The sequence below is a fragment of the Arthrobacter sp. ISL-65 genome, from assembly GCF_018613795.1.
GTDB lineage: Bacteria > Actinomycetota > Actinomycetes > Actinomycetales > Micrococcaceae > Arthrobacter.
Genome location: NZ_JAGGPN010000007.1, coordinates 112148 through 169590 on the forward strand (window position 1 = coordinate 112148; position 57443 = coordinate 169590).

Annotated in this window: 47 protein-coding genes, 1 tRNA gene and 1 pseudogene (2 of these 49 running past the window's edge); 28 read left to right on the forward strand and 21 right to left on the reverse strand. The window is 67.0% G+C overall.

Annotated features, from left to right (window positions below; all coding sequences use genetic code 11):
* Both cobA and J7I85_RS03245 read left to right on the forward strand, forming a co-directional pair.
* On the forward strand, window positions 1–918 hold the 3' portion of the coding sequence (gene cobA, locus J7I85_RS03240; RefSeq protein ID WP_214846477.1) for a uroporphyrinogen-III C-methyltransferase. It extends 354 nt beyond the left edge of the window; only the last 918 of its 1272 coding nucleotides appear in the window; its start codon lies beyond the left edge, outside the window; its stop codon occupies window positions 916–918.
* A gap of 101 nt (window positions 919–1019) precedes the next feature.
* The gene (locus tag J7I85_RS03245) at window positions 1020–2486 is read left to right on the forward strand and encodes an FAD-dependent oxidoreductase (protein ID WP_214846478.1); all 1467 of its coding nucleotides are present in this window, start codon (window positions 1020–1022) and stop codon (window positions 2484–2486) included.
* Window positions 2487–2585: 99 nt separating this feature from the next.
* Here J7I85_RS03245 and J7I85_RS24850 read toward each other — a convergent pair whose 3' ends face one another.
* From J7I85_RS24850 to J7I85_RS03260, 3 genes are all read right to left on the reverse strand, one after another.
* Window positions 2586–4022, reverse strand: coding sequence for an SRPBCC family protein (locus tag J7I85_RS24850; RefSeq protein ID WP_251023872.1), 1437 nt, complete (start codon window positions 4020–4022; stop codon window positions 2586–2588).
* Between the two features lie 34 nt (window positions 4023–4056).
* A complete protein-coding gene (locus J7I85_RS03255) occupies window positions 4057–4782 on the reverse strand; it encodes a DUF1206 domain-containing protein (RefSeq protein WP_251023891.1) in 726 nt (241 codons plus the stop codon).
* Between the two features lie 154 nt (window positions 4783–4936).
* The gene (locus J7I85_RS03260; protein WP_214846479.1) at window positions 4937–5227 is read right to left on the reverse strand and encodes a hypothetical protein; all 291 of its coding nucleotides are present in this window, start codon (window positions 5225–5227) and stop codon (window positions 4937–4939) included.
* 168 nt (window positions 5228–5395) lie between these two features.
* On the opposite strand from J7I85_RS03260, the gene J7I85_RS03265 reads away from it, so the two are divergent.
* Window positions 5396–5929 carry a hypothetical protein gene (locus J7I85_RS03265; protein WP_214846480.1) on the forward strand — a complete coding sequence of 178 codons (534 nt, stop codon included), beginning with the start codon at window positions 5396–5398 and terminating at the stop codon, window positions 5927–5929.
* 114 nt (window positions 5930–6043) lie between these two features.
* On the opposite strand, the gene J7I85_RS03270 is transcribed toward J7I85_RS03265, so the two are convergent.
* The 3 genes from J7I85_RS03270 to J7I85_RS03280 form a co-directional block, all read right to left on the reverse strand.
* A complete protein-coding gene (locus tag J7I85_RS03270; RefSeq protein WP_214846481.1) occupies window positions 6044–7234 on the reverse strand; it encodes an AI-2E family transporter in 1191 nt (396 codons plus the stop codon).
* A gap of 82 nt (window positions 7235–7316) precedes the next feature.
* Window positions 7317–7997: a FadR/GntR family transcriptional regulator gene (locus J7I85_RS03275; protein WP_214846482.1), complete on the reverse strand. Its 681-nt coding sequence runs from the start codon at window positions 7995–7997 to the stop codon at window positions 7317–7319.
* Window positions 7998–8003: 6 nt separating this feature from the next.
* Window positions 8004–9257: a CynX/NimT family MFS transporter gene (locus J7I85_RS03280; protein ID WP_214846483.1), complete on the reverse strand. Its 1254-nt coding sequence runs from the start codon at window positions 9255–9257 to the stop codon at window positions 8004–8006.
* A gap of 142 nt (window positions 9258–9399) precedes the next feature.
* Between J7I85_RS03280 and J7I85_RS03285 the strand changes: the two genes are divergently transcribed.
* From J7I85_RS03285 to J7I85_RS03295, 3 genes are read left to right on the forward strand one after another with little or no spacing between them, the layout of a single operon-like run.
* Window positions 9400–11067, forward strand: a complete 1668-nt coding sequence (locus tag J7I85_RS03285) for a CYTH and CHAD domain-containing protein (protein ID WP_214846485.1) — start codon at window positions 9400–9402, stop codon at window positions 11065–11067.
* 9 nt (window positions 11068–11076) lie between these two features.
* A complete protein-coding gene (locus J7I85_RS03290) occupies window positions 11077–13743 on the forward strand; it encodes a PEP/pyruvate-binding domain-containing protein (RefSeq protein WP_214846486.1) in 2667 nt (888 codons plus the stop codon).
* A gap of 16 nt (window positions 13744–13759) precedes the next feature.
* Window positions 13760–14443: an alpha/beta fold hydrolase gene (locus J7I85_RS03295; RefSeq protein WP_214846494.1), complete on the forward strand. Its 684-nt coding sequence runs from the start codon at window positions 13760–13762 to the stop codon at window positions 14441–14443.
* A 60-nt stretch (window positions 14444–14503) separates the two neighbouring features.
* Here the strand turns inward: J7I85_RS03295 and J7I85_RS03300 are convergent, their stop codons facing one another.
* Window positions 14504–15940, reverse strand: coding sequence for a PucR family transcriptional regulator (locus J7I85_RS03300; RefSeq protein ID WP_214846496.1), 1437 nt, complete (start codon window positions 15938–15940; stop codon window positions 14504–14506).
* 142 nt (window positions 15941–16082) lie between these two features.
* Between J7I85_RS03300 and J7I85_RS03305 the strand changes: the two genes are divergently transcribed.
* The 3 genes from J7I85_RS03305 to J7I85_RS03315 all read left to right on the forward strand — a co-directional run bounded on the left by J7I85_RS03305 (window position 16083) and on the right by J7I85_RS03315 (window position 20080).
* A complete protein-coding gene (locus tag J7I85_RS03305; RefSeq protein ID WP_214846498.1) occupies window positions 16083–17513 on the forward strand; it encodes a gamma-aminobutyraldehyde dehydrogenase in 1431 nt (476 codons plus the stop codon).
* A 55-nt stretch (window positions 17514–17568) separates the two neighbouring features.
* Window positions 17569–18924, forward strand: coding sequence for a 4-aminobutyrate--2-oxoglutarate transaminase (gene gabT / locus J7I85_RS03310; protein WP_214846500.1), 1356 nt, complete (start codon window positions 17569–17571; stop codon window positions 18922–18924).
* A gap of 289 nt (window positions 18925–19213) precedes the next feature.
* Window positions 19214–20080 (forward strand): universal stress protein, encoded by an 867-nt coding sequence (locus J7I85_RS03315; RefSeq protein WP_214846502.1) that lies wholly within the window; start codon window positions 19214–19216, stop codon window positions 20078–20080.
* 85 nt (window positions 20081–20165) lie between these two features.
* Here the strand turns inward: J7I85_RS03315 and rarD are convergent, their stop codons facing one another.
* Window positions 20166–21242 (reverse strand): EamA family transporter RarD, encoded by a 1077-nt coding sequence (gene rarD, locus J7I85_RS03320; protein ID WP_214846504.1) that lies wholly within the window; start codon window positions 21240–21242, stop codon window positions 20166–20168.
* 115 nt (window positions 21243–21357) lie between these two features.
* Between rarD and J7I85_RS03325 the strand changes: the two genes are divergently transcribed.
* The 5 genes and pseudogenes from J7I85_RS03325 to J7I85_RS03345 all read left to right on the forward strand — a co-directional run bounded on the left by J7I85_RS03325 (window position 21358) and on the right by J7I85_RS03345 (window position 31825).
* Window positions 21358–22356 (forward strand): DNA topoisomerase IB, encoded by a 999-nt coding sequence (locus J7I85_RS03325; RefSeq protein WP_214846507.1) that lies wholly within the window; start codon window positions 21358–21360, stop codon window positions 22354–22356.
* 155 nt (window positions 22357–22511) lie between these two features.
* Complete coding sequence (locus J7I85_RS03330) at window positions 22512–23957, forward strand: FAD-dependent oxidoreductase (protein ID WP_214846509.1); 1446 nt, start codon at window positions 22512–22514, stop codon at window positions 23955–23957.
* Between the two features lie 109 nt (window positions 23958–24066).
* Window positions 24067–24254, forward strand: a pseudogene (locus J7I85_RS03335) (DUF779 domain-containing protein); the annotation flags it as partial.
* Window positions 24255–24548: 294 nt separating this feature from the next.
* A complete protein-coding gene (locus J7I85_RS03340; protein WP_214846511.1) occupies window positions 24549–30056 on the forward strand; it encodes a peroxidase family protein in 5508 nt (1835 codons plus the stop codon).
* Between the two features lie 221 nt (window positions 30057–30277).
* The gene (locus J7I85_RS03345) at window positions 30278–31825 is read left to right on the forward strand and encodes an amino acid permease (protein WP_214846513.1); all 1548 of its coding nucleotides are present in this window, start codon (window positions 30278–30280) and stop codon (window positions 31823–31825) included.
* Window positions 31826–31882: 57 nt separating this feature from the next.
* On the opposite strand, the gene J7I85_RS03350 is transcribed toward J7I85_RS03345, so the two are convergent.
* The 4 genes from J7I85_RS03350 to J7I85_RS03365 form a co-directional block, all read right to left on the reverse strand.
* Complete coding sequence (locus tag J7I85_RS03350; protein ID WP_214846515.1) at window positions 31883–32518, reverse strand: DUF2461 domain-containing protein; 636 nt, start codon at window positions 32516–32518, stop codon at window positions 31883–31885.
* Window positions 32519–32604: 86 nt separating this feature from the next.
* Entirely contained in the window at window positions 32605–34728 is a 2124-nt protein-coding gene (locus tag J7I85_RS03355; RefSeq protein WP_214846518.1) for an acyltransferase family protein, read from the reverse strand.
* A gap of 201 nt (window positions 34729–34929) precedes the next feature.
* Window positions 34930–36429 (reverse strand): catalase, encoded by a 1500-nt coding sequence (locus J7I85_RS03360; protein ID WP_214846525.1) that lies wholly within the window; start codon window positions 36427–36429, stop codon window positions 34930–34932.
* 18 nt (window positions 36430–36447) lie between these two features.
* Window positions 36448–36921: a Fur family transcriptional regulator gene (locus J7I85_RS03365; RefSeq protein ID WP_214846527.1), complete on the reverse strand. Its 474-nt coding sequence runs from the start codon at window positions 36919–36921 to the stop codon at window positions 36448–36450.
* A gap of 76 nt (window positions 36922–36997) precedes the next feature.
* Here J7I85_RS03365 and J7I85_RS03370 point away from each other — a divergent pair, with 76 nt between their 5' ends.
* Both J7I85_RS03370 and htpX read left to right on the forward strand, forming a co-directional pair.
* Window positions 36998–38269: an MFS transporter gene (locus J7I85_RS03370; RefSeq protein ID WP_214846529.1), complete on the forward strand. Its 1272-nt coding sequence runs from the start codon at window positions 36998–37000 to the stop codon at window positions 38267–38269.
* 39 nt (window positions 38270–38308) lie between these two features.
* Window positions 38309–39178 carry a zinc metalloprotease HtpX gene (gene htpX / locus J7I85_RS03375; protein WP_214846531.1) on the forward strand — a complete coding sequence of 290 codons (870 nt, stop codon included), beginning with the start codon at window positions 38309–38311 and terminating at the stop codon, window positions 39176–39178.
* Between the two features lie 31 nt (window positions 39179–39209).
* Here the strand turns inward: htpX and J7I85_RS03380 are convergent, their stop codons facing one another.
* Together J7I85_RS03380 and J7I85_RS03385 are read right to left on the reverse strand one after the other, a co-directional pair.
* Window positions 39210–39557, reverse strand: a complete 348-nt coding sequence (locus tag J7I85_RS03380) for a GNAT family N-acetyltransferase (RefSeq protein WP_308159378.1) — start codon at window positions 39555–39557, stop codon at window positions 39210–39212.
* Between the two features lie 86 nt (window positions 39558–39643).
* Entirely contained in the window at window positions 39644–40135 is a 492-nt protein-coding gene (locus J7I85_RS03385) for a YajQ family cyclic di-GMP-binding protein (protein WP_102973874.1), read from the reverse strand.
* A gap of 199 nt (window positions 40136–40334) precedes the next feature.
* On the opposite strand from J7I85_RS03385, the gene J7I85_RS03390 reads away from it, so the two are divergent.
* Together J7I85_RS03390 and J7I85_RS03395 are read left to right on the forward strand one after the other, a co-directional pair.
* Window positions 40335–40589, forward strand: a complete 255-nt coding sequence (locus tag J7I85_RS03390) for a hypothetical protein (protein ID WP_102973875.1) — start codon at window positions 40335–40337, stop codon at window positions 40587–40589.
* A 118-nt stretch (window positions 40590–40707) separates the two neighbouring features.
* Window positions 40708–40789 (forward strand) — tRNA-Tyr (locus tag J7I85_RS03395).
* Between the two features lie 125 nt (window positions 40790–40914).
* Here the strand turns inward: J7I85_RS03395 and J7I85_RS03400 are convergent.
* Window positions 40915–42063: a LysM domain-containing protein gene (locus J7I85_RS03400; RefSeq protein ID WP_214846533.1), complete on the reverse strand. Its 1149-nt coding sequence runs from the start codon at window positions 42061–42063 to the stop codon at window positions 40915–40917.
* A gap of 402 nt (window positions 42064–42465) precedes the next feature.
* On the opposite strand from J7I85_RS03400, the gene J7I85_RS03405 reads away from it, so the two are divergent.
* A complete protein-coding gene (locus J7I85_RS03405) occupies window positions 42466–42903 on the forward strand; it encodes a co-chaperone YbbN (RefSeq protein WP_214846535.1) in 438 nt (145 codons plus the stop codon).
* Between the two features lie 108 nt (window positions 42904–43011).
* Here J7I85_RS03405 and J7I85_RS03410 read toward each other — a convergent pair whose 3' ends face one another.
* On the reverse strand, window positions 43012–43290 hold the full coding sequence (locus J7I85_RS03410; protein ID WP_111905119.1) for a putative quinol monooxygenase: 279 nt from the start codon (window positions 43288–43290) through the stop codon (window positions 43012–43014).
* A gap of 104 nt (window positions 43291–43394) precedes the next feature.
* On the opposite strand from J7I85_RS03410, the gene J7I85_RS03415 reads away from it, so the two are divergent.
* Window positions 43395–45068 carry an AMP-binding protein gene (locus J7I85_RS03415; RefSeq protein ID WP_214846557.1) on the forward strand — a complete coding sequence of 558 codons (1674 nt, stop codon included), beginning with the start codon at window positions 43395–43397 and terminating at the stop codon, window positions 45066–45068.
* An 11-nt stretch (window positions 45069–45079) separates the two neighbouring features.
* On the opposite strand, the gene J7I85_RS03420 is transcribed toward J7I85_RS03415, so the two are convergent.
* Complete coding sequence (locus J7I85_RS03420) at window positions 45080–46060, reverse strand: DNA-3-methyladenine glycosylase (protein ID WP_214846559.1); 981 nt, start codon at window positions 46058–46060, stop codon at window positions 45080–45082.
* 153 nt (window positions 46061–46213) lie between these two features.
* Here J7I85_RS03420 and J7I85_RS03425 point away from each other — a divergent pair, with 153 nt between their 5' ends.
* Window positions 46214–46618 (forward strand): VOC family protein, encoded by a 405-nt coding sequence (locus J7I85_RS03425; RefSeq protein WP_102973882.1) that lies wholly within the window; start codon window positions 46214–46216, stop codon window positions 46616–46618.
* A gap of 1 nt (window position 46619) precedes the next feature.
* On the opposite strand, the gene J7I85_RS03430 is transcribed toward J7I85_RS03425, so the two are convergent.
* The gene (locus J7I85_RS03430) at window positions 46620–47051 is read right to left on the reverse strand and encodes a VOC family protein (RefSeq protein ID WP_214846566.1); all 432 of its coding nucleotides are present in this window, start codon (window positions 47049–47051) and stop codon (window positions 46620–46622) included.
* Between the two features lie 198 nt (window positions 47052–47249).
* Here J7I85_RS03430 and J7I85_RS03435 point away from each other — a divergent pair, with 198 nt between their 5' ends.
* The 7 genes from J7I85_RS03435 to J7I85_RS03465 all read left to right on the forward strand — a co-directional run bounded on the left by J7I85_RS03435 (window position 47250) and on the right by J7I85_RS03465 (window position 55429).
* Window positions 47250–48635 carry a cystathionine beta-synthase gene (locus J7I85_RS03435; RefSeq protein WP_214846568.1) on the forward strand — a complete coding sequence of 462 codons (1386 nt, stop codon included), beginning with the start codon at window positions 47250–47252 and terminating at the stop codon, window positions 48633–48635.
* A gap of 13 nt (window positions 48636–48648) precedes the next feature.
* Window positions 48649–49812 carry a cystathionine gamma-synthase gene (locus tag J7I85_RS03440; protein WP_214846570.1) on the forward strand — a complete coding sequence of 388 codons (1164 nt, stop codon included), beginning with the start codon at window positions 48649–48651 and terminating at the stop codon, window positions 49810–49812.
* On the forward strand, window positions 49809–51131 hold the full coding sequence (locus J7I85_RS03445; RefSeq protein ID WP_214846580.1) for a glycosyltransferase 87 family protein: 1323 nt from the start codon (window positions 49809–49811) through the stop codon (window positions 51129–51131). Before J7I85_RS03440 ends, J7I85_RS03445 begins: the two co-directional genes overlap by 4 nt.
* A 122-nt stretch (window positions 51132–51253) precedes the next feature.
* Window positions 51254–51802, forward strand: coding sequence for a helix-turn-helix domain-containing protein (locus tag J7I85_RS03450; protein WP_214846582.1), 549 nt, complete (start codon window positions 51254–51256; stop codon window positions 51800–51802).
* Window positions 51799–53226, forward strand: coding sequence for an MFS transporter (locus J7I85_RS03455; RefSeq protein ID WP_251023875.1), 1428 nt, complete (start codon window positions 51799–51801; stop codon window positions 53224–53226). Before J7I85_RS03450 ends, J7I85_RS03455 begins: the two co-directional genes overlap by 4 nt.
* 92 nt (window positions 53227–53318) lie before the next feature.
* Window positions 53319–54689, forward strand: coding sequence for a glycosyltransferase 87 family protein (locus J7I85_RS03460; RefSeq protein ID WP_251023876.1), 1371 nt, complete (start codon window positions 53319–53321; stop codon window positions 54687–54689).
* A complete protein-coding gene (locus J7I85_RS03465) occupies window positions 54686–55429 on the forward strand; it encodes an SDR family oxidoreductase (RefSeq protein WP_214846586.1) in 744 nt (247 codons plus the stop codon). Before J7I85_RS03460 ends, J7I85_RS03465 begins: the two co-directional genes overlap by 4 nt.
* Window positions 55430–55474: 45 nt before the next feature.
* On the opposite strand, the gene J7I85_RS03470 is transcribed toward J7I85_RS03465, so the two are convergent.
* The 3 genes from J7I85_RS03470 to J7I85_RS03480 all read right to left on the reverse strand — a co-directional run.
* Complete coding sequence (locus J7I85_RS03470; protein WP_214846587.1) at window positions 55475–56002, reverse strand: isoprenylcysteine carboxylmethyltransferase family protein; 528 nt, start codon at window positions 56000–56002, stop codon at window positions 55475–55477.
* Window positions 56003–56165: 163 nt separating this feature from the next.
* Window positions 56166–57386, reverse strand: a complete 1221-nt coding sequence (locus J7I85_RS03475) for an acyl-CoA dehydrogenase family protein (RefSeq protein ID WP_214846589.1) — start codon at window positions 57384–57386, stop codon at window positions 56166–56168.
* A 38-nt stretch (window positions 57387–57424) separates the two neighbouring features.
* Window positions 57425–57443 carry the final stretch of an APC family permease gene (locus J7I85_RS03480; protein ID WP_214846591.1) on the reverse strand. It continues 1505 nt past the right edge of the window, so the window shows 19 of its 1524 coding nt (coding positions 1506–1524); the start codon falls outside the window, past its right edge; its stop codon occupies window positions 57425–57427.

Here is a 57443-nt window from a genome sequence, read left to right on the forward strand (position 1 = left end):
GTCGCCGAAGTGGACGACGTCAAGATTGCCGTCAACGCCGGGGGAGACCCGCGCCGTGCCATGGCCCTGCGCGATGCCGTCGCCACCGCACTGGAATCCGGTGACCTGCCGCTGCGCCGCCGCCGCGCCCACCGGGGATCGGTGGCCCTTGTCGGTGGCGGCCCCGGCGACACCGGCCTCATCACCGTCCGCGGCCGCCGGCTGCTCGGCCAGGCCGACGTCGTGGTTGCCGACCGCCTCGGCCCCCGCGAGCTGCTCAACGAACTTGCCCCGGACGTCCGCGTCATCGAGGTGGGCAAGACCCCCGGCCACCACCCCGTGCCGCAGGCCGAGATCAACCGGATCCTCGTCGACGAAGCCCTTCAAGGCCACCGCGTGGTGCGCCTCAAGGGCGGCGACCCCTACGTCCTGGGCCGCGGCGGCGAGGAAGCAGAATTTTGCCGCCGGCACGGCGTCGAGGTCGAAGTGGTATCCGGTGTGACCTCCGCGATCTCCGTCCCCGCCGCCGCCGGCATCCCGGTCACGCACCGCGGCCTGGCGAAGGGCTTCAGCGTTGTCACAGGCCACGAGGAACTGTCCGAGGTTCCGGCCCGCGCCGACCACACCGTGGTGCTCCTCATGGGCGTTGGCCAGCTGCGCGAATCCGCGTCCGCCCTCGGCAAAGCCGGCCTGGCCGAGGACACGCCAGTTGGTATTGTTGAAAACGGCTACCTGCCGGACCAGCGCGTCACCATCGGCACCCTCGGCACCATCGCCGACCAGGCCGAGGCCGCCGGCGTCGCCAATCCTGCAGTGATCGTCATCGGGGACGTTGTCCGCGTCAGCCCCTTCGCGCCGTCGCACTTCAAAACCGCTGACTACAGCACCACCAGCCCCAACAAGCCCCGCACAAGCACCACCCGCGTTCTCACCCCCTAGCCCCCGAATCCCAACTGGCCAGCAGTTGTTGCCGTTATGAGCCCTCAAAACGGCAACAAGTGCGAGTCAGCTGGGTGGGACCGAAGAAAAGGAACACAGCCGTGTCAACCAGCACCCCCGTAGGAACCGCTGCCCGCCCGTTGCGCGTGGCCGTCATCGGATCCGGCCCGGCCGGCGTCTACGCAGCGGACATCCTCACCAAGAGCGAGGCCGTCAAGAGCGGCGAGCTGACCGTGAGCATCGACCTCTTTGACCGCTACCCGGCACCCTACGGCCTGATCCGCTACGGAGTGGCCCCGGACCACCCGCGCATCAAGGGCATCGTCAACGCCCTGCACAAGGTCCTGGACCGCGGCGACATCCGCTTCTTCGGCAACGTGGACTACGGCACGGACCTCTCCATCGAGGACCTGAAGGCGCACTACGACGCCGTCATCTTCGCCACCGGCGCCATCAAGGACGCCGACCTGAACATCCCCGGCATCGAACTCGAGGGCTCCTTCGGCGGCGCCGACTTCGTGTCCTGGTACGACGGACACCCGGACGTTTCCCGCGAATGGCCGCTGGATGCCAAGGAAATCGCCGTGATCGGCAACGGCAACGTGGCCCTCGACGTGGCCCGCGTCCTCTCCAAGCACGCAGACGACCTGCTGGTCTCCGAAATCCCGGACAACGTCTACGCCGGCCTGAAGGCTTCCCCGGTCACCGACGTCCACGTCTTCGGCCGCCGCGGCCCGGCCCAGGTCAAGTTCACCCCGCTGGAGCTGCGCGAGCTGTCCCACTCCAAGGACGTGGACATCATCCTGTACCCGGAGGACTTCGAGTTCGACGAGGAATCGGACCGCCAGATCCAGAGCAACAACCAGATCAAGACCATGGTTGGAACGCTCACCAACTGGATCGCCGAGCAGCCCGAGGACCTCTCCGAGCTCAAGGCCTCCCGCCGCCTGCACCTGCACTTCCTGCACAGCCCGGTGGAAATTTACGACGACGCCGAGAACCCCGGGCGCGTCAGCGGCATGAAGTTTGAACGCACCGAACTGGACGGCACGGGCAACGCCCGTGGCACGGGCGAGTACATCGATTACCCGGTCCAGGCTGTTTACCGCGCCATCGGCTACTTCGGTTCCGCCCTGCCGGAGATCGAGTTCGACCACAAGAAGGGCGTTGTCCCGAACGCCGGCGGCCGCGTCCTGGACGCCTCCGGCGAGCACGTCCCGGGCATCTACGCCACCGGCTGGATCAAGCGCGGACCGGTCGGCCTGATCGGCCACACCAAGGGCGATGCCCTCGAGACCGTGACTTTCCTGCTGGAAGACCGCGAAAACCTGCCGGTTGCCGAGGCACCTGCTGCCAGCGCCGTCGTCGACCTGCTTGAAAGCCGCGGCGTGGAATACACCACGTGGGAAGGCTGGCTGGCACTGGACGCCCACGAACTTGCCCTGGGCGCCGAGGCCACCGCAGCCGGCGGCTCGCACGGCGTTGAGGTTGTGCGTGAGCGCGTCAAGGTGGTGCCGCGCGAGGACATGGTCTCCATCTCCCGCGACGGGATTGCCGCCAGCGTCTAGCTCGCCCTACCTTCTGACAGAAACGCGGGGTCACTCCGCGCCCATTCCTTACGGAATATTGGGCGCGAAGTGACCTCGCGTTGCTTTAAGCCCGCGCGCTTACATTCCCGTTTTGGGTCCTGGGGCTCCCGCGCCGCCGGCGGCCATGAGCTCGAGGCGCTGCAGGGTTTCCCGGTTGCGCACCGTGATCATTGGGTCGCGCAGCGCCTTGGGAACCGCCAGGCCGGGGCCGCGGACCGCGTCCTCAGCCATCGTGACGCGGCACTGTGTGCCCAGGTCCTCGAGGGTGATGATCACCTTCGCCTCACCGAGCGGCCAGCCGCGCGCGATCAGTTCCAGCTGCCGCCCCGGGCTGGCCGCCGTCACCTTGGTTGAATCGTTGATGAGCAGCGGCCAGGCGCCCACCGAGTGGTGGAGCAGGGCACCGACTTCCGGCCAGTGCGCGTCCACCGAGCGGATTCTCGAGGCGCCCACCACCCAGCCGGAATAGAGCCAGCCGTCCGCGATTACTTTCCAGACTGCCGATGCCGGCGAATTGAAGACCTGAGTGACGGTTGACATGGTGTTCCTTTCATCGGCCGAACCCTGGCGCCGGGAAGCGGAGGTCCGGTCTGCAGCTGTGAACCCGGTGGGATCCGGGGCGCCAATAATGCGGGGAGAGGGGCGCCGGGCGGCCCGGTACGAGCGTTCCCGGAGCCGGCGGGCCCAGGGATAGGTCCCGGCGCCGGGCAGGGGATGCTTCAGCGGATCGAACCGGATGGCCGTGTCCGCGCTGTCTGTTTCCGCACTGTCGGTGTGCCCGGCGTCGTGAGCAGCGGCCCTCAGGTGCAGCACACCGGCCTGCACCCACCGGCCTGCCGGGGTGGCGTAATGCAGCGCCAAGGTCCAGTCTCCGGTGGCCAGCGACTCCTTGAAGTTTCCCCCGGTGTCCGCCCTGCCAGTCGCGCGCCGGGGCAGCGACAGTGTGCGTAGCCCCAGAAGGACGGGGCCGCTGGAACCCCTGTACGGCATCAGCGTGGTGAACCTGGTGGTCCCAACATCCAGCTTGGGCAGCAGCATGAACCGGCCCGGCACGCCCCAGCCGGTCGAAGCAAACAGGACATCCCCGACGTCGGCACTGTCGCCGACGTCGGGGATGTCACCGGCGCCGGCAGCACCGGAAGCGCCGCTGTCGCCGGCAGCACCGGGTGCGCCCGAAGTCCGCAGCGCCAGGCCGAGGATGTCCGGCAGCGACTCGGGAAGGCCGACCGAGCGGGAAAACCGCCCGCGTACCTGGCAGGTCCCGGCGTCGTCGAGCCAGGCGATTCCGCTGGTCGCCGGAAGACCTGCCGCTGCTCGGCCCGCGGCGCCCGTGAGGTTCAGTTCCCCCACCAGGCTGATGCCCCGCGGATGGATGGGCCGGACGGGGCGCACTGCCTTGATCGCCCGGAACACGGCGGCGAAACCGCGCCCGGCGAGGTCGGCCGTCCGGTTGACCGCCCGGTTGGACGTCCGATGTGGCGCCCCGCCCGGATCGCCGCTGAATCGTCTTTTCATGCTTCGCCTTCCCATGACTTGACCCTTCCCATGGCTACATCCTGCCGAACCTTGACCGGACCAGGGCAAAGATTCCGTAGCAAATGAACCCTGCACCGATGGCAAACAGCAGGTAGGGCCCGTACGCATGCTCGCGCAGCGCCTTCAGGCTGCCGTCGAGGCCGGTGGATTCTTCGGGAGTGTGCTTGGCGGCCGCGATCGCGAAGAGCAGCCCGGCAAGGAACAGTGCGATGCCTTTGGCGACGTGTCCCGTCACGCCCAGCGAGTCGATGAGTTTGCCCCGGCGGGTGCCGTCAAAGTGGAAGAGCTCCTCCTTGAAGCCATGCCGGAGGCCCTTCACCACAAAGTAGATGCCCACGCCGATGACGGTCAGGCCGAGGGCGCTGAGGATCACGCCGCCGAAGGGGTTGCTGAGCAGGGCCGCGCTCACGTCCTTCGTGGAATCGCCGGAATCACCGCGAAGCCCCACCGCAAAGCCGCCGAAGCTGAGCCCGACGCTGCCGTAGGCGATTGCGAGGAAGCCGGAGGAGATCAGCTTCCCGATCCGTTCCTTGCGCGGCAGGCGGCGGGCCCGGAGTGTGGCCTCGCTCAGCTGCCAGAGGGAAAGCCCCGCGCACCCGATCAGGCACGCCCACATGACTGCCGGGCCCCAGGCATTGGCGGCCAGCTGTTCCATGGCGCCGGTGGGCTCGGCCTCCCCGGGATGGCCGAGGGCCAGGGCAATCGCGATAGCGCCGAGAATGATGTGCAGCAGGGCCATCACGGCGAAACCGGAACGCGCGACGACGTCGAGCGCCTTGTGGTTCGATGCAGCCTCCGCGGCGTCGGCCGCCTCGCTGATCGTCGAGTCGTTGTCCGTAGTGCCCTCCGGTAGCCGTTCCCGCTTAGCCGTCCTGCGTTTTGCCGTACGGCGTTCAGCCGTTCATCGGCCCTTCCGCGTGAAGGCGCTCGGCGCCCTCACCCACGAGTTTCACCGTGCAGCGCACCACGAGGTCGTCGGGCGCCGTGTCGATGTCGACGAGGGCGTCGCCGGCGCTGAGGACGGTAAATACTTCCGAGCCCGCCTCGACATCGAAGCCCTTGCTTTTGGCGGCCTGCGTCGCGTTGGCCAGCGCCTCGCCCTTCAGCCCGTCCACGTACGCCTCGTCGTCCTCGCGTTCGGAGTCGCCGAATGCCCAGCCGAAGAGTGTTCCTGTTGATCCCATGGCGTTGATTTTACGCACAGAACCGTTGATATTACGGGCTACCGTAACGTTAGTAAGTGTGCTTACCATGTGTGGACCATGTCTTTGGTACGGCTGCCGGGGGACCTGGACCCAGGGCTCGCGGCAGCCACTGTTCCGGATTGAACCTCTCGTATTAGGAAGGACATCATGGCTGGAAATCTTTTTGCACGGTCTGTTCACGACCTCACGGCAGCGGCCTGGTTTGGCGGCTCGCTGATGGGCGCGATCGGCCTCAACGGAGCCACTGCGGAGGCGAAGGACCCAGCCGAGCGCACCCGTCTCTCGAGCCGCGGCTGGATGAAATGGGCTCCCGTCCAAACGGCCGCCTTCGCAACCCACCTGCTGGCAGACCTGTTCATCGCGCTGGAAAACAAGGACCGGATCGCTAGCCAGGAGGGCGTGGCCCGGGACACCGTCTACAAGACGGCTGTCACGGTGGCGGGGGCAGCGGTCACCCTGTACGCGGGTGCGCTGGGGAAGAAGGTGGACAAGCTGGCCGACGAGGGTGCCGAAGGTGCCACCGAGCCACGGCCCGGCTCTTCCGCGAAACTGCAGTCGGCGCAGAGGCAGCTGAAGGTGCTGCAGTGGACCATCCCCGCCTTCGCCGCCTCTGTTATCGTCCTTGGCGCCAAGCACGGTGAGATGCAGCGGCCCAAGAATGTCTTCAAGGGGCTGCGCTGACGGCGTCCGCCTAAGGCGATAACGGACTCTAAGGCAGTAACGCACGACGGCGGCCGGGCACCTAAAGTGCCCGGCCGCCGTCGTGCGCGGATCAGCTCCACTGAAGCGGGGTGCCTACGTGGGCTGGCTTTCCGCCGGCGGCAGGTCGGGGTTCATGTCCTGGAGGTGAGGGTCCTCGGCCGTCCACACCTGGATAATCGCCCACGCCACGGCGGCCAGCGGCACGGACAGGACGGCCCCGATGATGCCCGCCAGGATGGTGCCCGCCGTCAGGGCCATGAGGATGACGAGGGCGTGGAGCTGCAGGGACTTGCCCATGACGACCGGCTGCAGCAGGTCCCCTTCGAGCTGGTTGACCGCGATGACCACTGCCACCACGATCAGCGCCACCACCGGGCCGTTGGCGACGAGGGCCACCAGGGCTGCCAGGATTCCGGCCACGGTGGCTCCCACGAGCGGAACAAAGGCGCCGATAAAGACGATGATGGCCAAGGGAATGGCCAGCGGCACCTGCATGATGAGCAGCGCCGCGCCGATGGCCACGGTATCCACCAGTGCCACAATGGCTGTGCCTCGGACGTAGCCGCCCAGCACCTCGAGGGTCCGCTTGCCCACACGCCGCATCCTGGCTTCCCGTTCCCCGGAGAAGGGCCGCAGGAGAAAGTTCCAGATCTTCGCGCCGTCCTTGAGGAAGAAGAAGAGGATCACCACCATGAGGCTCGCGCCGGCCAGGAACTCCGTCACCACCGACAGGCCGGTGATGGCGCCGGACCGGACCTGGCTGCTCGTGGCGAACTGGACGGCGCCTTCCCGGGCCTGGTTCAGCTGCTCACGGTCAATGGGGACCGGGCCGGAGAGGAGGAAGCTTTCAAGTTCGGCGAGCCCCTCGGAGGCCTGCTGGACTAGCTCGCCCCACTGGCTGCGGACAGAAAAGTAGATTACGGTGCCGACGCCAGCCAGCAGGAGCAGCAGGGCCACGAATGCCACGGCCGTGGCGGCCCCGCCGGGCAGTCCCCGGCGCCGCAGCAGGTTGACGAACGGCCCGATGGCGGCGGCAAGGATCAGTGCGATCAGCACGGGAATGACCAGCAGCCGGACCTGCAGGAGTCCGTAGACGGACACGGCCGCCACGGCAAGGACCAGCAGGACTTGGGCGCACCGGATCCCCACCCTTCCCAGGTTGTCGGACCACAGCTCCCGGGGCGGTTTGTGGTCCGGCTGCCGGGATGCCTTGCGGCGCAGGAGCGGACCGGACGCGAGCTCTTGGGGTGGATCTTGCTCGGACAGTCGGGCTGTTCGGGCCATGGGAACTCCTACTCATCAGGGCAATCAGGCAACTGCCTTGATTAGTAAGCCTACTGATGTTCCCTGTACGGGTGAAAGCCCGTTACTCCCGCAGCCACTCCGCGCAGGAGTTGAGGTTCCGGTGCACGCTGGCCACGGCCGCCTCGCCGTCGTGTGCTTCGATGGCATTCACGAGCTCACCGTGGCCCGCCTGCGGCAGTCCGTTGAAGCCGGGGCGCCGGTGCTGCTTCAGCAGGTCGGCGTGAAACACGTCGCCGAAGCTGACATACAGCTCGTGAAGGAGGGGATTGCCGGAGGCCTGTGCCACCCGCTCGTGGAAGCCCCAGTCCGCGCGGGCCCAGCGCGCGAAGTCCTCGGCCCGCCAGGCTTCCTCACCCTCCGCGAGCAGCACGCGCATGGCGGCGACGTCGTCGGCCGTTGCATGCCGGGCGGCAAGGCGGGCCGCCTGCGTGTCGAGCCCCACGCGGACCTCGAGGACGTGTTCGTCCGTGTGCTCCTTGTACAGCCGGCGCGCGGCCCCCGAGATTTCGCTGGTGGCACGGACATAAGTTCCGTCGCCGCGGCGGACCTCGAGCATCCCGCTGTGGGCCAGCGCCTTGACCGCCTCCCGGAGCGTCCCGCGGGACACGCCCAGTCCAGTCATGAGCTCTGTTTCGGACGGGATGCGCTGCTGCAGCCGCCACTCGCCCGTCTGGATCATTTCGCGGAGTTTGGCAGTGACTTCTTCCGCCAGCGGCGGGCGATGTGACGTGCTCAGGGTCATGGCGTCCTATTCTTTCGTTCCGGCAGCGCCGGTGCCGGTGGCGCTGACTCCGGAAGCCCGGCGGCTGCTGAGCAGGTGGGCCACGACGATCTGCACCACGGCGATGACCAGGAGCAGCGCCAGCGGCAGTGTCCAGCTGCCCGTCGCGCTGTGCAGCAGGCCCATGCCGAACGGCCCGACGGTGGCCAGGAGATAGCCGGTGGACTGGGCCAGAGTGGACAGTGCCGTGGTCTCGGCGGTGTTCCGGCCGCTGCGGCTGATCATCACCATCACCAGAGGGAAGATGCCCAGCCCGAAGCCCAGCAGCACCGCCGGGATGATGGCCAGCGACACGGGAAGGAAGAGGAGCGCGGCGATACCGGCCGTCATGGTGAGGGTGGCCAGGTAGACGGCGGGGCGCAGCATTCCCGGCCGGGACCCGATGGCGATCAGCACCATTCCGGCAGGTACCGAGACCAGCTGCATGACGCCGAACATGAGGGCGCTGTCCGCCGCGCTGAGACCCATGGTGGTGAGCATGTACGGGAACCAGCTGAGCAGCGCGTAGGCCAGCAGCGCCTGCAGGGTGAAGATGCCGGTGAGCAGCCGCCCGGTCTTGGTGCGCAGCAACGGCCACGGGGAGATGTGTCCGGCTGTTTTCCGGGCAGTGTTGCGGTGGGCGTGCAGCGTCACGGGCAGGAAGCCCAGGAACGCGGACAGGGCGAGGATCCCGATGGTGCCCAGCCCGGCCGACGGCGACCCCAGCAGCTGCGACAGCGGAACCACGACTACAGCCATGACGGTGGCGCCGCTGGTCATGGTTACCGTGTAGACGGCCGTCATGAGCGAAGTCCGCGCGGCAAAGTGCTCCCGGATGAAGGACGGCATGGACACGTTGCAGACAGCAAGGCCAGACATCCCAATCACCGTGCCCACCACCAGCATTCCGGTGGTGGGAATACCCCGGAGCAGCAGCCCGCCTGCCAGCATGCCGAGAGAAAGCAGAATGGCCTTCTCGACGCCGAGCTTCCCGGTCAGCCATGACGTCGCGGCACCGGCCAGGGCGAAGCACAGCGTGGGAATAGAGGGGATGAGCGAGGCGACCAGCGGCCCGTAGCCCAGCACCTGCTGCAAATCGTGCAGCAGCGCCGAGGCGCCGGTGATGCCGGCCCTCAGGTTCAGGCCGATGAGGACCAGGGCAATAACGGCGGCCACGACGGCGGTGCGCGGCTTGGTCAGGTACGTGGCCGTGGTGGGAGGTGCTGAGGAAGTGGTCGCCATCCCTTAACGTTAGACGTAAGACGTTTGATGTCTAGAGTTTTGTGGGGAAACTCTCGCGGGCTCTTCCGGCCCGGGCATAGACTCGGGCCAGCAGGCGCGTCACGCGCAGGGACCAGTCAAGGGGAGAGGACGCCGTCCGGCCATGACCGCCGAAGGCCTTGAAACGGAGAAAAAGTACGACGTCGGCTCCGATGCGGCACTGCCCGACCTCGCCGCAATCCCCGGTGTGGGCCGCGTGGGTGAGCCGCACGATACTGAACTGGAAGCCGTCTACTTCGACACGGAGGATCTGGTTCTCGCCTCCCGCCGCATCACGCTGCGGCGCAGGAGAGGCGGAGCCGATGCCGGCTGGCATGTGAAGCTGCCACCGGAGCCCGCGGCGGGCGCCGGGCCCGCATCGGAAGAGGCGCCGGGAGCCCGCCGGGAGATCCACGCGCCGCTGGGCCAGGCCGACGTCGTTCCCGGGAAACTGCTGGCCCACCTGCACGCCTACCTCCGCGGATCGGATCCCGTGCCCGTGGCCCGCCTGAACACGCGGCGCACCACCCACGCCCTGTACGGGGACGACGGCATGCACCTCGCCGACTTTGCCGATGACACCGTGGACGCCGAGCTTCTTCAGGGCGCCGGCCAGAAACCGGCAGGTGAGTCCGCCGGCCGGGAGCAGCAGTGGCGCGAATGGGAACTCGAGCTGGTTCACGGCCAGCCGGAGGTGTTCGCAGCGGCCGCGGAAGTCTTGTCCGCCGCAGGTGCCCGGCCGTCGGCGCACGAGTCCAAGCTTCGGCGCGCACTCGGCGAGGCGGCGCCGAAAGCTCCGGGCCCGGCCGAAACTGATGGCACGGCAGCAACTGAAGGCGGCGTAAAGCAGCCCGGCGGCAGGAAACCGGGCAAGAAGTGGCCGGCGTCCGCCGTCGTCAGCGCCTACCTGGACGGGCAGATCAGCGAAATCCTGGCCAATGACGCGCGGGTGCGGCTGGAGGAGCCGGATGCGGTCCATGCGATGCGTTCAGCCACTCGCCGCGTGCGGTCTGCCCTGGCGGTTTACCGGAAGCTCTACGGCCGGGGCGCCGTGGGCAGGCTGCGCGACGAGCTCAAGTGGCTGGGCCGGATCCTCGGTACGCCCCGCGACGCCGAAGTCATGCTGGAGCGGCTGCGGACGCATACCGGCAAGCTTCCGCCGGGGGAGGCGGCCGACGACGTGAAGCGGCGGATCGAGCGGGAGCTGGGCACAAGGCTGGACGCCGGTTACCGCAAGACGCAGGAGGTGCTCCTGACTGACCGCTACTTCCGCCTCCTCGACGACCTCGAATATTTCCGTGATCACCCGCCGGTCCGGCCGGCAGCTTCGGCGCCCGCACGCAAGGCCGCCCGCAAGCTGGTGGGCAAGCCCGTCAAACGGCTGCGCCGTGCCCATAAGGCGGTTCTGCGGGCCAAGGACGGTGCCGGCGAAAGGCCCGGCATGGAGCTCAAAGACGCTACCGGGCACGAAACGGCGCTGCATCAGGTGCGGAAGGACGCCAAACGGCTGCGGCACGCCGCCGAGACCGTCGGTCCCGTCTTCGGCAAGCGTGCCACGAGGCTCGCCAAGGCCGCGCACAAGCAGCAGAAGATCCTCGGCGACCACCACGACAGTGTGATGGCGCGGATCTTCCTGGGTAAGCTCGCCAGCGGCCCGGACCTGCCGGAACCGGTGGCTGCCGCCTACGGCTCGCTGCTGAAGCGGGAGCAAAAGAACACCGCCAAAGCCCAAGCCAAGTACCGCAAGGCGCACCGGAAGTCGCGGAAGCTGGTCCGGCGCGGAGTGGAATAGCGGCGGCCGGTGGCTGAGCAGGCAGAGCGGCGCGCACCACGCCCGGTGGGGACTGTCATCAGCCTGGCCCGCGTGGACGCGGACATGGTGCCTGAGGTGGGCGGCAAGGCTGCCAACCTCGGTGTCCTTATGGCCGCCGGAATGCCGGTCCCGCAGGGCTTCTGCGTCACCACGGCGGCCTATGGGCGGGTGGCGGCCGCGGCAGGATTGCAACCCTCCGAGCCGGCGGAGCAGACACGCGGCAGGCTGGCGTCGACTCCCATGCCCGAGGACATTATCGAAGCCATCCTTGCCGCGTACGCCGGCCTGGGCGAGGACCTCCCGGTGGCCGTGCGCTCCTCCGCCACCGCGGAGGATCTTCCCGAAGCCAGCTTTGCCGGCCAGTTGGAGACTTACCTCAACGTTGTAAGCCCCGACCAGCTGTTGGACGCAGTTCGCAGCTGCTGGGCCTCCCTCTGGACCGACCGGGCGGTGGCCTACCGGGCAGACCACGGGATCGGTCAGCACTCGATCAGTATCGCCGTCGTTGTTCAGGAAATGGTCGACGCCGACGTGGCCGGCGTGATGTTCACGGCAAACCCGCTGACCGGCCGGAGGAGGGAAACGGTAATCGACGCAGCGCCCGGACTCGGCGAGGCGCTGGTCAGCGGGGCTGTGAACCCGGACCAGTTCAGGGTTGACGCGGCCACCGGAGAGATCCTCCAGCGGAGCCTGGGTGACAAACGCACCGACATCCGGCCCGCTCTGGGCGGCGGGACACGGCTGTTGCGCCGGCAGGACGGTGGAGGGCAGGCGTGCCTGACGGATGAGCAGGTCCGCTCGCTGGCCAGTATCGGGACGCTTGCAGAAGAACTCTACGGCGAGCCGCAGGATCTGGAGTGGGCCATCGCGGCGGACGGCGGGATCCGGGTGGTGCAATCCCGTCCGATAACTACGCTGTTTCCCCTGCCCGAGCCTGACAACCACGACGGCGGCGCCCGCGCCTACCTGTGCGCCAGCCTGCTGCAGGGGCTGACCCGGCCGCTGACCCCCTTGGGTCTGGCATCCTTCACCCTTATGAGCGACAGTTCCCGGTCAGCAGGCAACGGACCGGCGGCTTACCGATCCGCTCAGATCGGGATGCGCATGTTTGTGGATGTCACGTCCCTGCTGCGGAGCAAAGGCGGAAGGCGCGGCCTGCTGAGAGCCATGAAAGTGGCCGATGCCAGGTCTGTGGATGTGCTGGCCTATCTGGAGGCCGACCCCCGCTTCGCCCTCACCAGGGCATCCAAGTTGGCGTCGCTGAAATCGGGGCTCCGGGCCTCGCCGCCCTTTGGCCTGGTGGCGCAGGTCCTGCGCGCCATGGTCAACCCCGCCGCCGCGCTGGAGCGGGTCAGGGAAGCGGACCATGAGTTGGACCGGATGCTGGTGTTGCCGGAGCCGGCCTCTGGCGCCCGGCGGCTGGATTTCGTGGAACGCATCCTTACCAAAGAGATCACGCCCGCCGTGATGCGGGTACTGCCGCCTGCGGCCGCCGGGTATGTCTGGCTGGGTCTGGCCCGGCTGCTGCTGGGCCGGCTTGCGCAGGCCGGCGAGCTGCAGGGCGTACTGCGCGGCTTGCCGCACAATGTGACCACAGAGATGGATCTGGAGCTCTGGCGGACCGCCACCTCAATCCGGGAGGACCCGGAGTCGGTCCGCGCACTGACCGGGGAAGAGCCCCAGATACTGGCCGGCCGCTACGCGGACGGATCGTTGCCTGCCGCCTGCCAGAGCGCCCTGCGTGGCTTCCTCGCCAGATACGGACACCGCGCCGTGGCCGAAATTGACCTCGGCGTTCCCCGCTGGGGTGAGGACCCCGCCCACATTATCAACGCCTTGGCCAACTACCTGAAGCTGGCCGACCCGGCGTACGCACCGGACCGGCTATTCCGGCGGGCCGCAGAAAACGCCGAAGCCAAGGCGGCCGAGCTGGCCGCACGCGCTGCCCGGTCCAGGGGCAGGCTGTTCGGCAGGATAGTTGCCCACAGCCTGCGGCGCGCACGGGAAACCGCCGGCATGCGCGAGTACCCCAAGTTCCGGCTCATTGTGGCGTTCGCCGTCCTCCGCCGCCAGCTCCGGCAGGTGGGTGAGGAACTCGCGGACGCGGGCCGGATCCAGGTACCGGACGACGTATTCTTCCTGGACCTCACGGAAGCCCGCGTGGGTCTGCACGGCGCCGACCTTCGCGGACCCGTCGCCGAACGCCGCCAGAGCTACCAACGCGAAATGCGGCGCCGGCGCATCCCCCGGCTGCTGCTTTCCGATGGCACCGACGTCGAAGCAGCCATGGCCGGACGGACCCGTGCGGCGTCGTCCGCGGCCGGGCAGCTGCAGCCCGGAACACTGGTGGGGACGGCGGCCTCCGTCGGTACCGTCACAGGCAAGGCACGGGTCATCCTAGACCCGGCCGGCGCCCAGCTGGAGCCAGGCGAAATCCTCGTTGCGCCGTCGACGGACCCTGGATGGACGCCTCTGTTCATGACCGCCGGGGCACTGGTCATGGAAATGGGCGGACCCATCTCCCACGGAGCGGTGGTGGCCCGCGAATACGGGATTCCCGCCGTCGTCGGAGTCCCCGACGCGACCATACGGATCAGGACCGGTGACACCGTCACCGTGGACGGAGCGGCGGGGACGGTCGTCGTGGAGGCATGACATGGCAGGAGGACGCGTGAGCACTTTCGTTCTTGTCCCGGGTGCCGGGGGAGTGGGCTGGTATTGGCACCGGTTGGTTCCGGTGCTGGAACGGCTGGGGCACCGGGCCATTGCGGTCGACATCCGCGAGGACGACCCCCGTCTGGGCCTGCGCGACTACGCCGACACCGTCGTCGCGGCTATCGGTGATCAGCGCGATGTGGTTCTCGTGGGCCAGTCGATGGGCGCCTTCACGGTCCCGGTTGTCGCAGGGCGCGTGCCGGTGGAGCTGATCGTCCTGCTTAATCCGATGGTCCCGCTCCCGGGCGAGACACCCGGCGAGTGGTGGGAGGCCACCGGCCAGCCACAGGCACGCGAGCTCAATGACAGGCTGAACGGACGCGGCGGCGATTTCGATGAACGCGTGCACTTCCTGCACGACGTTCCCGCCGAAGTAATCGCCGCAGGCGCCAGCGAGCAACGTGGTCCATCCGACACGCCCTTCGGGCAGCCCTGCGAGATCGACCGCTGGCCCGACGTGCCCACCAGGGTCCTGATCGGCCACGATGACCGCTTTTTCCCCGTGGACTTTCAACGCCGCGTGGTCCGGAGCCGGCTTGGCCTGGGGATTGACGAAATCCCGGGCGGGCACCTGGTCGCCCTGAGCAACCCGGCTGGACTCGCAGCCCGGCTGGATGCCTTTGCCCGCGGATCCGCTTGAAGGGCGGATCCCTAGGACAGGCGGCATGCAGGCTCAGCCTGCGTGCCGCGCAGTGTTTGCTCAGCCGGCGTGCCGCGCCCCGAGCCGGGCGACCGCCAGGGCCAGCCACAGCTGCACCCGGTCCGCAGTGACGGAGGGGTCGTACCCGGTGAGCTCGGTGATCTGCGCCAGCCGGTAGCGGACCGTGTTGCGGTGGAGGGTGAGGGCCTCGGCGACGGCGGCAACGGAGCCATTGCTGTTCAGGTAGCTCTCCAGCGTGGCCATCAGCTCGGCGCCATGGGCTGCATCGAAGCTCCGGAGCGGGTCCAGTGACTCGTTGGCCATGTCCGCAAGCGGCACGTCCTCGCTCGCCAGGAGCAGGGAGGTCAGGCTGAGCCGCTCGGGTTCATTCACCGGCAGCCCGTGGCTGGCTGCATCGCGCGCCTCGAAGTAGCTCCAGCGCAGGCCGTTCGGCTTGGTGTACGCACCACCAATGCCGATGGTGGCGTGGATCCCGGCCTCGGCGAGGTGGTCGCTGAGGCTCCTGGCCATGACTGTGGCGCCGCGCCCGTCGTCGGGCACCACGGTGACCAGATCCTTTCCGACGACGGCGGTCACCGCGTTCTCCAGCGCCTGCGGCAGTGAGGAACTGACCAGCTGCTTGTGGTGCGCCTCGGAGCCGGCCAGAATCACCACATTCTTGCGCGTGCTGTTGATACCCGTCCCGGCGAGCCGGCGCTGTGCCTCGCTGGGGTCCAGGGTCCCGTGGATCACGTCCTCGAGCACCTGCCCGCAGAGAGCCCTCTCGGCCTGGCGCTGCTTGACCATGTTGTTGAGCTCCACGCTGATGAGGTTCTGCGCGTAGCCGATGATGCCGGAATCCTCGAACGGCTGCTTCACCCAGAGCGTGCAGGCATCGCGGCGCCCGGTGGGGATGGGGTACGTGGTCCAGGAGTCCGCGGATGGCGGCTGGCTGCCGCTGTTGTACAGCTGGGCGGTGAACTGTGTGAGCGCGATCTCGGTGCGGAGCATGCCGCCCAGGTGCCGCAGGAGTTCGGCCAGGCCGCCGCCCGTCAGCAGTGCGCGGGCCAGGATCTGGTGCCCGGCAATGAGACGCTCAAGCTTGGAGTAGTGGTCCGCGGACTGTGCGTCGGCCACGAGCTTGCTGATCGCGATGAACGGAGTGCCGTAGGGCACTTCGACCACCGGTAGCCCCCAGCGGTTGGCTTCCGCGACCAAAGCCGGGGGAACGGCGTCGTGCGAGAGTCCCACGCCGAACCCGATCCCCACGGCGCCGGCGCGCTGGACCTGGCGGACAAAGCGGCGCTGTTCGGGCGCACTTTTCATCCGCAGTCCGGTGGTCAGCACCAGTTCGCCGCCGTTGAGGAAGCGCTGCGGGTCCTCCAGTTCGGTGACCGCCACCCAGCGGATGTCCTGGTGCGAAGTGGTCTCCGCGAGGCTGGATTTCTTGAGCCCTAGAGACTGCACGGCCAGCAGCGCCGCGAGGGAAATTGCCATGGATCAAGGGTAGCGGGAGGCTGGCCGATCGCACTAAAGCACCGGTTCGAGGGTGTGCAGGTGGCTATTCCCCGCGGTCGCGGGCTGGAATAGGCTCGAGTCAGCCGCATCACACTATTCAGGACGAAAGAGGTTGTACACCGTGGTTCAAACCTTGCAGAACTTCATCAACGGCGAGTTTGTCACGCCTGCCGGCACTGGCCTGCTGGACATCGTGAACCCCGTGACCGGTGACGTCGTGGCCAAGTCGCCCGTATCCGTGGAGGCGGACGTCGACGCCGCCATGAGCGCCGCCAAAGACGCCTTCAAGACCTGGAAGCACGTGACCCCCGGGCAGCGGCAGCTCATGCTGCTCAAGCTCGCCGACGCCATCGAGGCCAACAGCGACGAACTCGTCGATGCCCAGCACCGCAACACCGGGCAGGTCCGTTCCCTGATCGCGTCCGAGGAAGTGGCGGCCGGCGCCGACCAGTTGCGCTTCTTCGCCGGTGCCGCCCGCATCCTCGAAGGCAAGTCCGCAGGCGAGTACTTTGAGGGCCACACCTCCTTCGTCCGCCGCGAGCCGATCGGTGTCGTGGCCCAGGTGGCGCCTTGGAACTACCCGTTCCTGATGGCCATCTGGAAGATCGGCCCCGCGCTCGCAGCGGGCAACACCGTGGTCCTGAAGCCCTCCGACACGACGCCCGAGTCCACCCTGGTGCTGGCGCGCCTTGCCGGGGACATCCTGCCGGCCGGCGTCCTGAACGTCATCCTCGGCACCGGCGAAACCGGCGCGCTGATGGTGGAGCACAAGGTCCCGGGCCTGGTGTCCATCACCGGGTCCGTCCGCGCGGGCATCGCCGTCGCCGCGGGCGCCGCGAAGGGCCTCAAGCGCGCCCACCTGGAACTCGGCGGCAAGGCCCCGGCCATCGTCTTCAAGGACGCCGACATCAAGAAGAGCGCCGCGGCCATCGCCGAGTTCGCGTTCTTCAACGCCGGCCAGGACTGCACCGCCATCACCCGGGTGCTGGTGGAGGATTCGGTGCACGACGACGTCGTGGCGGCCATGGTGGAGCACACCAAGACCCTGCACACCGGCTCCCAGAACGACGAGGACAACTACTTCGGTCCGCTGAACAACGTCAACCACTTCAAGGCGGTCAGTTCTGTGGTGGACTCGCTGCCGGTGCACTGCCGGATCGAAACCGGCGGCCACCGCGCCGGCGAGAAGGGGTTCTTCTTCGAGCCCACCATCATTACCGGTGCCAAGCAGACGGACGACATCGTGCAGAAGGAAACGTTCGGCCCGGTCATCACCGTGCAGAAGTTCAGCACGGAACAGGAAGCCGTGGACCTGGCCAACGACGTCGAGTACGCCCTGGCCTCCAGCGTCTGGACCAGCGACCACGGCACGGCCATGCGGCTCAGTCGCGATCTTGACTTCGGTGCGGTCTGGATCAACACCCACATTCTGCTCACCGCCGAAATGCCCCACGGCGGCTTCAAACAGTCCGGCTACGGCAAGGACCTCTCCATGTACGGCGTCGAGGACTACACGCGCATCAAGCACGTCATGTCCGCCCTTGACGCCTGACCAGCCCGTTGGTTGAGCTCGCCGAAACCCCCATTTCAGTAAAGAAAGAAACCCCATGACCACCACCGCCAACGAAATCACCTACCGCCTCGAGCAGAAGCGCCGCGTCCAGGCCGACTTCCCGGGCCCCAAGTCCGTGGCCCTGACCGAACGCCGCAAGGCAGTGGTCGCCGCCGGCGTCGCCTCCAGCGTTCCCGTTTACGTCGCAGACGCCGACGGCGGCATCATCCATGACGTCGACGGCAACTCCTTCATCGACCTCGGCTCGGGCATCGCGGTGACCAGCGTCGGCGCGTCCGATCCCGCCGTCGTCGGTGCCGTCAAGGAGGCCGTGGAGCACTTCACCCACACCTGCTTCATGGTCACCCCCTACGAGGGCTACGTCGCGGTCGCCGAGCAGCTGAACAAGCTCACCCCGGGCAGCCACGAGAAGCGCACCGTCCTGTTCAACTCCGGCGCCGAAGCCGTGGAAAACGCCATCAAGGTGGCCCGCCTGGCCACCGGCCGGGACGCCGTCGTCGCCTTTGACCACGCCTACCACGGCCGCACCAACCTGACCATGGCGCTGACCGCCAAGGCCATGCCGTACAAGACCAACTTCGGCCCGTTCGCGCCCGAGGTCTACCGCATGCCCATGAGCTACCCGTTCCGTGAAGAAAACCCGGAGATCACCGGTGCCGAGGCCGCCAAGCGCGCCATCACCATGATTGAAAAGCAGATCGGCGGCGACCAGGTGGCCGCGATCATCATCGAACCAATCCAGGGCGAGGGCGGGTTCATTGTCCCGGCCGAAGGCTTCCTGCCGGCGCTGTCCGCCTGGGCCAAGGAAAAGGGCATTGTGTTCATCGCGGATGAGGTTCAGTCCGGCTTCTGCCGCACCGGCGAATGGTTCGCAGTGGACCACGAGGGCATCGTTCCGGACATCATCACCATGGCCAAGGGCATCGCCGGCGGCATGCCATTGTCCGCCATCACCGGCCGCGCCGACCTGCTCGACGCCGTCCACCCGGGCGGCCTCGGCGGCACCTACGGCGGAAACCCGGTGGCCTGCGCCGCCGCACTGGCCTCCATCGGCTCCATGCAGGAGTACGACCTCAATGCCCGCGCCAAGCACATCGAGGAACTGTCCTTCGGCAAGCTGCGCGAACTCGCAACTGAGGTTTCGGTGATCGGCGACATCCGTGGCCGCGGTGCGATGCTCGCGATCGAGCTGGTCCAGGCCGGTTCGAAGGAACCCAACCCTGAGCTCACCAAGGCCGTTGCTGCCGCCTGCCTCAAGGAAGGCGTCATCATCCTGACCTGCGGAACCTACGGCAACGTCATCCGCCTGCTGCCGCCGCTGGTGATCAGCGACGAACTGCTGCTGGACGGCCTGGAAGTACTCGCCGCGGCCATCAAAGCCAACGCGTAGTTCCATTTCTGGTGCTTTTAGCGCGAACGTACAGTTGAGGCCCCTCGCCGGGACCCAAACGGGGCCCTAACTGTCCGTTCGCGCTGGGGCCGTACGACGACGGTGGGCCGGGTACCAAAAGGTGCCCGGCCCGCCGTCGTTCTCGCCGTCGTCGTACTCCCGTTGCGTTCCCGCCCACCGGCGCGAGCGCCGCGGTAGAGTCATCCTCACCACTGCACTTCACGCCGCAGGCCGGTGAGTGCCGCCGCGATCCGGGCGCCGGTCTGCACTACCCAAAGAGGGCTCTAGCATGCGATACGTAGTCGGTTACACACCCACTGAGCGGGGGGCGGACGCCGTCGCCCTGGCCACGTCACTGGCACTTGCCCAGGCCGCCGAACTGGATCTGGTCTATGTGGTGAAGCCGGGCACGCCGTACGTGGCCCTAAACCCGGAGGGCAGCCGGGTCAGCGCCGCGGAGCAGGAAGTGCTGACGGCAGAACGGGAGGGCCTGGCCCTCGTTCCGCAGGGGTTGCCCGCGAAATTCCATGTGCGGGAGGCCGATTCCTTCGCCGGGGGGCTCATCGATGCGGCGGTGGACTTCGAGGCGGGACTCATCGCCGTGGGCGCCGCCAGCGCCGGCCTGTTCAAGCGCTACACCGTGGGGTCCGTGGCCAACGCGCTGCTGCACGCCTCACCGGTTCCGGTGGCACTCGCGCCGCGCGGCTACCAGCGGACAGCACCTGTCACCCGCCTGACGCTGGCCGTGGGGCAGAGGGCCGGCGCCGAGGCTGCCATCGAGACTGCGATCAGGGCGGCCAAGCGGCGGGGCGTGCCGCTGCGGCTGGTGTCGCTGGTGGAACTCGACGCCGCCGGTGACGCCGGGGAGGCCATCAATGCCGCGCACATCCACGCGAACACCGTCCTGACGGCCGCATCGGGGAAGGTACCCGCCGGTCACGAGGTCGGCGTCGCGGTGGCCCATGGCCGCACCATCGAGGAAGCCATCGACGGACTCGAATGGGACGACGGCGAGATCCTCATTGTGGGCTCCTCGCGCCTGGCAGAGAGGAACCGCATGTTCCTGGGCAGCACGGCCAACAAGGTGCTGCGCGCGCTGCCGGTTCCCATGGTGGTTGTGCCGCGCGACTACGACCGCGAGGACTCGGCCCCCTGATCGGTCCTGCCCTTCTGAGCGCGAACGGACAGTTGTGGCCCCCTTCTCCGGTGCGAACGGACAGTTGTGGCCCCGCGGCGGGGGCCTAAGTGTCCGTTCGCGCTTCCCTGCGGGCGAGCCGCTTGGCCGCTGAGCTTTTACGCGTCGCGGCCAGCATGTCCACTGTGAGCATCAGCAGGGCGAGCCACACGACGCCGAAGCCGATCCACCGTTCCAGCGTCATTGCTTCCCGGAACACCACCAGTGCAACGATGAACTGCAGCACGGGTGCAAAGTACTGCAGCAGCCCGATGGTGGTCATGGGCAGCCGGCGGGCGGAGGCGCCGAAGAACACCAGCGGCACGGCCGTGATGACGCCGGACGCCAGGAGCAGCCAGAAGTGCCCGGGTCCGTGGGTTGTCAGCGAGGCAGTGCCGCTGGCCGCGAGGAAAATCATCGTGGCCGCGGCCAGGGGCGTGAGGACGATGGTCTCCACGGTAAGGCTGGTGATGGCGTCGGCACGCGGCCCCACCCGCTTCTTCACGAAGCCGTACAGGCCGAAGCTGACGGCCAGGGTCAGGGCGATCCACGGCAGTTTCCCGTAGGACACCGTGAGCACCCCGACGGCGATGAAACCGATTACGACGGCGGCCCACTGCAGCGGCCGGAGCGTTTCCTTGAGGACGAACACGCCGAGGAGGACGGACACGAGCGGGTTGATGAAGTAGCCAAGTGAGGCCTCGACCGCCTGCCCGGTGGTGACGCCGTAGGTGTACGTCAGCCAGTTCACTGCGATGAGGCCGGCGGCCAGCGCCAAGGTTCCGAGGATGGCGCGGTTCCGCAGGGCATCGCCCAGGACGCGCCACGCCCTTGTCACCGTGATCAGGAGGGCACAGAAGATCAGGGACCAGACCACCCGGTTGGCCACGATTTCCACGGCACCGGCGGGCTGCAGAACGAAGAAGTACAGCGGAAGCAGCCCCCACAGGCCGTAAGCGCCGATGCCGAACAGGATTCCCGCCGTCGTCTCCTTGTCCACCGCCTTGGGTGCCCCAGGCTTGCCGGCCTGCGGGGCGCCAGCGGGTATGCCGGAGCCGGTCACGCCCGAGGGCGCGGCGCCAGGTGTTGGGGCAGTCGGGACAGCGGAGGAGACAGATCCGTCGGGGTTAGGCACAAGACCCATAACACCATCTTAAGGAGCGGTATTCCGTCTGGCCCGAGCCAAAAGCTGCCTGTTGAAACGAATTAGTCAGTAGGCTTGCCATTATGAGTACGACTCACCGCCGGGCGCCGGCCCGATGAGGCTCCGACACAGTAACGCCTCCGGTCACGGTTACCGGAGGGTGCGAGCGGGCGCCGGGTTCAGTTACAGGGACCTGGACGGCTCCACGCTGCCGCCAGGTCCGGTCCGGGACCGGCTGGAAAGCATCGGCATTCCGCCCGCCTGGACCGACGTGTGGATAGCGCCCTTCGAGAACGGGCATATCCAGGCCACGGGGCTGGATGCGGTGGGCCGCCGGCAGTACATCTACCATCCGGAGTGGCGCGAACGGAAGGACCGCGTGAAATTTAACCGCGCGCTCCAGCTCGCCGAGTCGCTGCCCACCGCCCGCCGGCTGGTCACCATGGATCTGCGGTCCGACGGCGTCACCCGCGAGCGCGTTTTGGCCGCGGCCTTCAGGCTGCTGGACAGCGGCTCCCTGCGGGTGGGGTCAGAGCGGTACACGAACGAAAACGGCAGCCACGGGCTCGCCACCCTGCTCTGTGCCCACGTCCGTGTCCGCAAGGAATGCCTGCAGCTCAGCTTCCCGGCCAAGAGCGGCAAAACCTGGGAGTCCCGCATCGATGACCCGGACCTCGCGCCTCTGGCCCAGGCCCTCAAGCGGCGCGGCAGCAACGCGCGGCTGCTGGCTTACAAGAACGGCAGGTCGTGGCACCCGGTAACCAGCGCCGACATCAACGGCTACGTCAAGGAACGCACGGGCGACGACTTCACCGCGAAGGACTTCCGGACCCTGCGCGGCACCGTCGCGGCCGCCGTCAGCCTGGCCCGGAGCGGGCCGCAGAAAACCGACGCAAAGCGGAAGCGTGCCATCAGCGTCGCCATGATGGAGGCGGCAGCAGTGCTGGGCAATACACCGTCGATCGCCCGCAAGAGCTACGTTGACCCCCGGTTGCTGGACCACTTCGCAGCCGGGGAGACCATAGACCCCAAGCGCCTGGACTCGGCGGAGTCGGAGCTGCGGGCACTGCTGTACCGCGAGGGCGACGTGGTAGCCCTGCGCAAGAGCGGCTGAGGGGCGGGGCCGGCGTGGTGTGGCGTGTTACCGGGGCCGCCAGCCGTCACGCACCGCCGTGCGCCGTCACGGGTGGGACGCCCGGCCGGGCGGACAATTAGAATTGAAAACTGCGCGCCGGTGGGGCGCGGTCTCCCGTTCCGGAAGGGCTTACGGTGTCCAACACAGCTGAATCCGCGGCCAAGCGCCCGCTCCGCGTCGCGATCGTCGGCGCAGGACCTGCAGGCGTCTATGCCGCGGACATCCTGACCAAGTCCAACGAGGTCAAGGACGGCGACTTCGAGGTCAGCATCGACCTCTTCGAGGCCTACCCGGCACCGTACGGCCTGATCCGCTACGGTGTGGCCCCGGACCACCCCCGCATCAAGGGCATCGTCAACGCCCTGCATAAGGTCCTGGACCGCGGAGATATCAGGTTCCTGGGCAACGTCACCTATGGCCGGGACCTCACGCTGCACGACTTCCGTGCCTTCTACGACGCCGTCATCTTCTCGACCGGTGCCATCAAGGACGCCGATATGGACATCCCCGGCATCGACCTCGAGGGCTCCTTTGGAGCCGCCGACTTCGTGTCCTGGTACGACGGCCACCCGGACGTTCCCCGCGAATGGCCGCTGGACGCCAAGGAAATCGCGGTCATCGGCAACGGCAACGTGGCCCTGGACGTGGCCCGGATGCTCGTGAAGCACGCCGACGAGCTCCTCGTCACAGAGATCCCGGACAACGTCTACCAGGGCCTGAAGAACTCGCCGGTCACGGACGTCCATGTCTTCGGCCGCCGTGGCCCCGCCCAGGTGAAGTTCACCCCGCTGGAGCTGCGCGAACTCAGCCATGCTCGCGACGTCGACATTGTGCTGTACCCGGAGGACTTCGAATTCGACGAGGCTTCCGACGACGCGATCCGGAGCAACAATCAGACCAAGACCATGGTGAACACCATGACCAACTGGCTCGTCGAGGAGCACGCCGAGGCTGAACAGCCGTCGTCGCGCCGCCTGCACCTGCACTTCCTGCACAGCCCGGTCAAGATATACGGGAGCGATGGCGACGACGGCGGGTCCGGCAAGGTTGCCGGCATCAAGTTCGAGCGCATGCAGTTGGACGGCACCGGCAACGTCAAAGGCACGGGGGAGTTCATCGACTACCCGGTGCAGGCCGTCTACCGTGCCATCGGCTACCACGGCTCCGCGCTGGACGAGCTGGAATACGACGCCAAGCGCGGGGTCATTCCCAATGACGGTGGCCGGGTCCTCGACGCCGACGGGAACCCCGTCCCCGGCATCTACACCACCGGGTGGATCAAGCGCGGCCCCGTTGGCCTGATCGGGCACACGAAGGGCGACGCCCTGGAGACCATCGGTTGCCTCCTCGAGGACCGGCTCACCCTGCCGCCGGCCCAGAATCCTGACCCGGAGGCCATCATCGACCTGCTCGAGGAGCGCGGCATCGAATACACCACGTGGGAGGGCTGGAACAAGCTGAACGCCCACGAGGCAGCCCTCGGCGCATCGTGGACGGAATCCGCCGCGTTCGACGGCGTCGTGCGTGAACGCATCAAAGTGGTGCCGCGCGAGGATATGATCGAGATTTCCCGCGGCTGACGGCACTCGATCCCCGCAAAACTCCAACCGGAAGGCCCCTACCGCGGACGACGGCGGACGGTCCGGTTCCGCTAACGGCGGCGGCTCCCGGGGCATTAACGACGGCGGGCAGCCGCTGGAGTTCTGGATGTCCCGGGAACAGTTCGGCTACTGGAGCCACACCCACCTGACGGTGGACGTGGTGGAGGGCCGGGGGAGCGGGTTTCCGTTGAGTCGCCGCAAGGCAAACGCTTCTTGATCCGCTCCACGCTCATGGGCTGGCCGGTGAAGACCGGCATGCCCAGCAAAACTCCATAATGTTACGCCCGGACGGGGACCCCAAATAAGGGGCTTCGTGCGGGCGTTGTACGTATTAACCGCGATTGGGAACCCCCAATTTGGGTGGCTCAGCGGGCCGACCAGCCGCACCCCCAAGGTTTTCACGGGCACGCCCACGGACGATGGCACCGTTACATTCCTCCTAGCGGCAGGTGTGCCATGAACCATTCAGCCTGGAAGTCAGACGGGAGTGCAGATCAAAGCCGATCTGCAGTTCCCACCGATCCACCATCAAACCGGCGTCAACGACGCAAGAAGCGCAGCAAACAGTCCATGTCCTTCCGCATGATAGCGGCAGCCACCACCTTGGCGATGCCGGCAGCGATGGGGCTGCCAGTGGTCGCGGCCAACGCGGTTCAGGCACCGGTGGGGGAAGGCTTTACGATCACAGCCTCGGACCTAGCATTCATTCTGAAGCAGATAAAGATCTCTGAGCGCCACGCAGCAACGTATTCACCCGAACACCCGTGTGACACCCTCATCGGCACGGGGCCCGATCAGATCCCCAGTCCCCTGATCTCGGCGGGCCTGCGGACCGTCGACGGGTCATGCAACAACCTGCAGCCGGGCCAGGAGACGTTCGGCGCCGCTGACCAGAAATTCCCACGCCTCACAACGCCTAAGTTCACGAGTGCCGAAGATGCATCGGCCTTCGGCGGTCCGGCCGCCTCGTCGTACGCTCAAAAGTCGGGGACGGTGGTGGACTCCGAGCCTCGCGTGATCAGCAACCTGATCGTGGACCAGACTTCCACCAACCCGGCAGCCGTCGCCGCGGCCGGCAACCCGGTCCGGACGCAGGGCAACACCGGCGTCGTTCCCTGCACAACAGACCCCGATCCCCTGGCCACTCCGCCCGTCGCCGGCGCGCCCGCAGATTGCGTGCCGTCCCACAGCACGCTGTTCATCGAGAACGTGACCACCGACGTCGGCCTCTCCCCGCCCTACAACTCAATGTTCACGCTGTTCGGTCAGTTCTTCGACCATGGCGTCGACCAGACAGTCAAGAGCGGCGGAACCGTCTTCGTTCCGCTCAAGGCTGACGACCCGCTCCGCACCGTTGGTCCCGACGGCAAGGCCAACACCGGCGATGAGGTCCCCGCCAGCCAGGCTTTCATGGTGCTGACCCGCGGCCAGAACCAGCCCGGTACGGACGGTGTCCTGGGTACCGAGGATGATGTCCAGGATGCGAATAACACGGACTCACCGTGGGTCGACCAGAGCCAGACCTACACGTCGCACGCTTCCCACCAGGTGTTCGTGCGGGAGTACGTCGACAACGCCGACGGCAAGCCCGTCGCCACCGGCAAGCTGCTCGGCGGTCCTACCGGCCCGACGGCCGGTGGAATGGCCACCTGGGCCACGACCAAGGCCCAGGCCGCGACCAAGCTTGGCCTCAGGCTCGAAGACAAGGACGTCCTGAACGTCCCGATGATCGCCGCGGACCCTTACGGCAAGTTCATCCCCGGGCCCAACGGACTGCCGCAGTACGTGACCAAGACCGGCATGGTCGAGGGACATCTCGACGACCCGTTGACGACAACGGTAGACGAGACCGTACCGGTTCCGGCCAACGTGCTCTACTTTGACACCCCGTTCCTCACCGACATCGCCCACAACGCGGACCCGTCTCCGCAGGACACGGACCACAACCCTGCTACCCCGAAGGTGGCACCGACGCCCGACACGAATACTACGGCCACGGCCGATTTTGCCAGCCAGGCCCCCGGCACCTATGACGACGAGATGCTGGACGCGCACTTCATCGCCGGTGACGGCCGCGTCAACGAGAACATTGGCCTGACGGCCATCCACCAGATCTTCCACTCGGAGCACGACCGGCTCGTCGACGACATTGAGAACGTCCTGACGACCGATACGTCCGCCAGCGGCGTCAAGGCCCTGGCAGAGTGGAAGCTGGCTGCAGGTGCCGCAGGCTGGAACGGTGAGCGGCTCTTCCAGGCTGCGCGGTTCATCACCGAGATGGAGTACCAGCACCTGGTCTTCGAGGAGTTCGCCCGCAAGGTGCAGCCAGCGATCAACCCGTTCGAGCCGTTTGCGTTTACCCAGACGGAGCTCAACCCCGCGGTCAAGGCTGAATTCGCCCACGCGGTGTACCGCTTCGGCCACTCCATGCTGACCGAAACGATCTCGCGCAGGAACGAGGACGGCGCCGGCCTCAACGGAACATTCGGTGATTCTGACGACACCAAGGGCAGCCAGAACGATATCTCGCTGCTCGACGGCTTCCTCAACCCGCCCGAGTACACCAACGGCGGCGCTGCCGGGCCGCTGACCTCGGAAGAGGCCGCCGGAAGCATCATCATGGGAATGGCGGACCAGGCCGGCAACGAACTGGATGAGTTCGTGACCGACACGCTCCGCAACAACCTCCTGGGCCTGCCCTTGGACCTTCCCACGATCAACATGACACGGGCCCGATCTGAAGGAATCCCGCGGCTGAACGTCCTTCGCCGCGAGATCTTCAACAAAACGAATGACGGCCAGTTGAAGCCCTACATCAGCTGGGTCGATTTCGGCGAGAATCTCAAGCACCCGGAGTCCCTCGTCAACTTCGTCGCAGCCTACGGCCAGCACCCGTCCATCACGGGCGCCACAACGCTGGCAGGCAAGCGGGAGGCCGCACGGCTCATCGTCAGCCCCGCCACAGGGGAAGTCGCTCCGACCGACGCCGCGGCGTTCATGAACAGCACGGACGCCTGGGTGAACAACGGCACGAGCTCTATAACCGGCCTCGACAACGTCGATCTCTGGGTCGGCGGTCTCGCGGAGACGACGGTTGTGTTTGGCGGACTGCTGGGCAGCACGTTCAACTACGTGTTTGAGAACCAGCTGACGGACCTGCAGAACGGCGACCGCCTGTACTACCTGGCCCGCACGCCGGGCATGAACCTGAGGGCGCAGCTGGAAGGCAACTCCTTCGCCGAAATGATGATGCGCAACACCAACGTGCACAGCCTGAAGGCCGATGTGTTCGCCACATCGGACTGCAAGTTCGAACTGAAGAAGCTGGCAGGCACCACCGCTGGCTTTGCGGCCGACGGCAACACCGTGCTCGATGACCCGGACTCAGAGTGCAGTGAGCCAGATCTGCTGATCCGCATGCCCGACGGCACGATCAAGTACCGTGCAAGGAACACAGTCGACCCCTCCGGCATCAACGGACAAAGCGTCTACAACGGCACCGCCGGCGTGGACCGTATCTTCGGCGGCAACGACAGCGACACCTTCTGGGGTGGCGAAGGCAATGACGTCATCGAAGGTGGTGACGGCGCCGACGTCGCGCTCGGCGGTAACGGTGACGACATCATCACCGACCTCGCCGGTGACGACGTCCCGAAGGGCGGCCCCGGCAATGACGCGATCGACGCCGGTCCCGGCCTGGACATCATCATGGGCGGGGATGGCAAGGACTTCACGAACGGCGGAGCCAACGCCAATGAGACCTTTGCCGGAGCCGGCGACGACTTCGTCATGCTTGGTCAGAGCCTTGACGCCGCGTTCGGCGACAGTGGCGATGACTGGGAAGAGGGCGGCGACCAGCCGGACCTCATGCAGGGGGACAGCGGCAACCTGTTCTTCCTGGACGATTCCCAGAAGCCCGGACACGACATCCTCGTCGGTCAGGGCGGCGACGACGACTATGACATGGAGGGCGGCGACGACGTCGGCGTCGGTGGTCCCGGCATCGAGAAAGTCGCCGGAGCCTCCGGTTACGACTGGGAGATTGGTCAGGGCGACCCACAGGCACAGGATCTTGACCTGGCCCTTCCGATCCCTCCGCTGGACATCCTGACGGTCGGTGTCCGCGACAAGTTCAACGAGGTGGAAGCGCTCTCCGGCGGCAAACTCGACGACAAGCTTCGCGGTGACGATTTGGTTCCCAGCGCCGTTGGTGGCGCCGGGTTCATTGGATGCGACGTGCTGGATCAGGCCGGTGTGGACCGGATCGCCGGACTTGGCGACCTGGTGACGACCTTCCCGACGCTGACATCCGATGTTGTGGCTGCCTCGGCGTCCAAGGACTGCCCGCTCCTCACCGGTACGAACGTCTGGGGCGAAGGCAACATCCTCCTCGGCGGCGGCGGCAGCGACATTATCGAAGGGCGCGGCGCCAACGACATTATCGACGGCGACCGGTACTTCGGTGTTCGCCTTAGTGTCCGTACCAACGCGGCCGATCCGGCAAGCGAGATCGGCAGCGCCAGCATTGAAGGGTTGGGACAGAGCGCCATGGCCAGCCGGTACCAGAAGGATGCCAACGGCTACCTGACGGGACCGACGCTCCAGGAAGCTGTCTTCGCGGGAACGGTGAACCCGGGCAACATCGTGGCGGTCCGTGAGATCCTCACGGGCTCCGGCGGCACCGACTCGGCAGTGTTCACCGGCGCTGAGGCCGACTACACGGTCACCACCACGGGTGGAACTGGCGTTCTCGGCTCCGCGGGTTCCACCACCACGGTGACCGACAACGTGGGCACCGACGGTACCGACACCGTGCGGAACGTCGAACGGCTGGTGTTCGCAGACACTGTTGCACCGGCCGCTCCCGTCATCGCCGCGGCAACGGCCGGCAACGGCCAGGCAACGGTCAACTTCATCCCGGCAGCAGGCGGCGTCGCCACCAGCTTCGAGGTGCGGGTGGTCAACGCAGCCGGAACCCAGGTGGGCGCACTTCAGACGGCAGACGCCGGTTCTACCAGCCTGGTGGTTCCGGGTCTGGCCAACGGAACGCCTGTCCGGTTCCAGGTACGGGCAGTGAACGCAATCGGCACCAGCGCCTTCTCGGCACTGTCCAACGCAGTCACCCCGTCTGCTCCCGTCCTTGCCAGCGCTCCGGCGATCGGCACGGTGACCGCGGGCAATGCCCAGGCTACCGTGACGTGGACCGCCCCCGCGGCGGTACCCAGCGCGCCGGTCACGCAGTTCCGGGTCCGCGTCTTCGTTGGAACGGGTGCCACCCCGACCCGCGAAGTCACGGTGGGCAATGTGACGAACACGGTGATCACCGGCCTGATCAACGGCACCGGTTACACGTTCGATGTCTCGGCGATCAACTCGGCAGGCACGGGAGCACCTTCGGCCCGTAGCGGTCTTGTCACCCCGCGGAGTGAATTCGTGGCCCCGACGATCACTGCCAGGACGCCCGCTCCTGCCGCACTGTCCGTCAACCAGACGGCCAATCTGACGGCAACGTTCAGTGAAGCAGTGGCAAATGTGGGTAATTCAACATTCGCCGTGCGGCTCGGAACCAACAACACGACGGGGACGCCGCTGGCGGCAGCGGTTACCTACAACAGCACGACTAGGACCGCGACGCTGAATCCGTCCGCAACACTCCTGCCCGACCGTACTTATACGGCAGCGATTTCCAACATCCGTGATGCCGCCGGCAACTCAGTGGCGCCGACCACCTGGACATTTACGACCGGGCCAGCTCCAACGCTGACCTCGATCTTCCGGGGAGCAGGGGCCACGGGGCAGGCACGGAACGGCAACCTGACGGCGTTCTTCAGCGAAAACATCACCGGATACAACTCCACGACTGTTCGGCTGACTCGAGTGTCCAATGGTGCGGTATTCCCGGCGACCATGGTCTTCAACCCGAACAACCGGGGACTGACCATCAACCCGTCCGGAACACTGCTGGCCAACACGCAGTACCGGGTCACGGTTACCGGTGGGACATCGGCAGTACGTGACCTCGCTGGGAACCCGTTTGTCACGCGGTCCTGGACGTTCACCACGGGAGCCGGCTTGTAGCCCCGTAGAAGCAGAGCTGGCGGCCGGCAAGGGCCGCCAGCTCGCTCCCAATGACCCACGCCCGGCCCTCCACCACACCGCGCAGCCGCAGCGCGGAGGAGGGCCGGGCGTGGTTTTGCGTGCCACCCGTCTCATTATTCGGGACAAATATGGCCGTCCACTGGATGGACACTACACTTGATAGGTCTGTTTCCATCCCCTATCAGGACTGTGGACTTCCAATGAACCTTTTCCGGACCAAATCTATCGAGCAGTCAATAGCCGACGCCGATGAGCCCGGACGCAAGCTGAAGCGCTCCCTGAGCAGCTGGGACCTCATGATCATGGGCGTCGCCGTTGCCGTCGGCGCCGGCATCTTCTCTGTGGGTGCCAAGGCCGCTGCAAACTTCGCCGGCCCCGCTGTCACCGTCTCCTTCGTGGTCGCTGCCGTCACCTGTGCCCTGGCGATCATGTGCTACGCCGAGTTCGCCACCGCCATCCCGGTGGCAGGCTCCGCCTACGTTTTCACTTACGCCACCATGGGCGAAGTGCTGGCCTGGATCATCGGCTGGAACCTCATCCTGGAGCTCTTTACGGCGGCCGCGGTGATCGCCAAGTACTGGGGCATCTATCTCAGCAAGGTCTTCGCCCTCATGGGCGTCGAAATACCGGCTGCCATCTCGCTCGGCGGCGTTGACCTGTACTGGGGCGCATTCCTCATCGTGGCAGTCTTCACCGTGCTGCTGGTGCTCGGAACCAAGCTGTCCGCCCGCGTGGGCAACATCTTCACGCTGATCAAGATCGCCGTGGTGGTGTTCGTGATCATCGTGGGCTTCAGCTACCTGAAGTTGTCCAACTACACCCCCTTCGTCCCGTCCTCTGAGCCGACGGCCAACGCCGGCGCGGCTGACGTTCTGAAGCAGTCGTTCTTCGGTTTCCTCACCGGAGCCGCCCCCGCGCAGTACGGCACCATGGGCATCTTCGCCGGTGCCGCGCTGGTGTTCTTCGCCTTCATCGGCTTCGACGTGGTGGCCACCTCCGCAGAAGAGGTCAAGAACCCGCAGAAGACACTGCCCCGAGGCATCTTCGGCGGCCTGGCACTGGTGACGCTGCTGTACATCCTCGTGTCCCTCGCCCTGACCGGCATGGTCTCCTACACGCAGCTCGCCGAGGCGGAAAGCCCCACACTCACCACAGCCTTCGAGGCGGTCGGCAACACCGACGCCGCGAAGGTGATCGCCTTCGGCTCCCTCGTGGGCCTGACCACGGTGATCATGGTGCTGCTTATGGGCCTGGCCCGCGTTGTGCTGGCCATGAGCCGGGACGGCCTGCTGCCGCGCTCCTTGTCCAAGACCAGCGAAAAGCGTTCGACGCCGGCCCGCCTGCAGATCATCTGCGGCGCCGCCGTTGCCCTGGTTGCCGGGCTCACCAACGTGGACCTGCTAGAGGAAATGATCAACATCGGCACGCTGTCCGCGTTCGTGATGGTCAGCCTGGGCATCCTGGTGCTTCGCAAGAAGCGCCCCGACCTGAAGCCAGCCTTCCGGGTCCCGTTCGGCAAGGTGCTTCCTGTCGTATCAGCGGTGCTGTGCCTGTACCTGATGACTAACCTCGCCGTGGAGACCTGGATCTTCTTCGGCATCTGGCTGGTGGTGGGCATTGCCATCTACTTCGCCTATGGCCAGCGTCACTCCCGGCTCAACGAGAAGTTCGCCGGCGCCAAAGCAGCCGTGGACGGCCCTGCAAGCGAGCTCGGCGACCGGGACGGCGACGAGCTGAGCAAGGTTTAGCGCGACCCCGGACCCGGGCCGTCCCGGGTTCCGCTGAACCGCCGCCCCCTGATGCCGTCAGGGGGCGGCATGCCGCCCCACCCAGTCCACTAGAGGCCGGAGCTGTTCCCACCGGGCGGCGATCTCCCGTTCCGCTTCCGACGACCTGAGCCAGTCTGGCTCGCCCAGGGCAACACCCGCGGACAGCGACTTGTGCTTGAGTAACTCGGCGCGCGGGTGGTCCTTCGGGAAGCCGCGCGGCACCGTCTTTAGCTTTTCGCCTTCAATGCCGAAGCCGGCTGCTGCGACGGCGGCGACGATGCGCTGCAGCTGTCCGCCGCTGCCTGCTGCGTCCACAGAGTTCCGGTAGCGGACCAGTTGTGCGGGGGAATGTGAGTGGTAGCCGCCGCCGACCAGCAGGCCGTCCGCGCTGAGCTGAAGGTAGAACCCCACGCCTTCCTGGTAAGAGGCGAAGGCGCCCTGGGCCGTCTTGTACGGGGATTTATCCTGCGAGAAGCGGATGTCCCGGTTGGGCCGGAAGATTTTCCCCGGTCCAAAGCGGGGCTCAAGAGCGGCGAGCAGTGCGGCCAGGGGCTCTTTCACGGACTCGTGGTACACCTCTGAGTGGGTCTGCCACCACTCCCGGCTGTTGTTTTCTTCCAGCTCAGCATAGAACTCCGTTGCTGCTGCGGGAATGCCCTCGAATGTGCTCATGAATGAAGCCTAGGAAAGCTGACCCGGCTAGGCTACGGGCACCTCGTCCATGTGGAAAACATGCACGCGGACCGGCACCACTTGGCTCACTTCGCCAATTTGTCCAGCAACAGCGGTGCCAGGAGCTCGCTGTACTCCCGGTTGAGGTGGTTGGCGTCGAAGTAGACATTGACTCCGCCAACAACCGTGTAGCACTTGCGCGGATCGCAGAAGTAATCGGTCAGGTCCACCAGCTGGACGTCGCGGTTGTACGTAGACTTGGCTGCCGTGATGAGCGGGTCTTCGGGCTGCGCAAGGGCGCGATCCACAGCGCAGGACGCCGGATCCTGGATATGCAGATTGGCACAGTCAGGCTGCCGCACCGCCTGGTTGAGCGGCGGATCGGCCAGGACATAGACCTTGGACCCTGCGTCGGTCCACCGCTGCCAGGTCTTCTGCAGGCCCGAGGAGAACTGTTCGGAGACCGGACGGCCGGAGCCGTCGTCAACGGACTGCCTCCGCGCGAACATGGACGTGAAAACCGCCGCGGGTCGGTCTGCCGCCACGGCGTCGGTCACCCTGTTCGCCCAGTCCATGCAGGTCCGGGTGGAGTTCTGGTCGGCGTTGTTTGCGTAGCCCGTGAATTTGACGTCCGCCACAGGACAGCCTCCCAGCAGTGCCGTCCTGACGATCCAGCCTCGTTGCTTGGCCGCCGCGAAGACCGCCGCCTGCCACTGCTGTGCGTGGGAGTCGCCCACCAGCCACACAGTTTTGGCTTCCGGCTTCCCGCCCGAGAAGTCACAGCGCTGGTGCGTCCTGGTCTCCGCGGCCTTCAGCTCGTCGTCAGGGCGGTCGCATGAAGGAGGCGTTTTCCAGTACTCATTGGCATCCGACATCACGGGGGCAGCGGACGGTCCGAACGGATCGGTGCAGTCGGCGCCGGGGAGCAGGGCCAGCGGACCGTGGCAAGGCTGCAGGGCGGCCGCTGCCGCCGCCTGTTCCGCTGCCTCCTGACGGATATCCTTGACCTGCAGCTGAAGGCCGGCAAGCCCGGCAACAAGGGCCATGCCAACGGCCATCGCGACGAACGTCCGCCGCGCCGACGCGGTGAGATACACGGATGACTGGCCGCGGTCCTCGACATACGCCTTCGTGAGGCCTGCCAGGACAACGGCGAGAAGGACCATCCCGATCCTGTCGAAGTGGCCCAGGGCGCGCCCCAAGGCGAATGGGGCAATGACGATGAGCGGCCAGTGCCAGAGGTACAGCGAGTACGAGATGTTGCCGAGGTACTGCAGCGGAAGCATGCTGATCAGTGGCTTGAAGGCAGGGCTGCGGTTATCGTTCCCTGCATAGATGACCATCACAGTGCCCAGGACGGGAACAAGGGCAAGGAAGCCGGGGAAGGCGGTCCCGTCGTTGAAGGCAATGGCTGAGCACACGATCAGTATGAACCCGGCGGGGCCGACCCCCTTCAGGGCCGGCGACGGCAGCCTGTGCCGCCCGAGCGCCAGGGCAGTTAACGCACCCGCGCCGAACTCCCAGGCCCGGACCGGAGTTACGAAATACGCCTGGTTCGGCGAGAACTCCGTCGTGAGCACAGAGGCCACGAGCCCGAGTGCCGTCACGGCGGCTACCCCGGCGAAGACTACGGGGATTCCAGGCCTGTTGAGGCGGCCGGCCCGCCAGAACAGCGCAATGAGCAGCAGCGGCCAGATGAGGTAAAACTGCTCCTCGACAGAGAGCGACCAGAAGTGCTGGGCCACCGTTGCCGATGACGTCGACGCCGAGTAATCAACGGACTTGGCCGCCAGCACCCAGTTTTCCGCGTAAAGGGCGCTGGCGAGGATTTCGTGTGCTGTGTCTTCCCAGCGCGAAAACGGCAGCCACACCATAGCGGCGATGAGCGACGCGGTTAGGACCAGGAATGCCGCCGGCAGCAGTCGCCGGATCCTGCGGGCATAGAACGAAGCTAGGCGGATCCGGCCGGTTCCCAGGAGTTCCTTCAGCAGATGCGAGGTGATCAGGAACCCGGAGATCACGAAGAAGACGTCAACCCCGACGTAGCCTCCGGTCAGCTCCTTGGGCCACAGGTGGTTCAGGACGACCAGGGACACTGCAAGGGCGCGCAGCGCCTGGATGTCAGGCCGGAACGACGGTCTGCGCCGGAGTCCTGCAGCCGCGATTGTCCCGGCCGCAGCCCCACCCGGCGCCTGCTGGACGATGCTCATGAGTTCCTTTTTGACGAGGGTGAGGCGGAAGGTGCCTTGCTGATTTTGCCATGCTGTCCGGTTCTGCCGAAGTTACGGCAGCGACACGGCGTAACGGAGGGCCTGCCTTGGGGGAACATCTCCGGACGCAGGGAACCCCGCCGCGGCTGTGAACGGGTCACTGTGCCGTGGCGGGGTTCCTGTGCTATCTGGTGCGTGCTGTTAGCCGATCTTGTTGGCGGCTTCCGCATCGGAGAGGGGTGCTGCGCCGAGGTTGGCGCGGAGCTTGGCGCCGAGTTCGGCGTCAACGTTGGTCCAGTACTGGATGGCGCGTTCCTTGATGCCGGGGCTCTTCACGCCGCCCACGGCACCGGTGATGGTGTCGAGGAAGCGGGCCTTTTCGGCGTCGTTGTAAACCTCGCGGTACAGCGCGCCGGCCTGGACGAAGTCGCTGTCCTCGGCGTGCAGGGAGTGCGCAGCGTGCGTCAGCTCGCCGTCGTTCTCCCAGCCGCCGGCCGGGCTCTGCGGCTCAACGGCGGCCGGGCCGCCGAACGTGTTCGGTGCGTAGACCGGAACCGACGGAGCGTTGAACAGGAAGCGTCCCGCGCCGTCCTGGCTGTAGTTGTTGACCTGGCTCTTGGGCTGGTTCACCGGGATCTGGGCGTGGTTGGTGCCTACGCGGTAGCGGTGTGCGTCCGCGTAGGAGAAGATCCGGGCCTGGAGCATCTTGTCCGGGGACGCGGCGATGCCGGGCACGAAGTTGGACGGCGCGAAGGTGGCCTGCTCGATCTGCGCGAAGTAGTTCTCCGGGTTCCGGTTCAGCTCCATGGTGCCGACCTTGATCAGCGGGTAGTCCGCGTGCGGCCAGACCTTGGTCAGGTCGAACGGGTTGAAGCGGTAGGTCTTGGCGTCCTCGTACGGCATGACCTGCACATGCAGGTCCCAGGAGGGCAGGTTGCCGGCTTCGATGTTCTCGTGCAGGTCGCGGATGTAGAAGTCCGCGTCGGAGCCGGCGAGGGCTTCGGCTTCCTCCCCCGTGATGGAGTTGACGCCCTGGTTGGACTTGAAGTGGTACTTGACCCAGAACCGCTCGCCCTCGGCGTTGATCCACTGGTAGGTGTGCGAGCCGTAGCCCTGCATTTCGCGCCAGGAGGCGGGCAGGCCGCGGTCACCCATCAGCCAGGTGACCTGGTGTGCGGACTCGGGGGAGAGGGTCCAGAAGTCCCACTGCATGTCGGCGTCGCGAAGGTGCGAGCCGGGCAGGCGCTTCTGGGAGTGGATGAAGTCCGGGAACTTGATGCCGTCGCGGATGAAGAACACCGGGGTGTTGTTGCCCACGAGGTCGTAGTTGCCCTCGGAGGTGTAGAACTTCACCGCGAAGCCGCGGGGGTCGCGCCAGGTGTCCGGGGAGCCGTTCTCGCCGGCGACGGAGGAGAAACGGATCAGCATCTCGGTCTCCACACCCGGCTGCAGGAACGCGGCCTTGGTGTACTTGGAGATGTCCTCGGTGGTCTTGAACGTGCCGAAGGCGCCGCCGCCCTTGGCGTGCACCACACGCTCCGGGACGCGCTCGCGGTTGAACTGGGCGAGCTTTTCTATCAGGTAGTGGTCCGTGAGGATGATCGCGCCGTCAGCGCCGACAGCCTTGGAATGGGCATCGGACGTTACCGGGGCGCCGGACTGCGTGGTGGACACGGCAGGCGCAGAGATGTTCGAAGTCATCTTTCTCCTATTTCTTGATTACTTGTCAGTTGCGTTTGAAGGAAGTTTTTGGGCCCGCTGGCACTCTCCGCAGATCCCCTGGTACATGACATCCGCGATCTGGATGGTCATGGGGTGGGAATCCTCGTTCCAGTGCGGGGTCAGGCACGGGGCATGGCCGACAGCGCAGTCGACGTCCTCCACACGGCCGCAGCTGATGCAGATCGCGTGGTGGTGGTTATCGCCCACCCGCGTCTCATACAGCGCCGGGGAATGCGGAGGTTCGAACCGGCGCAGCATCTGCAGGTCCGTCAGGTCACCCAGCACGACGTACACGGACTGCGCCGTCAGTTCCGGCAGTTCCTCGCGGGCGGCCGCCAGGATATTTTCCGCCGGGGAGTGCGGGTGATGCTCGACGGCGGCCAGCACCGCCAGCCGCTGCTTGGTCACCCGGCGGCCGTGGGCGCGCAGGGCCGCGGCCCATGCTTCGTGGCTTTCCGGGTGATCGGTCATGACTCCATTGAAACACCTATTTTGACTAGATCACAATAAGGCAGGACTAAGTTTCTGCTGGGACTAGAGTTGCCGGGTGGGAAAACTTCTGGCTGACATCACTCCGCTTCGTGAGAGCCCCGATTTCCGGCGGCTTTGGCTGGGCTCAGCTGTCTCCAACGTGGGAAGCCAGCTCACCCTCGTGGCGGTCAGCCTGGAGGTCTACCGGCTGACGCAGGACAGCCTCTACGTTGGCCTGCTCAGCATCTTTGCCCTGGTGCCCCTGGTGGTTGGCGGACTGCTGGGCGGATCCATCGCCGACTCCCATGACCGGCGAACGGTGGCGCTCCTTTCCGCCGCAGTGCTGTGGCTGACCACGGGCGGACTCGCCCTGCAGGCCTGGCTGGAGGTGGGCAACGTGTGGCTGCTGTACGCGCTGGTGGCCGTGCAAAGTGGCGCCCAGGCCATCAACCAGCCTGCCCGCAGCGCCATCATTCCGGTGCTGGTGCGCAAAGAGCTCCTGCCGGCCGCCAATGCGCTGAACATGATCGTCTTCGGGTTGGCCATGACGGCGGGCCCGCTTCTGGCCGGTGTCCTGGTGGCCAGCGTCGGCTTTGGCTGGACCTACACGCTGGACCTGGTCAGCTTCGTCTTTGCCTTCTGGGCACTGTTGAAGCTTCCTCCCATGCCGCCCGGCGAAGAGGCAGGGCGGGCCGGGATGCGGTCCGTCGTGGAAGGCTTCCGGTTCCTGGGCACGCGGCCCAACCTGCGGATGATGTTCATCCTCGACCTCATCGCCATGATCCTGGCCCAGCCGCGCGCCCTGCTGCCGGCCATCGGAGCTCTCATGATCGGCGGCGGGGAAACCACGGTGGGCATCCTGCTGGCGTCCGTAGCGGTGGGCGCCTTCCTCGCCGGCCTCTTTTCCGGGCCGCTCGGCGCGGTCCGGCGGCAGGGGAGTGCTGTGGTGTGGTCGGTCATGGGCTGGGGCGCCTCGTTTGCGGCGTTCGGCCTCGTGGTGGTGCTGGCCGGGCGGTCCGGCTCCGGCGGCGTGTCCATCTGGCTGGTTCCGGCGGCGATATGCTGCGCCCTGGCAGGAATCGCCGACTCGGTGAGTGCCGTTTTCCGCACCACCATCCTGCAGGCTGCGACGCCGGACCACCTGCGCGGTCGCCTGCAGGGGGTCTTCATTGTGGTGGTCGCCGGCGGGCCGCGGCTGGGCGACATGCTGGCAGGCGGCGGCACTAAAATTCTTACTGAGGGCTGGGTCCTGCTGCTGGGCGGCATCCTGTGCATCGTGGTGGCCTGGATGGCGGCGCGGTGGCAATCCGGCTTCCTGAAGTACGACGCGCGGAATCCCGTTCCGTAGCGGCAGTGCCGGTTCCGACTTCTGAGCTGTGGAGGCAAAGTGCACGATCACCACAACGGGCTGAAAACGGCGACGCTGTTCGGCGTGCTGTGGGCGATCCTGCTGGGACTGGGCGCCCTGATTGCCGCCAATACCCGCAGCTCGGCCCCGATCCTGATCATGGCGCTGATCGGCGTAGGGACCACGGCCTACGGGTACTGGAACAGCGACAAGATCGCGCTCCGGTCCATGCAGGCATACCTCGTCTCCGAAGCCCAGGCCCCGCAGCTGTACCAGATGGTCCGTGAGCTCTCCACCCGCGCCAGCCAGCCGATGCCGCGGATCTACGTCTCGCCCACCATGGCGCCCAACGCCTTCGCCACCGGGCGGAACCCGCAAAACGCGGCGGTTTGCTGCACGGAGGGGATCCTGCAGCTCCTCACGCCGCGGGAACTGCGCGGCGTCCTTGGACACGAGCTCATGCACGTCTACAACCGAGACATCCTGACCTCGTCCGTGGCTGCGGCGGTGGCAGGCGTCATCACCTCGGTGGGGCAGATGCTGCTGTTCTTCGGCGGCGGGGACAGGCGCAATTCGAACCCGCTGGCCCTCATCGCCATGGCGTTACTGGCGCCGCTGGCTGCGTCAATGATCCAGGTTGCCATCTCCCGGACCAGGGAGTACGACGCCGACGAGGACGGTTCGCAGCTCACCGGCGACCCGCTGGCGCTCGCCCCCGCCCTGCGCAAGATCCACCAGGGCGTCCAGGCCGCACCGCTGCCGCAGGACCAGCGGCTGGTCAACGCCTCGCACCTGATGATCGCCAACCCGTTCCGCGGCGGCGGGCTCAGCAAGCTCTTCGCTACGCACCCGCCGATGCAGGACCGCATCAGCCGCCTGGAGCGGATGGCGGGCCGGCCGCTCAGTTGAGGGCCGCCGTCGTAAGCCCTGCTCCGCGTCGTCAGGCGAGCGGGCGGGCGTAGCATACGGACAGCGGCTCGCCCGCGTACGGCCCGAAGTTGTCGATCAGGCGGTAGCCCTCACGCTCATAGAAGCGGATGGCGTCGGGCTGGGCTGTGCCGGTTTCCAGCTTGAGCTCGGTCAGGCCCAGGCGGGCGGCCTCGGCCTCCAGGCTTCGCAAAACCGCTGTGGCGGCGCCGCTTCCGCGATGGTTGGGCAGCACGAACATCCTCTTGATCTCCGCGGACCCGGCGTCAAGCCGGCGCAGCGCGCCGCAGGCAACAGCTGTCCCCTCCTGGTTCCTGGCCACCAGGAACAGGGTGATGTCCCCGGCGCTGGGCGCGGACACCCGGATGGGCGTGTCCCCGGCCCGGTTCCGCTCCCGGGCCCTTGAGGCGTCCGGGGCCGTTGGCAGGTACTGGGTGCGGAAGTTCCCTAGCTGCGGAAGTTCACGAACTGAAGGTCGGCCTCGTCGAAGTCCTTCAGGAGGGCCATGGTGGCCTGGAGGTCGTCCCGGGACTTGGAGGTGACGCGGAGTTCATCGCCCTGGATCTGGGACTTGACGGACTTCGGGGCCTCGTCGCGGATGAGCTTGTTGATCTTCTTGGCGAGGTCCTGCGCGATGCCTTCCTTGATGGAGGACTCCAGGCGGTATTCCTTGCCGGACGCGTATGGTTCGCCGGTGTCCAGGGACTTGAGCGAGATGCCGCGGCGGATGAGCTTGGACTGCAGCACGTCCAGCACGGCCAGGACGCGCTCCTCGGAGTTCGCCTTCATCAGGATCTTCTCGCCGCTGAAATCGACCTCGGCGCCGACGCCCTTGAAGTCGTACCGCTGGGCGAGTTCCTTCTGCGCCTGGTTCAGCGCGTTGGCCACCTCCTGCTTGTCTACCTTGCTTACGACGTCGAATGTGGACTCGCCTGCCATGACTCTCCTTTGCTGGTGCCTGCGTCGCCCGGGCGGTGAGGCTCCGGGCAGGGTGCGGATATCTGGCTTCCAGCGTAGTACGGATGGCGCGGAAGTGAAGGTGGGCGGAATTCACAGTTCACTCAAAGCCAAGTCATGGCGGGAACGAAGTTTAGGAGCCCAGAGTTGTAGCAGTTGGAAGCCGCTCGGAAGGAAAGCAATGTCCCATAAGGCCGTCCGCTACGTCACCAGGTCCACCGCCGCAGCCGCCGGAACCATCGCCACCGCCGCCTCGTCCGTGGCCGCCGCCGCCGTGGCCGCATCCATCATCCTCAGCCCCGTCGCCGATGCCTCAACCCGGCTGGAGGGAGTGCAGGCGGATCTCCAGCGGGCGGTGCAGCTCAACCAGATCACCGAGGAGCAGGCCCTGCGGTTCGAGGCAAAGCTGGCCGGCCGGATCCTCGGCGAAGCCTGATTTTCCGCGGATTTTCGGCCCCCTGATCTCCGATTTTATTCTTCGGCAGAAGTTCTGTAAGGTTGTCTTGCCCGCGGTTGATGGAAACACCGGCCGGGGTGATCTTCTTTCGAAGTTCGGCAGATTACCCGAGCGGCCAAAGGGGGCTGACTGTAAATCAGCTGGCAACGCCTACGGGGGTTCGAATCCCTCATCTGCCACATTGGAAAGACCCCCGGAACCTACTGGTTCCGGGGGTCTTTTGCTGTTCCGGTTCTGGGATCGGGGCTGACGAGACCTTGGTTACTGGGCGACGAATAATTTGGGCCCCGTTTCGGCGGCCCCGTCAGTTCAGCGCGATGACGATCATCTGGGTGGTGCCCGGAATGCACGTCTGCAGGACTGCCCGGGGGAACCCGCCGAACACCGCAGCGACGTCGTTGGTGGTGCCGGGGTTCGGCACCTGGCTACGCGCCGAGACCGTGTAGGAGCCGTAGCCCGGGATGTCAACGCGTTCACCGACGCCTATTCCTGAGAACCGGGCCCAGCCGCCGCAGAAGTCGTGCTCCGTGATGAAGAGCGAGTATCCGTCAGTGGGCGTGAAATGGATGGGGCCGATGCAACTGTCCACCATCGCCTGGCCGCCGGCGCCAGCCACGTAGATGGTCCGCACCGCAGGAGCCGGTGCAGGTGCGGGCGCTGGAGCCGGAGCGGGAGCTGGTTCCGGTGCCGCTGGGGCCGGTGCCGGAGCGGGAGCCGGTGGGGCCACCGCGGGTCCGCTGAGCTTGAGCGTCTGGCCTGGGAAAATGACGGAGCTGGGTGCAAGTCCGTTGGCTGCGAGCACACCGCCGGTACTGACACTGAAGCGCGCCGCAATGGAACTGACCGTGTCGCCGGCGACCACCCGGTACGTGGTGGGCTTTGGCGCCGGGGCCGGCTCAACCTTGCGGACCGTTGTGGTTTTCGGTGCCGTTGTGGTTTTCGGTGCCGTTGCGGGTTTCGGTGCCGGCGCCTTGGCGGCGCTTGGTGCCTTGACCGTCGCCTTGACGGGTACTTTCGCGGGTGCCTTGGCAACCGGCGTCACGGCAGGCGCAGCGGCGGGTGCCGCGGCTGGCGTGCTGGTGGCAGGTGCCGCGGCCGCTGCCTCTGCTGCCGCCGGCGTCGCGGCCGCCGGCTGTTCGACGGCGGCCGGCTGTTCGACGGCGGCCGGCTGTTCGACGGCGGCCGGTTGGCCGACGGCGGCCGGTTGGCCGACGGCGGCAGCCGGGCTCCCGGCGTCGGACGCCACCAGCGCGTTGACGCCCGCCGACGCCGCCAGCAGCGCAGCGGCCACCGCTGCCGAGATGAGCAGCACCCGGGCCCCGGGCCTGCCCGCCAGCGGTCCATGCCGCACCGGGGCTGGCCTGACGAAGCTCGGTGGCCCCGACGGCAGGCGCTGTGGATCGTTCTCGTCGCCGGGGGTGTTCTGGGGATCTGGCGTCTCCTGCTGGTTCATGGCGGGCCTTTGCCTCGTGCGCAGGCGGCTGTCCGGGTGCGCGGCGGACGGTCACGCGCAGACACAGGAGGCGCTGGGGCCCATGGGGGCGGAAGCACGGCATATGGGGCGCATGACCGCTATTCATGAGTGGTGCACGCTGCTCGCTAACGTGCCGGCCCCAGCCTGATTCGAGTATGGAACCACCGGACAGGCACCGCACGAGTAGGGAATACTTGTTTTTCCGGGACCCGGGCACTTGTTTCCCGCAGTATCCGCCGTTGCCCGTGCGCCCAGGCCGCCCACGCATGCCCGGGGGGGCTGAGCGGCAAACGGCGGGCGCAGAATATTCCCGGTGACGCGGGGAGCGAACAAGCCACCGGGCCGCGGGACTTACGGACACGGCTCGCGTACGGTTGAACCATGGCTACCGTTGACATCACAGGTGAACAGTTCGCATCGACCATCGAGGGCAACGGCATTGTCCTGGTGGACTTCTGGGCTGAATGGTGTGGCCCGTGTCGCCAGTTCGCCCCCACGTACTCCGCGGCTTCGGAAAAGCACCCGGACGTCGTTTTCGCGAAAGTGGACACCGAAGCCGAGCAGCAGCTGGCAGCGGAGGCGGGCATTTCCTCCATCCCCACGCTGATGGCATTCCGCGAGAAGGTGCTGGTCTTCTCACAGCCGGGCGCGCTGGCCGCCCCGCAGCTCGAGCAGGTCATTGACGCCGTCAAGGCGCTCGACATGGAGGAAGTCCACGCCCATGTGGCCCGCTCCCAGGCCGAGGCAGCTGCAGCCGCTGGCAACAGCGCCGGCAAGAGCGCCGGGCCCCAGGATGGCTCGCAGATCCCCGACTTCTAAAGGATCCCGGGCCCTAAGCGCTCGTTAAAACAGCAACGGGATCACCCCGCACCCAGTAACCTTTCGGTTTTGGGTGCGGGGTGATCCCGTTGTTTTTTGTTGAAGGAGTTAGAGGCGTTCCACCTGGGCAGGTTCGGCCAGGAGGGCGCTGAGGGATTCGTTCAGGTCCTGCAGGGCAATGCCCTTGGAGTGCGCGTCGAGGGCCTCTTCCGACTCCCAGCGCTCCGTCAGGACCAGCTTCTCCTCCGTCGCCTCGGTGAGCTCGTAGCGGATGCAGCCAGGTTCATTGACTACCTCGTCAATGGCGATTTCCAAGGCGAGCTTCACGCGGAAGAACTCGCCGTCGTTGGGGATGAACGTGGCCTGCAGGTCGATGGGTGCACTCATGGATTTCACAATACCGGCCCTCACTGACGCGCCCGGACCTGTTACACAGAACGAGGTGGCCCGTATTGCTTCTCTAGCACCGGGCTGCTTGATAGCGTGCCATCATGCGCGCTTACACCGCCGGGGACGCGGACGTCCCCCTGCTCGAGGAAACCATCGGCGAGAACTTTGAGCGGGTGGTGGGGCAGTTCCCCCTGCACGACGCGCTGATCGAGGCTGCCGCGGTGCCCGGGGCTGACGCCCGCCGCTGGAGTTACACCAAACTGAACGACGACGTCGACCGGCTGGCCCGGGCGCTCCTCGCCGTTGGCATCACGAAGGGGGAGCGGATCGGCATCTGGAGCCCGAACTGCGCGGAATGGACCATCCTGCAGTACGCGACGGCGAAGATCGGGGCGGTCCTTGTCAACGTGAATCCTTCCTACCGCAGCCACGAGCTGGAGTTCGTGGTGAAGCAGAACGGCATGCGGATGCTGGTCACGGCGCCGTCGGACCAGAACAGCGACTATGTGGGGATGGCGCGCCAGGCCCTCACCGGATGCCCAGACCTCCGCGAGCTCGTATTCCTGCCGGACTTCGAATTAGAAGGGCTCGACGCCGGCGTCCCCCTGGGTGAGCAGGAGCTCACGTACGCCGAGCTGCTCAAGCGGGCGGACGCCGTCGGGCATTCGGTGCTGTTGGCCCGCATGGCGGGCCTCGATCCGCACGATCCCATCAATCTCCAGTACACGTCCGGAACCACGGGCTTCCCCAAGGGCGCCACGCTGACGCACCACAACATCCTCAACAACGGGTATTCCATCGGGGAGCTGCTCAACTACACCGAGCACGACCGCGTGGTGATTCCGGTGCCGTTCTACCACTGCTTCGGGATGGTGATCGGCAACCTGAACGCGCTGAGCCACGGCGCCGCGACGATCATCCCGGGACGCGGGTTCACGCCTGCCGCCGCGCTGGAGGCCGTGCAGGATTTCGGTGGCACGTCCCTGTACGGGGTTCCCACCATGTTCATCGCCGAACTCGCGCTGCCCGACTTCGCCTCGTACGACCTCTCCACCCTCCGCACCGGGGTGATGGCCGGTTCGCTGTGCCCCATCGAGGTGATGAACCGCGTGATTTCCGAGATGAATATGAAGGACGTGGCCATCTGCTACGGCATGACGGAGACATCGCCGGTGTCCACCATGACCCGCGACGGTGACACGCTCCAGCAGCGGACGGAAACCGTGGGGCGGACCATGCCGCGGCTGGAAAGCAAGATCGTGGACGCTCTCGGAGAGGTGGTGGAGCGCGGCGAAATTGGCGAACTGTGCACCCGGGGTTACGCCGTCATGCAGGGGTACTGGAACCAGCCGGACAAGACAGCCGAGGCTATCGACGCCGACGGCTGGATGCACACCGGCGACCTGGCACGCATGGACGACGACGGGTACGTGGTGATCGAAGGCCGGATGAAGGACATGGTGATCCGCGGCGGCGAGAACATCTACCCGCGCGAGATCGAGGAGTTCCTCTACACCCATCCGTCCATCCAGGACGTGCAGGTGATCGGGGTGCCGGATGCCAGGTATGGCGAGGAGCTCATGGCCTGCATCATCCTCAAGCCCGGGGCGGCACCATTGGACGCGGCCGCGGTGGCCGAGTTCTGCCGCGGCAAGCTGACGCACTACAAGGTTCCCCGCTACGTCGATGTGCGCGACAGCTTCCCCATGACGGTGTCGGGGAAGGTCCGCAAGGTGGAGATGCGCGAGGAAGCCGTCGCCCGGTTGGGCCTCTGAGCGCGAATGGGTCAGTGTGCGCGGTGGTCCTGGATGGTCATCCGCGGCCCGAAGGTGGGTTTCCGGAAGCCGCTGAGTCCGAGCATGCGGACCACCCGCTGCCGGTGTCCCGTCCACGGTTCCAGCAGGGCCAGCATGCCGGCGTCGTCAGTCCGCCGTCCGGTCAGCGCCGCGCCGACATACGCGGCGAGGTGGTAATCGCCAACGGCGATGGAGTCTGGGCAGCCGTGCGTCCGCTGCACCACCTCGGCTGCCGTCCACACACCGATTCCCGGAATGGTCTGCATCTTGGCTGCTGCCTCCGCCGCAGGAAGGGACGCCAGACGTTCAAGGGCGACGGCGGAGCGCAGGGCGCGCATGACGGTCGCCGACCGCTGCGGGCCGACTCCCGCCCTGTGCCATTCCCAGGTCGGAATGCGGAGCCATCCCTCGGCGGTGGGCCGGACCAGCAATCCGGGAGGTGCGATGGTACCGGCGCCGGGGGCGGGCGTGCCGTGGCGGTACATGAGGTAGCGGAAACCCCGCCGGGCCTCAATGACGGTAACCTTCTGCTCCAAAATGGTGGGCACGAGCGAGTCAACCATCCGCCCGGTAGACGGGAGGCGGACGTCGGGGTTCCGGCGTCGGGCATCACGAACCATTCGCGGCAGTGTTGCTGAGAACGAAGGCTCGTCAAACGCCGACCAGTCGTCATCCGCCCCAAGGAGCCGCGGAACGCGCGCGAGGGCGGCGCCGGAACCGGGACCCCAGGCCTGGGTATCGATGTAAGACTCCAGGCCCGTGCCAGCAACGGTGAGCCGCAGCGTCACCGGACCATCCGTCGTCGTGAAGGCCATCCACAGCCCGTCCGGCCGCGAGGAGAAGGAGGGATCACCGTTGCCGCGCATCAGGATGCCCAGGGTGCGGTGTAAGTCATACGGGCCGCCCGGATGCCACCTGAGGGACGCATCCGCCGCGGCTGCCAGCCGGGCGGGAACGTCAGCAATGGTCATGCAAACATCGTCCCACGCCGGACCGACAAACTTGCCGGCGGGGCCGCCGTGCGGCCTTTCCGAGGGCCCTTAACCCGCGCCCGCTCCAGGACTACAATCCCCAGTGTGGCGCGGGTCCGCCGTGTCCCTTCCCTCGAGTTGCAGGAGATGGCAATGGGTGGCGTGGTGCATTTCGAAATCCCCGCGGACGACCAGGACCGGGCGAGAAACTTCTACAATCAGGCCCTCGGCTGGCGGATCGACCCCATGCCGGAGATGGACTACAACGTGGTGATCACCACGCCGATGGACGAAAAGACCGGCAGGCCCACCGAGCCGGGCGCCATCAACGGCGGCATGATGGCCCGCGAAGGGGAACTGACCACACCGGTGATCACGGTGGACGTTGAGGACATTGACGCGACGCTGCGCACGGTTGAGCAGCTGGGCGGTTCCGTGGTGAAGCCCAAGGAAACCATCCCGGGCATGGGCCATTACGCCTACTTCAAGGACACGGAGGGCAACATCCTGGGGCTCTGGGAGAACCTCCCGGCCGATGCCGGCGGTGCTTCCGGCTGACCTATTCCTCGCCGAAGCGGCCGCGGGCCTCCACCGGGATCAGCGGCTGCTGGGCGCGGATCCTGAGCTCCTGCACCGCCCAGGTGTTCCCGTCCGGGTCGCTGAACCCGAAGAACGTTCCGCCGTCGCGCTCATCGAAGACGGTGATTTCGCTCGCTTCCACGCCGCGGCTGAGCAGCTCGTCGCGCGCCGCCCGGGCATCCGCCACCACCAGCTGCAGGCCCCGCATGGAGCCCGGCGCCATCTCGTTCTGCGACGGCAGGTCGCCGATCACGATCGAGCACCCCGAACCGGGAGGCGTCAGCTGGACCACGTGCATGTGCTCATTCTGCGTGTCGTGGTCCAGGCTGAAGCCGACCTTGTCCCGGTAGAACTCCACGGCCCGGCCGATGTCGCTCACGGGCAGCACAACCACTTCGAGGGTCCAGTCCACGGCACGGTTCCTTTCAACGTCACTGATGAACGGCACCCGGCCGCGGGTACCGTAGCCAGCTTGCCCTGCCGGCACTGTCCTTGGCTAGGCATAGCGTGGCTAGGCATGGCGGCGGCTAGGCATGGCCACCAGGCCCCGCCGCCCGGGCCGGCGTGGGCCCGCGCGGGTCCCGTAGTCCAAGACGGTAAGTTGGTACCCATGAAGTACGCCCAGTCTGTCCTGGACCTCATCGGCAACACCCCGCTCATCAAGCTCAACCACGTCACCGAGGGCATCAAGGCCACCGTCCTCGTGAAGCTGGAATACGTGAACCCCGGCGGCTCCATCAAGGACCGCATCGCGGCGAAGATGGTCGAGGAAGCCGAGCGTGACGGCAAGCTCAAGCCAGGCGGCACCATCATCGAGCCCACCTCCGGGAACACCGGCGTCGGCCTGGCCCTGGTGGCGCAGCAAAAAGGCTACAAGTGCATCTTCGTGGTTCCGGACAAGGTGGGCGAGGACAAGCGCGCGGTCCTTCAGGCCTACGGCGCCGAAGTGGTGGTGACGCCCACCGCCGTCGAGCCTGACAGCCCGCAGAGCTACTACGGCGTGTCCGACCGCCTGGTCACCGAGATCCCCGGAGCGTACAAGCCGGACCAGTTCTCCAACCCCGCGGCACCGCTGAGCCACTACGAGACCACCGGCCCCGAGATCTGGCGGGACACCGACGGCAAGGTGACGCACTGCATCATCGGCGCCGGCACCGGAGGCACCATCACCGGCACCGGCCGCTACCTCAAGGAGGTGTCGGCGGACCGTCCGGAGTCCGACGGCGGCCGGGTCAGGATCATCGGGGCCGATCCCGAAGGCTCTGTCTACTCGGGCGGCACCGGTCGCCCGTACTTCGTCGAGGGCGTGGGCGAGGACATGTGGCCCGGCAACTACGACAAGTCGGTCCCGGACGAGGTCCTCGCGGTCAGCGACGCCGACTCCTTCGAGATGACCCGGCGGCTGGCGCGCGAGGAGGGCCTGCTGGTGGGCGGTTCCTCCGGCATGGCCGTGGTGGCCGCGCTGCGCACGGCCCGGGACCTCCCCGAGGACGCGGTGGTGGTGGTAATCCTGCCCGACTCCGGCCGCGGTTACCTCGCCAAGATTTTCAACGACCAGTGGATGCGCTCCTACGGCTTCCTCTCCGGCGGCGAGGAGGCCTCCGTTGGCGAGGTCATCAAATTCAAGACGGGCGAACTGCCGGACCTGGTGCACATCCACCCCAACGAAACCGTCCGCGACGTCATCAACATCATGAACGAGTTCGGCGTCAGCCACATCCCGGTCCTCTCCGCGGAGCCGCCCGTGGTGATGGGCGAAGTCCTCGGGGCCGTGGATGAACGGACCCTGACCGCCAAGCTGTTCCGCGGCGAGGCCAAGCTGACGGACAAGATCGCCGAGCACATGGGGGAGAAGCTGCCGGTGATCGGCTCGCTCGAAACCATCTCGGCCGCCCGCGAACTGCTCTCCGACGTCGACACCGTGATGGTGACATTCGTCGGCGCGCCCATAGGCATCCTGACCCGCCACGACCTCCTCGCCTACCTCAGCAACTGATCGAAGGAGCCCCATGTCTGTCTCTAAGAACCAAGGATTCAACACCCGCGCCGTGCACGCCGGCCAGGCCTTCGAGCCGCGCACCGGCGCCGTCGTTCCGCCCCTGCACTTCAGCTCGACATATGCCCAAGACGGCATCGGAAACCTTCGGGACGGCTACGAATACGGCCGCGGCGGCAACCCCACCCGCGACGCCCTGCAGGAGCAGCTCGCGGCGCTGGAGCGCGGCACGCATGCCTATTCCTTCAGCTCGGGTCTCGCGGCCGAGGATTCCCTCATCCGCGCCCTGATGCGGCCCGGCGACCACATCGTGCTCGGCAACGACGCCTACGGCGGCACATACCGGCTGATCAGCCGCGTACTGGGCGAATGGGGGATCGGTAACACCCCCGTGGACATGGCCGACCTCGATGCCGTTCAGGCGGCAGTTGCCGCCAACAAGACCCGCTTCGTCTGGGTGGAGACGCCGTCCAACCCGCTGATGAAGATCACCGACATCGAGGCGCTCGCCAAGGTGGCGCACGACGCCGGGGCCCTACTGATCGTCGACAACACCTTCGCGTCGCCCTACCTGCAGACCCCGCTCGACCTGGGTGCCGACGTCGTGGTTCACTCCACCACCAAGTACATCGGCGGCCACTCCGACGTGGTGGGCGGCGCGATCGTGGTCAAGGACGCTGAGCTGGCCGAGAAGATCGGCTTCGTGCAGTTCGCCGTGGGCGCCGTCTCCGGCCCGATGGACGCGTTCCTCACCACCCGCGGGCTGAAGACGCTGGGGGTCCGCATGGACCGGCACAGCGACAACGCCCAGGCCGTGGCCGAATGGCTCCTGGAACGGCCCGAGGTGGAAGCCGTCCTGTACCCGGGCCTGCCCTCGCACGTCGGCCACGAGCTGGCCAAGAAGCAGATGAGGAAGTTCGGCGGCATGATCTCCGTGCAGTTCAAGGGCGGTGAGGCCGCTGCCCGGAAGGTGGCCGAATCGACGTCGGTGTTCACCCTGGCGGAATCGCTGGGCGGAATTGAATCGCTGATGAACTACCCGTCGGAGATGACCCACGCCTCGGTCAAGGGGACCGAACTGGCCGTTCCCGTGAACCTGATCCGGCTCTCCTGCGGCATCGAGGACGTCGAGGACCTCATCGCGGACCTTGAGCAAGCCTTCACGCACATCCAGTGACGGCCTCCCCGCAGACGAAGGAAGGGGCCGGGACCCGGCAGGCGGCCGGCAGTCACGGTAAGGCGCGTCGGGTTGTCCTCGGCTGGCTGGCGACGGCGGCCGGTGCAGCCGCCGTCGTCCTCGCTCTGATGTGGCTGTACGCCGGGTATGCCCCGGCCATGAACGACTTCGAGGTCTACTATTACGGCGGCACTAAGGTGCTGCAGACCGGCGAGGCGGGCATCAGTGAGCTGTACGCGCCTCGGGACGGCCTGCCGTTCACCTATCCGCCGTTCGCCGCACTGCTGTTCGCCGGCCTGGCCACCATGAGCCCCGGACAAAGCGGGCAGCTCTTCATCTTGGCCGCGCTGGGCGGGGCCGCGCTGGTATCCGCCTGGCTCTCCCGGCACTACTTCGGGATGACCCGCTGGCGGGACGCCTTTGCGGACTGGCGGTTCCGGACCGTGGCCCTGGCCGGAACCGGAGCCATCGTGCTGCTGGGGCCATGGCGGGACACCTTCGTGTTCGGGCAGATCAACATCATCCTGATGGGCCTGATCCTTGCCGACTTCGCGCTGCACGGGAAGTCCCGGGCGGGTGCGATCCGCTGGCCTGCCGGTCTGCTGATCGGCGTCGCGGCGGGGATCAAGCTGACACCGCTCGCGTTCGGCCTGTATTTCCTGGTGCGCCGGGATTTCAAGGCCCTGGGCTGGATGGCGGCCGGCTTCATAGGCTCAATCGCCGTGGCCTGGGCAGTGCTGCCCCAGGCGTCCGTGACGTTCTGGACCGAGATCCTGCCCAACACCGGGCGCATCGGCGATCCGGGGTACGTGGACAACCTGTCGCTGAAGGGGCTGCTGCTCCACGTCGGGCTGCCGGACTCGGGGTTCACCAGCCTGCTCTGGCTGGTGCTCGCGCTGTCCCTGGCCGGACTCACTGCACTGGTGATCAGGTGGGCAGTGGCCGTGGAGGAGAATTTTGTTGCGGTGTCCGCGAGCGCAGTGCTCATGCTCCTGGTCAGCCCCGTCTCATGGTCCCACCACTGGGTGTGGATCGCTGTGGCACTGCCGTCCATGGCCTTCGCCATGCACCGCGTGCCCTCCCGGTCCGGCCTGATGCGGCTGGGCGGCTGGCTGCTGGTGGCGGCCACCGCCGTGGCCTTCTACCTGGCGCCCAAGGACCTCGCGATGGCGGCCGGCGCCGAACTGTGGGGCGTGAACCCGCAGGCGCAATGGCCGCTGATGGCCTCCAGCCTTGGCGTGTTGTGCGGCGTGGCGCTCCTGGTGTACTGGGCCGCCGCGTACCGGCCGTCGCGGACGGGGATCGGCCGGCAACCCTAGCCAGGTCCTCGCCGAGATGGCAGTTCGCGGCAGTGTTTGCGAGAACATTGCCGTGTTCTGCCACTTCGATGTAGGCCCCACCCGTCCTAGCTTTCTTCAAGAAAGTCAGCTAAGGTCGCAGCATGCCTCTCCGTTCCGACTGGTCGCAGCGTAACTGCAGCATGGCCCGCGGGCTGGACATTTTCGGCGACCCCTGGGGCATGCTGGTCCTCCGCGAGGTCTTCTTCGGCAACGGCCGCTTCGACGCGATGAAAACGCGCCTCCAGGTGGCTGACTCGGTCCTCACCCGGCGGCTTACCTCCCTCGTGGAGTCCGGCCTGCTGGCAAAACAGCCCTACGACGACGGCGGACGCACCCGCCAGGAATACGTCCTCACCACCAAAGGCGAGGATGCCCTGCCGGTGCTCAACGCCGTCGTTCTCTGGTCCGAAAAGCATCTGCAGGCGCCGTCGGAGCAGGCCCACATGTACGTGGTCCACGCAACCTGCGGGCAGCGGACGGGGTCAGCGGACACCTGCACCGGATGCGGGGAACGCCTCACCGCGGAGAACACCAGCTGGCACAGCCTGACCCGCAGCGTTGCACCGCTCCCGCTGGCGACGGCCCACCAGCCAACCGACACACCGACCAACCGCGTACAAGGCGGCGGAGAAGAAGGAACAGCCGCATGAGCAACTCTGAGGACCCCGGAGTTTTTGTACAGATATCGCGCCCTGAAGGCCCATTAGAGGACCATATCTGTACAAAAACTCCAGAGGAGGGGTTGAAGAATTCAGAGGAGGGGCCGAAGAAGCGGCGCCGCCTGCATCCGGCATGGGCCGTGGCGGCGGTGGCGTTCCTGGCGCTCGTCGGGGCCGCCGGCTTCCGGGCCGCGCCCGGTGTGCTCATGGTGCCGCTGCAGCAGGAGTTCGGCTGGTCCACCACGGTGTTATCGGCTGCGGTGAGCATCAACCTGGTGCTCTTCGGCCTCACGGCCCCCTTCGCCGCGGCCCTCATGGAACGGTTCGGCGTCCGGGCCGTCACCGCCGTCGCGCTCGGGATGATCGGCGCCGGAAGTGCCCTGACCGTGCTGGTGACCCAGTCCTGGCAGATCCTCCTCACCTGGGGCCTGCTGATCGGCCTGGGCACCGGTTCCATGGCGCTGGTGTTCGCGGCGACCATCGCCAACACCTGGTTCAGCAAAAGCCGGGGCCTGGTGATCGGCATCCTGACCGCCGGCAGCGCCGCCGGGCAGCTGGTCTTCCTGCCGTTCATCGCGATGCTCGCCCAGGACCCGGGCTGGCGCCAGGCCTCGCTGCTCATCGCCGCCGGGGCTCTGGCCGTGGTTCCGCTGGTGCTGAAGTTCCTGAAAAACTCACCGGCCGACGTCGGGGCGTTGCCTTACGGGGCAGAGGAACCGTCCGGCGCCCCTTCAGTTGCGGCCGCTGCCCCGGAGGCTGCGGAACCCCGCCGCAACGCAGCCGTCCGGGCACTGCTGGTGCTGCGGAGCGCCAGCAGGAACCGCACGTTCTGGGCGCTCGCTGCCGGGTTCGCCATCTGTGGGGCCACGACGAACGGGCTGATCGGCACGCACTTCATCCCGTCCGCCCATGACCATGGCATGCCGGAGACGACGGCGGCCGGCCTGCTCGCCGTCGTCGGGATCTTCGACATCCTGGGCACCATAGCCTCCGGCTGGCTGACTGACCGGTTCAACCCGCGGATCCTGCTGGCCGTGTACTACCAGTTCCGGGGAATCGGGCTCCTGGTGCTCCCGCTGCTGCTGGGCTCCTCGGTCCAGCCCAGCATGATCGTGTTCGTTGTGATCTACGGCCTGGACTGGGTGGCCACGGTTCCGCCGACTGCCGCGATCTGCCGCCAGGTGTTCGGCGCGGACGGGAGCGTGGTGTTCGGCTGGGTGTTCGCGGCGCACCAGCTGGGTGCCGCCGCGGCGGCCCTGGCCGCCGGAGCCATCCGGGACGCCACCGGCCAGTACACCTACGCGTGGTTCGGCGCCGCCGCGATGTGCACCATCGCCGCAGTCATTAGCGCCACCATCCGCAAAGACGCCGGGCGACGGAAGCCCGCAGCGGTGGCCACGGCTTCAGTAGACTAAGCGGGGCGCCAGTGGCGGCGCCGGCTCTTGCGGCCGAACGCGCTACGCGTCCCGGAGGCGCATACTGCCGGACTACAGCTGGGGGACACTGAATGGCACTGCTTACTGCCCGAACGAAGAACGACAGGCCCGCCGGACTCCCCGCACAGGGTTTCAATCAGACCACTGCACTGCAGCTGCGCCGGCGCTGGCCCGCACTGGCCGCCGTCGAACTGGTGGTCCTTCTTGCCGTGCTCGCCGCGGCCTTCTTTGTGACCTCCAGGCTGGACGTTTGGGGCGAGAAGGGCCTGGACTTCAGCGTCTACTGGTACAGCGGCAAGATCCTCAGCGAGGCCGGCCTGGCGCCCTCGGGCCTCTACCTGCCCACGGTCAATTGGGCCGGCGGCCCGGAACTGCCCTTCACCTATCCGCCGTTCGCGGCGCTGCTCTTCAGCCTGCTCGCAAAACTGCCGCAGGCCACGGCGCTGTTGCTGTTCAACGCCGCCGGCGTGGCGGTGGCGGTGTGGGTGGCGGCGCTCGGCGTCCGCTACTGGAACAGCAAGCCCAGCTGGCGCAGCACCTTTTCCTCGCCGACCGTCCGGTCCGCACTCAACCGGCTCGGCGCGGTGGTGCTGTTCCTGGCCGTCCTGAATCTGGGGCCGTGGCGCGAAACCCTCGCCTTTGGCCAGATCAACATCCTGCTGCTGGGGCTGATGACAGCGGACCTGTTGGCCCGCAGCCCGCGCTGGCGGAACGGTGTCCCCGGCAGCGGCTTCCTGGTGGGCGTGGCGGCCGGGATCAAGCTGACGCCCCTGGTCTTCGGCCTGTATTTCCTGGTGCGCAAGGACTGGCGCGGACTGCTGAACATGTGTGCCGGCTTCGCGTTCACCGTGCTGCTGGGCTGGCTCCTCCGCCCGGCCGAATCCATCAGCTTCTGGCTGGAAATTCTTCCCGACACGTCCCGGATCGGCGGCGCCGGCTACGTGGACAACCTCTCCATCAAGGGTGCGCTGCTCCACTTCGGGGTTCCGGCGGAAGCCGTCCACGTGCCCTGGATGCTCCTGAGCCTACTCGTTGTGGGTCTGGGCGCCGCCCTCATCAAGGTGGCCAGCAGCCAGGGCGCCAGGGTGGTGGCGATTTCGGCCACGGCGCTCACCATGCTCCTGATCAGCCCCGTCTCGTGGTCGCACCACTGGGTCTGGATGGCCGCGGTGCTTCCGGCGTTCGCCTGGACGCTGCGCCAAACTCCCCAGCGGTACCGGCTGCAGCGCGGGGTGATGGGCGCCGTCCTGGGCGTGTCCACAGTGGTGTTCCTGTTCTCGCCGAAGACCATCGGCACGGCCCTCGGCGCCGAGAACCTTGACCTCCAGACGCCGGTCCTGTGGATCATGGCATCCAGCGCCGGAGTTTTCTGCGCGCTGGCCATCATGGTGTGCTGGCTCGTGGTCCTTCGGCGAGACGCCGTGGCGGAGCTGCCGGAATGAGCACCGCACTGGTGACCGGCGTCGGACGGCTCGCCGGAATCGGCGCGGGAATCGCCCGCCAGCTTGCCGCCGACGGCTGGGACCTGGTGCTGACCTACTGGCAGGACTACGACGCCCGCATGCCCTGGGGAATCCAGCCGGACGACGTCGGCCGGCTCACCGTCGAGCTGGAGGCCATCGGATCCAAGGTGGTGGCCCTGCCCGCCAACTTTCAGGATCCGGGCGCCGTCGACCGGCTGATGGCGGAGGTGGCCGCGCAGGCAGGGACCCTCCACGGAATGGTCCTCAGCCACGCCGAGTCCGTCGACTCGGGCATCCTGGACACCACCCTCGAAAGCTTCGAGCGGCACTTCGCCGTGAACACCCGGGCCAGCTGGCAGCTGGTCCGCGCCTTCGCGCAGCAGGCACCGGACGACGGCGGCGCGATCGTCGCGCTGACCAGCGACCACACAGCGTTCAACCTGCCGTACGGTGCGTCAAAGGGGGCGCTGGACCGGATCGTGATCGCGGCGGCGCGTGAACTTGGACCGTTGGGCATCAGCGCCAATGTGCTCAACCCCGGGCCCGTGGACACCGGCTGGATGAACGGCCAGATCCGCGAAGAGCTGGCCCGGCGCCAGCCCGGCGGCAGGCTGGGCACCCCTGCCGACGTGGCGGGGACCGTGGCGTTCCTGCTGTCCCCGGCGGGCCGCTGGGTTTCCGGGCAGCTCATTAAGGCCGATGGCGGGTTCTCGGCCTGACGCTTTCGGGTCGCCTTACCGGCGGGCGCGACCGTGCGGTCCGCGTCAGTGGTCCGGCCGCCAAGGGGTCAGCCGCGGCAGCCAGCGCGGAACGTTCTTTCGGTACTCCAAGTACTCCGCCCCGAATTTGCGCACCAGCGTGGGCTCCTCGTAGAACACGACGAAAGCCGCCACGGGGACTGCCCCCAGCGCGGCGTAGCCGAACAGTATCGGCTGGCCCAGCAGCAGGCTCTGGCCAACCACGGCGGCCGCAATGGACACATACATGGGGTTCCGGACGTAGCGGTACAGCCCGCTGACCACGAGGTGCTTCGGCGGTGCGAAGGGTGCCGGCGTTCCCACGCCTTCCAGAGCAAACCGGACAAAGGAGTTTGCAATAACGGACCCGCCAGCCGCCACGAGGAGGCCGCCGGCCACCTGGGCCACGGCGCCGCCGGGTACCGGCTGCTGGATTTCCCAGCGCGTCAGCAGCCATGGAACCAGGCCCGCGACCGTCGCCGGGGCCAGGGCGAACACCGCGGTGCCAACGGCCGCCCGTTTCCGTTCACGACTCGTGTCTGCCGGGTGTGTCATGTTCCCTACTCTGGACCGCGGTTTGGGCGGCGGCAAGGGGGCGGCCGCCGCTGGTTGAGCTTGGGCACCCCCGCTGGTTGAGCTTGTCACAACCGGGTTTCGGCGCTCGACCAGCCGGGTTTCGACAAGCTCAACCAACGTCACAACAGTCTCAACCAGTCTCTCAGCGGAACGCCGGGAGCCCCGTGATGTGCTGGCCCAGAATGAGCGTGTGCACCTCGTCGGTGCCTTCATAGGTGCGCACCGACTCGAGGTTGGCGGCGTGCCGAAGGGGCGAATAGTCGAGCGTGATGCCGTTGCCGCCAAGGATGGTCCGGGCCTCCCGCGCCACCTTGATGGCCTCGCGGACGTTGTTCAGCTTGGCCAGCGAGATCTGTTCGGGGCGGAGGCGCCCGGAGTCCTTGAGCCGGCCCAGGTGCAGGGCGAGCATGGTGCCCTTCTGGACCTCGAGCAGCATGTTCACGAGCTTCTCCTGCGTCAGCTGGTACCCGGCCAGCGGCTTGCCGAACTGCAGGCGCTCCATCGAATACCGCAGCGCCGCCTCATAGGAGTCCCGGGCTGCGCCCATGGCACCCCATGCGATGCCGTACCGGGCCTCGTTGAGGCAGCTGAACGGGCCGCTCAGTCCCCGGGCACCCGGCAGCAGCGCCTCCGGACCCAACCGGACGCCGTCGAACGTCACGTCGCACTGGATCGAGGCGCGCATGGACAGTTTCCGCCCGATTGGCGTGGCGGTGACGCCCGCCGTGCCAGCGGGTACGAGGAAACCGCGGACGCCGTCGTCGGTCTTCGCCCAGACCACCAGTACGTCGGCCACGGAGGCGAGCCCGATCCACCGCTTGGCGCCGTCCAGGACCCAGCCGGCGTCCTCGCCAGTCCCGTCCCGCCGAGCCGTGGTGGTCATCGACGACGGGTCCGAGCCCGCCGTCGGCTCGGTCAGCGCGAAGCAGCCGATCACCTCGCCGGCGGCCATGCGGGGGAGCCACTCCTGTTTCTGGTCCTCGGATCCCCATTTGTGGATGGCGGTCATCGCCAGCGAACCCTGCACGGAGACGAACGTGCGGATTCCGGAATCGCCGGCCTCCAGCTCCATGGCGGCCAGGCCGTACTCGACGGCGGACCGGCCGGGGCAGCCGTAGCCCTCCAGATGCATGCCCAGGACGCCCAGCTCGCCCAGTTGCGCGGGCAGGTGCAGGGGGAAGACACCCTGGTCGTACCAGTCCGCGATCTCCGGGCGGATCTGCTGGTCGGTGAAGTCCCTGATCCGCTGCCGGTGGGCCAGCTCATCGGGGGTCAGCAGGGAATCCAGGGCCAGGACATCCGAAGGGTCCGGGAGTCCGTACTCGGCCGTGGCTTCCGCAGGATCAAGGGCGTCGTTGCTCATGGCAGCATCCTACGTGCCGCTGGATCCGGTGCCGCGGTCTACCGGTCCGCAGGAACC

Excerpts from the sequence above, each read along its gene's own strand:
- J7I85_RS24850 (WP_251023872.1), bottom strand. The coding sequence starts at position 4,022 with ATGAAAAGACGATTCAGCGGCGATCCGGGCGGGGCGCCACATCGGACG.
- J7I85_RS03255 (WP_251023891.1), bottom strand. The coding sequence starts at position 4,782 with ATGGCCCTGCTGCACATCATTCTCGGCGCTATCGCGATTGCCCTGGCC.
- J7I85_RS03260 (WP_214846479.1), bottom strand. The coding sequence starts at position 5,227 with ATGGGATCAACAGGAACACTCTTCGGCTGGGCATTCGGCGACTCCGAA.
- J7I85_RS03265 (WP_214846480.1), top strand. The coding sequence starts at position 5,396 with ATGGCTGGAAATCTTTTTGCACGGTCTGTTCACGACCTCACGGCAGCG.
- J7I85_RS03270 (WP_214846481.1), bottom strand. The coding sequence starts at position 7,234 with ATGGCCCGAACAGCCCGACTGTCCGAGCAAGATCCACCCCAAGAGCTC.
- J7I85_RS03275 (WP_214846482.1), bottom strand. The coding sequence starts at position 7,997 with ATGACCCTGAGCACGTCACATCGCCCGCCGCTGGCGGAAGAAGTCACT.
- J7I85_RS03280 (WP_214846483.1), bottom strand. The coding sequence starts at position 9,257 with ATGGCGACCACTTCCTCAGCACCTCCCACCACGGCCACGTACCTGACC.
- J7I85_RS03285 (WP_214846485.1), top strand. The coding sequence starts at position 9,400 with ATGACCGCCGAAGGCCTTGAAACGGAGAAAAAGTACGACGTCGGCTCC.
- J7I85_RS03300 (WP_214846496.1), bottom strand. The coding sequence starts at position 15,940 with ATGGCAATTTCCCTCGCGGCGCTGCTGGCCGTGCAGTCTCTAGGGCTC.
- gabT (WP_214846500.1), top strand. The coding sequence starts at position 17,569 with ATGACCACCACCGCCAACGAAATCACCTACCGCCTCGAGCAGAAGCGC.
- J7I85_RS03315 (WP_214846502.1), top strand. The coding sequence starts at position 19,214 with ATGCGATACGTAGTCGGTTACACACCCACTGAGCGGGGGGCGGACGCC.
- rarD (WP_214846504.1), bottom strand. The coding sequence starts at position 21,242 with ATGGGTCTTGTGCCTAACCCCGACGGATCTGTCTCCTCCGCTGTCCCG.
- J7I85_RS03325 (WP_214846507.1), top strand. The coding sequence starts at position 21,358 with ATGAGGCTCCGACACAGTAACGCCTCCGGTCACGGTTACCGGAGGGTG.
- J7I85_RS03340 (WP_214846511.1), top strand. The coding sequence starts at position 24,549 with ATGTCCTTCCGCATGATAGCGGCAGCCACCACCTTGGCGATGCCGGCA.
- J7I85_RS03345 (WP_214846513.1), top strand. The coding sequence starts at position 30,278 with ATGAACCTTTTCCGGACCAAATCTATCGAGCAGTCAATAGCCGACGCC.
- J7I85_RS03350 (WP_214846515.1), bottom strand. The coding sequence starts at position 32,518 with ATGAGCACATTCGAGGGCATTCCCGCAGCAGCAACGGAGTTCTATGCT.
- J7I85_RS03355 (WP_214846518.1), bottom strand. The coding sequence starts at position 34,728 with ATGAGCATCGTCCAGCAGGCGCCGGGTGGGGCTGCGGCCGGGACAATC.
- J7I85_RS03360 (WP_214846525.1), bottom strand. The coding sequence starts at position 36,429 with ATGACTTCGAACATCTCTGCGCCTGCCGTGTCCACCACGCAGTCCGGC.
- J7I85_RS03365 (WP_214846527.1), bottom strand. The coding sequence starts at position 36,921 with ATGACCGATCACCCGGAAAGCCACGAAGCATGGGCCGCGGCCCTGCGC.
- J7I85_RS03385 (WP_102973874.1), bottom strand. The coding sequence starts at position 40,135 with ATGGCAGGCGAGTCCACATTCGACGTCGTAAGCAAGGTAGACAAGCAG.
- J7I85_RS03390 (WP_102973875.1), top strand. The coding sequence starts at position 40,335 with ATGTCCCATAAGGCCGTCCGCTACGTCACCAGGTCCACCGCCGCAGCC.
- J7I85_RS03400 (WP_214846533.1), bottom strand. The coding sequence starts at position 42,063 with ATGAACCAGCAGGAGACGCCAGATCCCCAGAACACCCCCGGCGACGAG.
- J7I85_RS03405 (WP_214846535.1), top strand. The coding sequence starts at position 42,466 with ATGGCTACCGTTGACATCACAGGTGAACAGTTCGCATCGACCATCGAG.
- J7I85_RS03410 (WP_111905119.1), bottom strand. The coding sequence starts at position 43,290 with ATGAGTGCACCCATCGACCTGCAGGCCACGTTCATCCCCAACGACGGC.
- J7I85_RS03415 (WP_214846557.1), top strand. The coding sequence starts at position 43,395 with ATGCGCGCTTACACCGCCGGGGACGCGGACGTCCCCCTGCTCGAGGAA.
- J7I85_RS03420 (WP_214846559.1), bottom strand. The coding sequence starts at position 46,060 with ATGACCATTGCTGACGTTCCCGCCCGGCTGGCAGCCGCGGCGGATGCG.
- J7I85_RS03425 (WP_102973882.1), top strand. The coding sequence starts at position 46,214 with ATGGGTGGCGTGGTGCATTTCGAAATCCCCGCGGACGACCAGGACCGG.
- J7I85_RS03435 (WP_214846568.1), top strand. The coding sequence starts at position 47,250 with ATGAAGTACGCCCAGTCTGTCCTGGACCTCATCGGCAACACCCCGCTC.
- J7I85_RS03440 (WP_214846570.1), top strand. The coding sequence starts at position 48,649 with ATGTCTGTCTCTAAGAACCAAGGATTCAACACCCGCGCCGTGCACGCC.
- J7I85_RS03450 (WP_214846582.1), top strand. The coding sequence starts at position 51,254 with ATGCCTCTCCGTTCCGACTGGTCGCAGCGTAACTGCAGCATGGCCCGC.
- J7I85_RS03455 (WP_251023875.1), top strand. The coding sequence starts at position 51,799 with ATGAGCAACTCTGAGGACCCCGGAGTTTTTGTACAGATATCGCGCCCT.
- J7I85_RS03460 (WP_251023876.1), top strand. The coding sequence starts at position 53,319 with ATGGCACTGCTTACTGCCCGAACGAAGAACGACAGGCCCGCCGGACTC.
- J7I85_RS03465 (WP_214846586.1), top strand. The coding sequence starts at position 54,686 with ATGAGCACCGCACTGGTGACCGGCGTCGGACGGCTCGCCGGAATCGGC.
- J7I85_RS03470 (WP_214846587.1), bottom strand. The coding sequence starts at position 56,002 with ATGACACACCCGGCAGACACGAGTCGTGAACGGAAACGGGCGGCCGTT.
- J7I85_RS03475 (WP_214846589.1), bottom strand. The coding sequence starts at position 57,386 with ATGAGCAACGACGCCCTTGATCCTGCGGAAGCCACGGCCGAGTACGGA.